This is a genomic window from Candidatus Effluviviaceae Genus I sp., assembly GCA_016867725.1.
Taxonomy (GTDB): domain Bacteria; phylum Joyebacterota; class Joyebacteria; order Joyebacterales; family Joyebacteraceae; genus VGIX01.
In genome coordinates this window covers 1-44,188 of the sequence record VGIX01000015.1, presented here as the reverse complement: position 1 = coordinate 44,188, position 44,188 = coordinate 1, and the positions used below count along the sequence as shown (strand labels likewise).

The following is a 44,188-nucleotide window of genomic DNA, read 5'->3' as shown; positions in this document are numbered from 1 at the left end:
AGACCCAGCACCGAGATGACGATCGCGAAGAGCTTCATCGTCCCCTCCTCTCGCTGTCGCGTCTGTACATCGCCTTGATGCTCCCCCAGCTCGTCGCCTCAACGGGCGCGCCGCACGGCCCCGGGCAACCGTCCTCGTGCGCCCCGATGAGCACGCCCGCACCGTTGTTCTCCGGCAGGCATGGGGAGTCCTCGCACAGCGTGTGATCGCCCGCGAGGACGCCGCAGAAGAGCGGGTCGGTCGCCACGTTGTGGTTCCCGGCTTCCTGCCCGGCGATGATGCCCGTCCAGTCGCCGCCCGCGTTCCCGTAGATCGCCGTGGCCGTGCAGCTCACGGGACAGCCGTCGCTCGCGGCCGCCTCTCCGACGGTGCTGAATCCGATGATCGTCCGAGACACCGAGACCGTCGTGCCGGTCCACGCCGCGATGCCGGCGCCGCCGATCGTCGCGCCGTTCAGAACGAGCGTGCTCCCGCTCACCGACGGCGTCGAACAGCCGGCGAACGCGATGGCGCCGCCGTACGCCGCCGTGTTCTCCGCGATCGTGCAACCGGCCACCGCAGGGCTGGCGCACGAGTCCACGGCGACAGCGCCCCCTATGGACGCCGAGTTCCCGGTGAAGGTGCAGTCCGCCAGGGTGGGCGCCACGCTGTGCGACATGGCAACCCCGCCGCCGTACGTCGCGGAGTTGCCGGTGAACGTGCAGTCGCTCGGCCCGGGTGTCGCCGCGGTCAGATTGAAGGCCCCGCCCGCTATCCCCGCCTCGTTATCGGTGAACGTGCAGCCCGCGAACACGACGCCCTGGCTCTGCTCGTAGAGCACACCGCCCCCGTGCTCGCTGGCCGTGTTCCCCGTGAACTCGCAGTTGGTCACGCTGCCGCCGCGGGTCCACCACGTCTCGAGGCCGGCGCCCACGACGGCCGAGTTCCCCTGGAACGTGCAGTGGTCGAGGAAGATCTGGCACTCCTGGTCCGACATGAGGCCGGCTCCGCCATGCCCGGAGGTGTTCTCGATGAAGTCGCAGTGGGAGAACGTCGGGGCCGCGTGGTCCCAGCAGTAGACGCCTCCACCGTACGGCTCGTTGCCCGGCGGCGAGACCGCCCGGTTCCCCTGGAAGACGCATGCGCTGAAGACGGGCGCCGCCCCCGGGTGGTAGGCGCAGACCCCGCCGCCCCACCAGGCCTCATTCTCTCCGAAGTAGCAGCCCGTGAAGGTCCCTCCCGCCCCGCTGAGCACGATGCCGCCGCCGGCGATCTCGGCGTCGTTGGCGACGAAGCTGCAGTCAGTGAACGTCCCGGTCCCTCCGTTGTAGAAGACCGCGCCGCCGTGCATCGTGACGCTGTTCAAGTGGAACACGCAGTAGTCGAACGTGACGTCCGAGCTGTCCGAGTACACCGCCCCCCCCCAGTCGCTGTGACCGAGCAGGAACGTGAGGCCCGAGAACACCACGCCGTTCGCGTTCTCGACGTCGAAGATGCGTCCGGCAAGCTGCCCGTTGATGCTGGCGCTGCCCGGGCTCCCCGACTCGCCCGCGATGGTGAGCGGCTTGTCAACCACGAGACCATGCTCGTCGTGCGAGCCGTCCGCAAGAAGGAGCGTGTCGCCGGCCGAAGCGGCCGCGATGCCGGCGGCGATAGTGGGCTCGTCGGAGGGGATGCGGATGACGGCCGCGGGAGCAACCGAAACGAGGAAGACCAGGGACACTGCGGCAGCCACCGCGGCGCGGGCTGCGCTCAAGACGCGGTTCATGCAACACCTCCTAGCCGGGCTTCGGCCTGCCGCTCCTCTCCTCCGCCTGCGACAGCACCGTCCCCCGCGGCACGCTGTGCGTGAGCCACACGCCGCCGCCGATAACGGAGCGGCGGCCGATGGTCACGCGCCCGAGGATCGTCGCGCCGGCGTAGATGATGACGTCGTCCTCGACGATGGGATGCCTCGGGACGCCCTTGATCGGGTTGCCGTGCTCGTCCTTCGGGAAGCTCACCGCGCCGAGCGTCACACCCTGGTAGAGCCGCACGCGCCGTCCGATGACCGTCGTCTCGCCGATCACGACGCCCGTCCCGTGGTCAATGAAGAACGACTTGCCGATGGTCGCGCCGGGGTGGATGTCAATGCCCGTGCGGCTGTGCGCGTGCTCGGAGAGGATGCGCGGGATGAGCGGCGCCCCGAGACGGTACAGCTCGTGCGCGAGCCGGTGGTACGTCACCGCGAGCATGCCCGGGTAGCAGAAGATCGTCTCCTCCGGTGACGCCGCCGCCGGGTCGCCCTCGAACGCCGCCTCGGCATCGGTCGCGAGGAGCGCCTGCACGCGCGGGAGCGACGTGAGAAACGCGCGCGTGATCTCGAACGCGTCCTGCCCGTGCCGGTTCCGCCCCTCGCCCATGACCCCGAACCCGCACTCGATCTGCTCCGGCAGCGCGCCGAGCACGGCGTCGAGCACCACGCCCGCGTGGAACTTCATGGACTCGTCCGAGACGTCGCTCTTGCCGAAGTAGCCGGGGAAGAGCGCCGTGCGGAGCTGCTCGACGAGGTCCACGAGCACCGTGCCGGACGGCATCGTGCCGCGCTTCGAGGACGGGACCGCCCGCGGGAGCTTCCGACTGCCACGGCACAGGGCCTTTGCGATCCGTGTGATGTCGCCGGGCGCGCACGTGCCGGCCTGCGCTTTCCTGATCTTCGCCATCAGGTCTTCTCCTCGAAGATCGCCGTGCTCAGGTACCGCTCGCCGGCGTCCGGCAGGACGACCACGATCGTCCTGCCCGCGCTCGCAGGTTCCGCGGCCACCCTGCAGGCCACCGCCGCGGCGGCCCCGCTCGAGATGCCGCAGCTGATCCCTTCCTCCTTGTGAAGGCGGCGAGCGAACTCGACGGCCTCCTCATCGCTCACCGTCGCGATCTCGTCCACGAGCGTGAGGTCGAGGATGTCCGGCTTGAAGCCCGCGCCGATGCCCTGGATCCCGTGCCGCCCGGGCGTCGGCGGGCGACCCGCGCGGACGGCCGTCAGCACCGGCGACCGCGCAGGCTCCACGGCGATCGAGCGAATGGCCTTCCCCTGCGTGCCCTTGATGTAGCGACTCACGCCCGTGATCGTCCCGCCGGTTCCCACGCCCGCGACGAGGACGTCCACCGTGCCCCCGGTGTCGTTCCAGATCTCGGGGCCCGTGGTCCTGAAGTGGATCTCGGGGTTCGCGGGGTTCCTGAACTGCTGCGGCATGAAGTGTCTCGCGGGATCCGAGGCGACGATCTCCTCGGCCCTGGCGACAGCGCCGGCCATGCCCTTCGCGCCATCCGTGAGCACGATGCTCGCGCCGAAGGCCTTGAGCATCTTCCGTCGCTCGACGGACATCGTCTCGGGCATGGTGAGGATGAGTGGATAGCCCCTGAGCGCGCACACGAACGCGAGCGCGATGCCCGTGTTCCCGCTCGTCGGCTCGACGACCGTCACATCGCGCGACCCGGGCGTGAGGACGCCGCGCCGCTCCGCGTCCCAGATCATCGCGGCGCCGACGCGGCACTTCACGGAGTAGGCGGGATTCCGCCCCTCGATCTTCGCGAGCACGGTGCCCGCGAGATCGCGGGCGAGACGGCCGAGCCGCACGAGCGGCGTGTTGCCGATGGTCAGGCTGTTGTCATCGAAGATCCGCATCACTCGCCCCCGAAGCGCACCGGACGCGGCCACACAGCGGGGCTGATGGTACGGCGCGCGGCGCGGCCGGCGCAAGCACAGAGGGGCCCCCGGCGTCGGGCCGGGGGCCCCTTGAGACCACGGACTCCTCCGCGGAAGGCTACTTCAAGAGCGTCATCTTCACGGTCTGCTCGGTCTCCCCCGCCTTCATGCGGCAGAAGTACACCCCCGAGCCGACCTCCTTGCCCTCGCCGTCGCGGCCGTCCCACGAGGCACTCCGGACGCCCTCGCTCACGAACCCGTCCACGAGCGTCCGCACCAGCCGGCCGCTCACGTCGAACACCTCGAGGGTCACCCGGCCGCCGCCCGCCGGCACGTCGTAGCCGATGGCCGTCACAGGGTTGAACGGGTTCGGGACGTTCTGGCGCAGGCCGAAGCGCTCGGGGATCACCTGCGCGGGCTCACCGCCCTCCGGCACGTCCGTGCCGTACCCGCAGTAGATCGAGAACGCGAGGTCGATCGACTCGCCGGCGAATGGGTGCCCGGGCGGGTACACGAGTTCGAACCACGCAGGGTTGGGCAGCAGGGCCCAGACCGCATCGTCGTTCCAGTGGTCCACCGAGGCTTTCCATCCGAACAGCGCCTCGGGGTCGTCAGGGTACGCTTGCACCTCGAGCCAGTACACGATCGGGCGGTCCGGCATGCCCACCTGGTGGAACGCCAGCGGCCCGGGAATGCGGAACGTATAGCGCCAGCAGGTCCAGTCAGCCGGGAACTGGTAGCTTCCCGGCGGCGGGTACGGGTCGAACCACCCTTCCGGCGCATTGAACCACTCCTCGGCAACGAAGCCGCTCGGCCCGCCCGCCATGAAGTAGCGCGTCCAGAGCAGCTCGCCGGGCATGCTGTAGCCGGTCGGGCTCTCCCAGGCAGGGATGTCCGCCCGGATGCTGAGCCTGAAGCCGACGGCCTCCGGATCGCTCCCCCACGGCAGCCAGTCGCCGAGCCACGATCCCCAGATGCGGATCTGCGTCACGCGCCCAGGAGAGGTGCAGAGGAAGTCGTCGGCCAGCGCTCGGTCGTGGCTCACGTTGATGTCAATGCCCGACTCGCGAAGGTCCGGATACTGGATCCACTTGTCGCTGGTCTGAGGATGCGAGATGACGACCGCGTAATCCTCGACCTCTCCGTCAGGCGCGGGCCCCGACGGCCACGCCGTCCAGGCCTGGGTCGTGAAGCGGAATCGTGCGAACGTCTGAATGCCAGGGGTCGCCGCGCTGGGCACCAGGAAGCTGACCGTGCTCGTCCCTGCCGGGATGTACTGGCCCGTCAGGATCCAGTCACCCTGCGAGGAGAGCCAGAACCCGTCGCCGTTGAAGTCAACCCAGCCGCTCAGGTACCCAGGCGTCGATGCCTCGACCTGAACCTGTGCCCACGTGCCTGGCACAAGGGGCGACAGGAACGTGATGCCGTCCTCATCGTCCACGCCCGACAGGTCGTCGCCGAGCGCGTTCGCGTCGGGCTGCCCGTTGCCTTCCGAGTCCACGGTCTGGCCCAGGTAGACCCCGGGGACGATCGTGTGGTTCGCGCCGTTGCTCGCGCCCGAGAGCGTGGGGTACGGCGGGTCGGGGGCATCCCCCCAGTCCGTGCCGCCCAGCTCGGTGATGACGAAGGCGAGGTCAATCTGCTGACCCGCCAGCGGATGTGGCGGCGGATAGAACATCGGCTGCCAGTACCCGCCGCTCGGCAGCCAGTTCCACACGGCGGCGTCGTTCCAGTGATCCGGCGAGGTCTTCCACCCGAAGCGAACCGGCGGGACGGATATCAAGTCCTCCGGGCGCGCATGCAGGGCCAGCCAGTACACGACGGGCGCCGTCGGCGTTCCCTGCTGAAGGAACGCGTCGGGAGGTGGGATCTGGAAGTTGTACTGCCAGCACACCGAGTCTCCCGGGAAGATGGGTGCCTCCTGCGGGCCCCACCACCACTCCTGCAATCCGACGGCCCACTGCCTGACCTCGAAGCTCCCCGGCGCGAACTCCCGCGTCCAGAGCACATTCCCGGGCATGCTGTAGCCGGTTGGGCTCTCGCTCGCGGGGATGTCGGAGAGGATCGCGACCATGAACGTCACGGCTCCGGGGTCCCAGCCGAAGGGAAGGCGGTCGTACCGCCACGAGCCCCAGACGTGTATGTCCGTGATCAGGGTCCTCGCCGTGCAGAGGAAGTCGTCGGCAAGGACGATCCGAGGTTCCCCCGACTCGACCGCCGTCGCGTTGATGTCCATGCCGTAGGTCGAGAGGTCGGGGTACTGCACCCACTTGTAGGGATCGCCCGTGTTCCAGTCGGCCCCCGCGGGGCCACTCGCTGCCGCGATCAGCGCGAGAACGCACAGGGACATCGCTCGCCTTGCCATCGCTGCCCTCCTCGCCCCATCCTCTGGGGCCGCCCGACGGCGGGCGCCTCGAACTGTCTCCCGACGTGGGTATTGTACCACTGATTGCGCGTCGCTCCAACGACGAATGGCACTCACCCACGATCGAGGTGCGAACCACACGAAGCCGGGGCGCTCGTCCGCACCCCGGCCTGTACTCGACGCACGCGCATCGCGCGACGCCCACGGCCTTTCCCCACCTTCCCTGACCTAGGCTACCCACTCCTCCGAGAGCACATCCCCCCGCACCCCGACGACGACGACCTTCACCGGCACCTTGCGCGACGCCTGGGCGGCCGCCGCTCTCGCGAGCGCGACAAGACCTCGACAGCAGGGGACCTCCATGATCGTCACCGTGAGCGTGTTGATCTTCGCTTCCTCGATGAGCGTCTTGAGCTTCTCGAGGTACACCTCCTGGCGCTCGTCCAGCTTCGGGCACGCGATGGCGAGCGTCTTCCCCCTGAGGTACGAGCGGTGGAAGTCGCCGAGCGCGTACGCGACGCAGTCGGCGGCGAGAACGAGGTCCGCGCCCTGGAAGTGCGGGGCCGCCGGGTTGATGAGGTGCATCTGCACCGGCCAGTGCGAGAGCTCGGAGGGTTGCTGACCGCCGGCGCCTCGCTCGTTCCCCGCGGGCCCGCCACGCGCGGCGGGGCGCGGCCCGAACGACTGCGACCGCGACCCCGGGCACCCGCTCGCCGGCGCGCAGGCCGCAGGCTGCGACGGGGCGGTCGGGACCGCGATGCCCTTCTCGCGAAGGAAGGCGACGGCTTGGTTCAGGTACTCGGTCTGACCGTGGTCCTTGAGGTGCGCGAGGTGCGCCCGGATGGTGCCCGGCCCCTGCCTCACGATCCCCTCCATCACCTTCCGCTCGTCGTACGGCTCGGCCTCGCGCTCCTCGATCGTGATCGCGCCCTCGGGGCAGGTGCCGATGCACGCGCCGAGACCGTCGCACATGAGGTCGCTCACGAGCCGCGCCTTGCCGTCGATGATCTGAAGGGCGCCCTCGGGGCAGCCCGGGATGCAGAGCCCGCAGCCCGTGCACTTCGACTCGTCGATGGTGATGATGCTGCGCTTCATGCGTCCTCCGCAAGCAGGGTTCGCAGGATGCCCACCGCGCCCGCCGCGTCCTTCGCGTAGCCGTCGGCCCCGACGGAGTCCGCGAAGCGCTTCGTGACGATGGCGCCCCCGACCATGATCTTCGCCTTGATGCCGGCCTCGCGCAACGCTTGCACGACGACCGGCACCTGCGCCGCCGTCGTCGTCATGAGCGCCGAGAGCGCCACGGCGTCCGCGCGCTCGCGCCGCGCCGCCTCGACGATCGCCGCCGCGGGCACGTCCTTCCCGAGGTCCACGACGCGGTAGCCGTGGCTCTCGAGCATGCTGCCCAGGATGTTCTTCCCGATGTCGTGCACGTCGCCCTGCACCGTCGCGAGGACGACCGTCCCCTTCCCCGCCTCGGCGTGTTTCGGCAGGAGCGGCTTGATCTTGGCGAACGCGCGCTCGACGGCTTCAGCCGCCAGCATCATCTGCGGAAGGAACACCTCACGCCGCTCGAAGCGCCGCCCGACCTCCTCGAGCGCCGGCACGACGACCTCGTCGTTGAGCGCCATCGGGGCGATGCCCTCGGCAAGCGCCTCGTCCACGAGCCCTTCGATCGCCGCCGCGTTGCCGTCCGCGACCGCGCGGCGGATGCGCCCACGCACGCCGGGGTCTCTCGCTGCGCCCGCGCCAGGCGCGGCCGCGCTCTTCTTCTTGGCCCGGTGCGCCCGGACGTACTCCGCCGACCCGCGATCCCGGACCGTGAGCACGGACGACGCCCGGATGGCGGCCATCATCGTCGCGTCGAGCGGGTTCATGATGGCGGCGTCGAGGCCGGCCGCCATCGCCATCGAGAGGAACGAGACGTTGAGCGCGCTGCGGTCCGGCAGTCCGTGCGACACATTCGAGACGCCGAGAACCGTGGGAAGACCGAGTTCGCGCGAGACCGCGCGGATGGCCTCGAGTGTGCCGGGCACGCGCTCCTGCTCGGCCGAGGCTGCGAGCGTCACGCAGTCGAGGATGAGGTTCTCGCGGTCCACGCCGCGCCGCTCCGCCTCGCGGACGATGCCGCGGAGTACCGCGACCCGCTCCTCGGCGGACGGCTTCACGCCGGTCTCATCCAGCGCGAGGCAGACGACGCCTGCTCCGTGCCGCGCCGCGAGCGGGAGGATCGCGTCGAGCCGCGCGCGCTCGGCCGTCACGGAGTTGAGGAGGGGCTTGCCCGCGAGCTCGCTCAGGGCAGCCTCGAACGCGGCCGCGCTCGTCGAGTCCAGCGAGAGCGGCGCGGCGAGCGCGTTCTCGAGCGCGAGCGCCGAGCGCGCCATCGCGGCCGGCTCGTCCACGCCGGGGACGCCCACGTTCACGTCGAGGACGAGCGCGCCCGCCTCGGCCTGCGCACGACCGTCGGCCAGCACCGTCTCGACGCGGCCGTCGAGGACCTCCTCCGAGAGCGCGGCGCGGTTCGTCGGGTTGATGCGCTCGCCGATGACGGCGAACGGGAACCCGCGCCCGATCTCGACGGTCGCGGTCCGGCTCGAGAGCCTGAGCGCGCTCGGGACCGCTCGCGCCACCGGCCGCCGCTCCTCGACCGCCCGCGCGAGCGCCTCGATGTGCGCCGGCGTCGTCCCGCAGCAGCCGCCGAGCATGGACGCGCCGGCCGCGACCAGCCGCGACGCCTCCGCCGCGAACTCGTCGGGGGTCGTCGCATAGACCGCCTTCCCGTCGTGCGTCTCCGGCATGCCCGCGTTCGGCTGGGCGATGATGGGCGCGCGGCACGACTGCGCCATCCGCCCGACGACCTCGACCATCGGCGACGGACCCGTGGAGCAGTTCGCGCCCACGGCGAACGCGCCCATGGACGAGAGGACGGTGGCCGCGGTGACGGGGTCCGTCCCGGTGGGTGTCGTGAAGTGCTCGTCGAAGGTCATCGTGACGACGACCGGAAGCCCCGTGGCGTCGCGCGCGGCCAGGAGCGCCGCCTTCGCCTCGCGGAGGTCGATCATCGTCTCGACGATGATGAGGTCCACGCCGCACTCGGCGAGGAGCGCGGCCTGGGCACGGTAGGCCTCGTAGGCGTCGCCGAACGAGAGGTCGCCCAGCGGGCGGACGAGCCGGCCGGTCGGCCCGAGGTCGCCGGCGACGAGCACGGGTGCCTTCGCGCCTCCCGCCGCGCCGCGCTCACCCGCTCCCGCCGCCCGCCTGGCGATCGCCACCGCCGCCCTGTTGATCTCCGCGAACCTGCTCCGCTCGCCGATCGCGTCGAGCTTGATCGGCGTCGCGCCGAACGTGCAGGTCTGAAGCACTCGGGCGCCGGCCGCGACGTACGCGCGCTGGATCTCCTCGATGACCTGCGGCGCGTCGAGGGTCAGGAGGTCGGGCGCGCGGTGGCCCGGGACGCGCTCCATGAGGAGCGTCCCCATCCCGCCCTCGAAGACGAGGACGCGCTCGGACAGCATGCCCCTCAGCGTCTCGGCGTTCACGGCGCCGCGCCCTCCGCGCCGGCTGCGCCCCGCGGCGCGAGCCCCGCTCCCTCGACGATGCGCGGCATCACCGACTCCCACATGACCGGCATGACGTGCACGCCGGCCACGCCCTCGACCTCGCGCAGCGCGGCGATGGTCTCGCACGCGACGCGCACGCCCTCGTCCTCCGGGTTCGCCGCCGCCTCCATCCTCCGCACGACCTCGTCCGGGATGAGCATCCCCGAGACGTCCTTCCGCATGCGCTCGAGAGCGCGCGCCGACCGCGCCGGCAGCACGCCGGCGAGGACCTTCACGAGCTCGTGCAACCCGAGATCTCGCACGCCCGCCATCCAGCGCCGGAAGCGCGGCAGGTCGAACACGGCCTGCGTCTGGATGAAGTCGGCGCCGGCCTCGACCTTCTTCGCCAGGCGAGTGAGGCGGAGGCCCATCGGCTCCGCGAACGGGTTGGCCGCCCCGCCGATCAGCATGGCGGGAGGCGACTTGATCTCCTCACCGTTCATGAAGCGCCCCTCGCGCATGCCGCGCGCGGCCGCGATGAGCTGGACGGAGTCGAGGTCGTACACCGGGCGGGCGTCGGGCTGGTTCCCGAGCGTCGTGTGGTCGCCGGTGAGGAGAAGGAAGTTCGTCACGCCGAGCCCCGACGCGCCTAGGATGTCGCTCTGAAGCCCGAGGCGGTTGCGGTCGCGGCAGGTCATCTGGACGACGGGGTCCACGCCCGCGTCGAGGAGGAGCTTCGCCGCGGCGACGGACGACATGCGGACGATGCCGCTTTGGTTGTCCGTCGTGTTGACAGCGTCGGCGAGGCCCCGGAAGTGCTCGGCCTTCTTCGCGACCGCGGCGGCCGACGCGCCAAGCGGCGGCCCCAGCTCGCCGGTCACGATGAACCGGCCGGAGGCGATGGCCTCGCGCAGCGTGCGAGTCACGGCTCGCGCTCCTCGAGCGCCCTCCGCGCCGTCCGCGCGTCGAGCCGCCCGGCGACCTTCCCCACGAGAAGCTGCGGCCCCGGGATCCGTCCGCGGAACACGTTGAGCCACGCCGAGGTCCGCTCGAGCGTCCACTGGTGCGGCGCGACGCGCTCGGTGAGCATCGCGATGCGGCGAAGCGCGCGGGACCGCGCGTAGATGCAGTACCAGATGCAGCGCCGCTCCGGGTAGACCTCGCAGAACCCGCCGGGCCGCGTCCCGCCGCACGCGCCGTTGCGAAGCCGCTTCGGGCACCGCTGGGAACAGATGAAAGCGGTGTGGGAGAGCACGCACTCCCCACACCGCTGACATCGGAACACCGGGACCTTCACGAGGTCCTCGAGGAAGAGCGCGACGGCGTTCAGCCGGCGCTCGAACGACGGCCTCGCCCTGAGGTGCGCATCGAGCCGCCGTCCCACGAAGCCTCCCTAGTCCTCCACGACGATCCCCAGCTTCTGCATCTCTTCCTTCGTCATCTCGTAGCAGTGCTCGGGCTGCGGGAAGTCCTTCGACTTCACGTCGGTCACGTACTGCCGGAACGCCTTCCCCAGAACCTCGGTCAGGTCGCAGTAGCGCCGCACGAACTTCGGCCTGAACGCCGCGAAGTACCCGATCATGTCGTGCACGATGACGAGCTGGCCGTCCGCGCTCGGGCCGCCGCCCAGGCTCATGCAGATGATGTCCACGCTCTCGTGGATGAGCTTCATCGTCTCGGGCGGCACGCACTCGACGAGCATGCCCCAGCACCCAGCAGACTCGAGCGCCTTGGCGTCCGCCACGAGCGCCTTCGCGGCCTCGGCGGTCTTGCCCTGCACGCGGTAGCCACCGAGCGCCGGCGCCGACTGCGGCGTGAGGCCGATGTGCCCCATCACCGGGAGTCCCGCCTTCACCATCGCCTCGATGGTCGGCGCGATCCTCGCCCCGCCCTCGAGCTTGATGGCGTCGCAGCCGATGCGGATGAACTTCCCCGCGTTCCGGATGGCGTCGGCCGGGCAGGTCTCGTACGTCATGTACGGCATGTCGCCGATGACGAACGAGTGCTTCGCGCCGCGCAGCACCGCCTCGGTGAGCATGAGCTGCGCGTCGAGCGTCTGCGGGAGCGTGGTCGGATGCCCCAGCACCGTCATCGCGCCCGAGTCGCCGACGAGGATCATGTCCACGCCCGCCGCGTCCATGATCTGCGCCATCGGGTAGTCGTAGCACGTCAGCCAGGCGATGGGCTCCTTCTTGTGCTTCATCGCCCTGAGCGTGCTCAGCGTGACCTTCTTGCGTTCCTTCTGCTCCGTCATGTGTGGCCCCCTACGGCTTCGGGATCGCGAGCCCCTTCGCGCCGACCTGCGAGATCGTCGCCTCGGGGAAGTTCTCCTGGATCATCTCGTGGATGATCTGCGCGTACTTCACCTTCTCGCGCGCCCACTCGGCGAGCATCACGGGGCTCACCCACGGCTTGTAGAGCGCGGCGCCGGTCGCGGCGCACGCCGGGCCCGGCTCGATCTTGAAGTACACCGGCGCGAGCGTCCTCGCCACCTCGGGCGCATCGTAGAACCGCGTGAACCCGCCGAACGACTCGGTGAGGAGGATGTGCATGTCGAGCGGGAGGCTCACAACCTTCCGGATGGAGGCGTACTGATCGAGCGTGAGGTCGGCGACCGGGTTGAACGTGCCGGCGCCGAGCATCTCGAGCACCTTCGCGCCGGCGGCGTTGCCGTGCCCCGCGTACACCGAGACCTTGAAGGTGACGTCGGCCGGGATCTCCCCCGCCTTCTTCATCTCGTTCAGGAGCCACAGCTCGCCCTCGTCGATGGCGAGGAACCCGCGGAAGCCGATGTCGATGAGCGTGAGGATCTCGTCGATCACGTGCGAGAGCGCATCCGAACCGCGGAAGCGAAGACCCGACAGCGCGCCCTCTGGCGTGGCGACCTGGCGGCCCGTGTACCACGGCGTGCGGGGACCCGGCGTCATGATGACCTCGAGCTTCGCCGCCGCGGCCATCTGCGCGAAGTCGCGGAGTTCCTGCTTCGTGAGGTAGGTGGCTCCCATGACGACGGAGATCATCCGGTGGAGCGGCACCTTCCGCTTGTTCATCTCGTCAATGGCGGCCTCGAGCACGTTCGGCCGCTCGATGCCCGAGATCTCCATGCGGTACCAGGCGCCGTCCGGGAAGCGCTTCGTGCTGGTGGGAAGGTCGCGGGCGTCGGCCCCGGGAATGCCGTGCTTCTCCATGAGCTTCCGCGCGTCGGCGAGCTTCATGCAGGACTCCTTTCGGGCTGTGACTCCGCCTGGAGGTCGGCTTCCATCAACGTGTGGCCCGCGCTTCCCGGCCGTCCCCGACCCGCGCGGCGCCGTGTCGGACGAGTCTAGCAGAGGCCAAAGCGGGGGGGCAATCTCAATCCCCCAGCCCAGTTCTTGCCTTGACAGCCCCACGCCCGACGGGCTACCCTCCCCCGGTGTCCGTACACTGCCAGGAGGCAACCAGAAGACGCCATCGGGCCCCGGCCACGCGCCGGGCGAACCAGAGGAGGGAGGCCCCCATGAGGAACCGCTTCAGGCACGCGGTGCCTGTCGCCGTCATCGGCATCATCGCCCTGTGCTTCCTTGCCGGGTGCGAGGAGTGCCCGGACTTCGACAAGGAGGAAACCGGCGACTGCACGCTCACGGGCTACGTGCTCGACGCCATGACCGGCTACGGTGTCGCCAATGCCCTCGTCGAGGCCGGCAGCGCGAACGGCACGACGAACGAAAGCGGCTGGTTCTTCGTGCGCAACACGCCGTGCGGCGAGGTGGTCGTCGAGATCAGCGCCGACGGGTACATTCCGCTCGAGACGGTCGTAGCGATCAGCGACACGACGGAGCAGGACTTCGCACTGGTGCCCGAGTCGGAGTTCGACGACTGGCGCTTCATCCTGAGCTGGGGCGAGCACCCTGCCGACCTCGATTCGCACCTGTGGGTGCCGAGCGGTGATGGCTACTGGCATGTCTACTACGCCAACTCCGGCAGCCTGGTGGGTCCGCCGTACGCGCAGCTCGACGTGGACGACGTGACGAGCTACGGCCCCGAGACCATCACCGTCCGCAAGCACGGAGTAGACAACCGGACGGAGGACTTCTATCCCGGCGAGTACGTCTACGCCGTGAGACACTACTCGGGCCAGCTGTCCATCCCCGAGTCGGGGGCGCAGGTCCGCATCTACCGCGGCAACACGCTCGTGCGAACGATCAACGCGCCGCAGGGCACGGCGTCCACCGGCTGGTACTGGTACGTGGGGCGCCTCAACTGCAATACGGGCGCGTGGACGCTCGTGAACACGTACAGCTCCTCGATGCCGGTCATGCTCGCGGGTGAGGTCGAGGTCGCCAAGTAGGAGGCGCCGCACCAGCAGCACGGTGAACGAGCAGGGCCGCCCTCATCGGGCGGCCCTGTTGTTTCGGGGGACCATGGGTTGCCGGCGGTGCGGCGGCCGCGCGACCGCCGCGAGGACGCTGCTACCTGCGGCACTTCACCGGATGCGGGCCTCCGAACACGCGGCAGAACCTGAACGCCTTTCCTCCCGGCGCGACGGTCACGCGGCCGAGCGGAAGAGGCGCGCTCCTGCCGGACCCGCCGTGCGCCCCCGCCCCGAGCACCGCGACCTCATACTCGCCCGGCTCGACCGGGATGCGCGCGATCCAGATCGTCGCCGGCAGCGTGATCCAGCTCCGCGTGTCGGCCTGCTCGGTCTCCGCGACCGCGACCGTCGCGACGTCCTCGAGCACGGCGCGCAGCGCCCACGACCAGAACCCGCCGCGGTCGTCGTCGGCCTGCGTCCGCCGCTTCTCCTCCCTGTCGTGCTTGGCCTTCATGAGGGCCACCTGCTTGGCGGTCGCCCTCATCGTCGAGCGGAGCTGAAGCGCCGGGAGCCGGCGGTCCAGCACTTCTCGGGCGAGCGCGTCGAGGTCCTGGGCGAGTTCGGCATCGGCCGCGGGTGGCACGGGGCTCCCGGGACCGGCGCGGCGGTCCTGCGCACCCGGTCCGCCTTCGCCAGCTCGCGGGGCGGCGGCCGCGGACGCCGCGTAGCCTCCCCCGCCAGCCGCCACGCTCACATACTCGGGAAAGGCGATCTTCACGAGGGCCGCGAGGCCGGACGCGCCGCGAAAGTCCTCGGGCACGAGCGGCGCGTAGATGGGAACCTCGACGGACGCCTCGCGCTTGTAGGGCGCCCAGCCGCTCTCGACGACGACGACGATCTCCGTGTCGGGCCGCTCGCGGGCCTCGAGGGCCTCGAGGGACCGCACGAGGCCGGCGGGGGGCGCGACCCCGAGCGAGAGCCCTCCCCCGCCCTCGTACGCGGCCACCGCGAGCCGATAGTCCACGCGCGCGTCGTCGAGCTTCCCGACCGACTCGTAGATGAGACCCGAGAGGTACCGGATGAACCCGTCGTCCTGGTAGCGCCGGTCGTCCTCGTACCTGGCGTCGAGCTTCCGGAAGACCTCGTCCAGGCGCCGCAGCTCGACCAGAGCACCCTCCATGTTCCCGAGCGAGAGGTAGTTCCGGGCCATGTAGTAGTGCAGGTACGCCCGCTCGTAGTCCTCGCCCGCGTACGGCTTCACGGCCTCGTTGACCGTGTAGTCGGTGAGGGTCTCGGACACGCTCCACGGCTCAAGCGCGTCGGAGGCGGCCGCGGCGGCATCGAACGCGGCGTTGCTGGCGGAGAGGTCGCCCGCCATCTGGAGGAACTGGCCCCGCATGGCGTGATAGAGGAAGGCGTCGCGGGAGGACCTGGCGACGGCCGTGCGGTCGAGCGCCTTGACGGCGCCCCGCGCGTCGTCGGCGTAGGCGCGCGCGAGCGGCTCGCAGATGACGCGCGCGTGCTGAGCGCAGCCGCCCAGAAGCGCGGCGAGGGCGATGGCGGCCGCCGACGCCGCGGCCCTCACCGCCCCCGCCGCTCGAAAGCGCACGTGGATCCCCTTCGCCGTCACCTCTTGAAGAGCGCCTTCACGGCGCCCCACGTCGCGTGCGTCACCGGGCTGTCGCACCCCACGATCTCCGAACCCATGTACACACCGCACGAGTTGTTCGCGGGCGCACACGGCGACGCCGCGTCGAGCGTGTAGACGGACAGCGCCGCGTCGCAGAAGAGCGGGTCGGTCGAGATGTTGCCGCTGACGCCGGTCTGGTCCGTCATGTTGGCGCCGTAGTTCCCGCCGACGTTGTCCCATACGTCGCAGCAACTCAGGGTCATGACGTCCGTGGGCGCGTAGCAGGCCACGCCGGCGCCTCCGGTGTTGCCCGCGACGATGCAGTTCGTGAGCGTCGCGCTGTCGGAGAACTTGCAGAGGACGCCGCCGCCGATGCCGGTTGCCGAGTTCCCGACGACGGTGCAGTTCAGGAGGATCGCGCTGTCGAGAAGCACGCCTCCCCCGCCGTCGCCGCGACCGGCGAACGTCGCCTCGTTCGCCTCGAAGCGGCACCGCTCGACCACCACGCCCCCGGATCCACCGATCCGGGCGCCTCCCCCCACGCCGGCGACATTGGCGCCGAAGAGGCAGTCCTCCAGCTCCATGTCAAACGCGTTCTGCGCGTACAGGCCGCCGCCCACGCCCTCGGTCGTGTTCCCGGCGAAGTGGCATCCCACGATCGAGGGCCTGGACGAGTAGACGCCCACGCCCGCCCCGTACCCCTCGACGTCGCAGAACGCGATGACGCACGACTCCAGGAGCGGACTGGCGCCGCCCACGATGCTCACGCCGCCTCCGAGGCCAGCCCCTCCGCTCACGACGCAGCTCACGACGTAGCAGCCGGAGATGGTCGGCGACGCTCCATCGATGCGGAGCCCCCCGCCTCCGTGGAGGTGGGTCACGGTGTCATGATCGTACCCGTTCCTGATCATGATGTTCCGAACCTGCGCCGCCCTCGTCTCCCCCGAGTGGAAGTGGAACCCGCGGTGCGGGTCCGCGATGCTCCCCTCGCAGTCGATCTCGCACGTGAGCGCGAACTGCGCCTCCGAATCCAGGACGAGGTCCTTCCCGCCGAAGTCGATGTCCCGGTTGCGGTCGCCCGTGTACGTGCCCTCGGCCAGCCGGATCGTGTCGCCGACCGCGGCCGCGTCCACGGCGGCCTGGATCGTGGGGAAGTCGCCCGTTCCCTCGGGGTTGACGAAGTGCGTCGCCGCGCCGCAGGGCGACGCGACGGCAAGGCACAACGCCCCGAGCACGATGATCGTCCTCACTGCGCATCCCTCCCCGATCGTCCGTGCACTGCTAGAACCTCGTCTTCGCGCCCTCGACCAGGTGCTTGCGCTGCGCCGTGCCGTACCAGACCTTCTCCCACGAGCGCAGGTCCGTCAGCCACAGATCCACCTGGTAGAAGACGATGGCCTTCTTCCCGGCCTGGTCCACGATCGAGCTCACCGTCCCCATGAGCATGAAGTCCGCGCCGCTCACCCCCCGGTCCACGTCCGGAGCGACGCCCTCGCCGCGCGCCATGCGGCGCTGCCACTCGACCTCGTCCATGAGCGCCGAGCGCACGTCGGGGTCGGCCACGAACCGGATGCGGCCCGACGCGAGCAGCACGCGCTGGAGCTCGTTCATGAAGACGTCCTTGTTGATGTGCTCGCTCGTGTTGTTCTCGATGTCGCCAAGCACGATCCTCGGACGCGTCTCGCCCTGCTGCCCGTGGAACTCGGGGAGCCACGCCCCGTTCAGGCACTGCGGGATGAGGTCGTCCGCGACGGCGCGCGCGTCGGAGTCATTCCAGCGGCCCGTGATGTAGCCCTCGGTGCTCGGATCCACGTTGGCGACCCTGGTGCCGCCGCACCCGGCGAAGACCAGGCCACAGAGCAGCGTCGCTGCGGCAAGAGCGAACAGCCTTGTTGCGGACATCCCAGACCTCCCTTGCGAAAGGTGACATCAACGCGGCCGGCGCGGGCACCTCCGCTCAACGCGCCGGCGCCGGGTCCTTCCGGCGCCCATACCTGTACTCGACTGCGTCCTTCGTGGCAATCGAAAAAGGGCATCCGGCAGGCTGCCGGATGCCCCTTGACACACGGCGGGGCCGGGGCCGATGCTCCTCCGCAACCGTAACCGAGCACCCGAGGATCGGTGCGCTGCGCGCCGGGGAGGACGAACATGCCTGCATCGAGACGCATCAGCGGACCCGTCACGTTCATCCTGGGCCTTGCGCTCATCGCGTTCGGAGCGTGGGGCGCCGTCGCCTCGCGATCCGCCCACACGCTCGTGCCGCTCCTCAGCGGCTGCGCGCTCACGTATCTCGGCTGGCGCGGAGGGCGCACGGCGACCATCGTGCTCGGGCACGCGCTGGTCGTGATGGGGGCGTATCTCATCACCTGGGGGGTGTACCTGCTGCCCTACTCCAAGCCTGTCCCGGCGCACGTCTTCGGGCGGCCGCTCTTCTGGGGGTTCATCACGCTCTTCGGGGGCATCTGCGCCATCTACCACGGCTTCTGCGACTGCGTGATGAGAAGCGCCGCGCGCAGAACGCGCCCCGAGAGCTCGTAGCCCCGGCGCGTCTCGTAGCGCTCGTCGAAGAGGTTCCAGCCCTCGACGCTCATGCTCAGGCCCTCGATCGGCAGAGCGAGTTCGACGGCCGCGTCCACCACGGTGTGGCCGGCGAGCGTCTGCGTGTTCGCCGCGTCCGTGAAGACCTCGCCCGAGCGCCTGAGGCGCGCCTCAAGACGCGCCCGCCCCACGCCCGCCTCCGCCGCGAGCGTGTGCTGCGCGCGGGGGCGGTATGGAAGATCGAGCCCGGACCCCTCGTCCCGGGCCGACGCGAGGTCCGCCGCGTACGAGAGCGTGAGCGGCCCGAGCCGCGCCGACGCGTCGAACTCGACGCCCGAGAGCGCGGCCTCCCCGACGTTCTCCGGCCGCCAGACGCCCCCGGACTCGCTCCAGACAATGAGGTCGCTCGCGCTCGACCGGTAGGCCGTGATCCCGACGCCCACGGAGCCCGCGGTCGCGCGGCCCCCGGCCTCGACCGTGACGACGCGCTCGGGGCTGAGGTCCGGGTTCCCCTCGGTCCACGGGTCGGCGGGCCAGTGGAGCTCGTTCATCGTCGGCGGGCGGTACGCGGTGCCGACCGACGCCCACGCGCGCGCCTGTCGCCCCACGGCCGCGATCCCGAGCGCGCCGGAGCCGGCCGCGCCGAAGTCGGTCGTGTGCGCAAGTCCGCACTGCGCCGCGCACCGGAGGACGCTCCGCCCCGCCGCCGCGCGCGCGACCACGCTGCCGCTCCCCCGCGACCGGCGCCCGATGTCCGCGTTCCACGGATCGTGGCTGTCGAGCCTGCTCACGTCGTACGAGGCGGCCACGAGCGACCGCACAGGGCCCTCGGGCGTGATGTCCGCGGCGAGCACCGCGCCCGCGGACGACACGACGTGCGTCGGCGATGAGAACGAGTCCTCGTAGCGCTGCTCGTGCCGCGTCGCGTAGACCGTCGGACGCGCCCGGCCGATCTCCCGAAGGCGGAACCTCGCCAGGACGATCTCGTCGTCGAGGACGCCCGCAGACCACGGCGCGTCGGCCGCCCCCGGGAGCCCGCGTCGCGCGTCGAGGTAGGTCACGCCCAGCTCGCCCGCGACCGTGGCCGCCGTCGCGCGGCACGACCAGCCCGTGAGGCTCGCCCCGTCGCGGGGCAGGTCCTCGCCGAGCGCCGAGAGCGACGCGCTCCATCCCGCGCCGCCCACGCCCATGGCCACCGCGCCCCCGTTCCCGCCCGCGGACGCGGCCAGCGAGACCCCCGACGGCGCGCTCGGCGCCACCGCGATGGCGGCCTGCGACGCCCCCGACGCTCCGAGCCACGCGAACGGCCCGCGCGCCACGGTCGCCTCCCCGCCGAGGAGGTCCAGGAGCGCGAGGTCGAACGTCCCGTTCTGGACGCTGTTGAGGGGAACGCCGTCGTACTCGATCGCGACGTGCTCGGCGGGCAGCCCCCGGAACGAGGGGAACGCGCTCGTCCCGTAGTCGCCGACCGCGGCGTGCTCCGCGAGCGCGAGCGAGCGGCTCACGCGCGCGCCCTCGGCGACGACCGCGCCGGGCCCGAACGCGTCGAACCGCTCCGGACGGTCCGCCACGACGAGGACCTCGCTCATCAGGTACTCGGCGGGCCCGGGCGCCGCCGCCTCAGGCTCGAGCGTGTCAACGGGGACATCACCGGCCGCAACCGGCGCGACGCCGAGCGCGACGGCTGCGCACCAGAGCCCGACCGCCAGGATCAACGCGCGGAACCCCATGTCGTCCTCCTCCCGAACTCCGACGACCGTGCGCACTCACCGGCCGGGGCACTCAGCCGCCACGGCAGCATCGATGCCCTTGTCGCCGTACGCCTTCGTGTAGCTCCCCGCGAACTCGCCCGCGAGCTTCCTCGCACGTTCCTCGTACGCCTTCGGGTCCGCCCAGGTGTTCGACGGGCGCAACACCGATGGACCCTCGATGCCCGGGCACGACGTCGGCACGCCCACCTTGAAGAACGGGTCGCACTCGTACTCCGCCGACGCAAGCTCACCGGAGAGCGCCGCGCTCACCATCCGCCGCGTGAGGTTGATGTCGAACCGCTTCCCGACCCCGAACGGCCCGCCGGTCCACCCGGTGTTCACGAGATAGACCGTCGCTCCGTGCCTGTCCATCCGCTGGCCGAGCATGGTGGCGTACACGTCGGGGTTCCTCGGCATGAACGGCGATCCGAAGAACCGCGAGAACGTGCTCACGGGGTCCACGATGCCCGTCTCGGTCCCGGCGAGCTTGCTCGTGTAGCCCATGAGGAACCAGAGCATCGCCTGCTCGCGCGACAACCGCGCGATCGGGGGCAGCACGCCGTTCGCGTCGGCCGTGAGGAAGAGGATCGTCCTCGGGTGCGACGACGTGCTCGAGGCCTTCGTGTTCGTGAGATACGACAGCGGGTACGACCCCCTCGAGTTCGGCGTCAGCCGCTCGTCGTGGAGGTCGAATCTCCCGTCCGGGTACATCATGGCGTTCTCAATGATCGCACCGTGTCTCTCGACCGGGGCCTCGTGGAAGCACGCGCGGTAGATCTCGGGCTCCTTGTCCGGGTTCAGGTTGATGAGCTTCGCGTAGCACCCGAACTCGAAGTTGGCGATGCCGTTGTCGCTCCACCCGTGCTCGTCGTCGCCAAGAAGCGCCCGCGACGGGTCCGCGGAGAGCGTGGTCTTCCCCGTGCCCGAGAGCCCCAGGAGAAGCGCGCAGTCGCCCTTCGGCCCCTCGTTCGCGCTGCAGTGGATGGGGAGGATGCCCTCCGCGGGCAGCATGTAGTTCATCACCGTGAAGATGAGCTTCTTCACGCTGCCGCAGTACGCCGAGCCACAGACAACGCCGATCCTGCGATCGAAGTCCATGGCCACGGCCAGCGTGGAGGTGTGACCGAGCCTCGGGTCGACTCTGAGCCTCCCCTCGTAGCGCGCAGGGTCCAGCTTGCGGTACGGAAGGACGAGGAGCGTGAAGTGCCTGTCGCGGAACGCGCTGCGCGCGACGATCTCCTCCGACCAAGGCCGGAACATGTTGTCCACGAAGAGCGCCGTGAGCGCGAAGTCTCCCACGACGTGCACGGGAAGGGCGTAGGCGGGGTCGGCGCCGACGACGCGCTCGGTGACGTAGACGCGGTCCGCGTCAGCAAGCGCGGCAAGCGCGTCGTCCACGAGCATGTCGAACGTGGAGGGCTCCATCGGGATGTTGTTCGCGCTCGTCCAGTCGATGGTCGCTTCGCTCTCAGGACGGCGGACCATGTAGGTGTCCTTGGGACTCCGCCCCGTGGACTCCGGCGGCGTCCACGTCGCGAGCGCTCCGCACGCCGCCGGGATGGCCTCCCGGTTCGCGACGGCCTCGCGGATCATCCGCTCGCGCGGCATGTTCCGTCGGACGCCCCCGTGGGCTCTGAGAAGCTCGGTCAGTCTCCGCTCCAAGGACATCGGTTCCCCCCGGATGATCGCTGTGGCCGGTCGCTCAGCAAACGCGCTGCCGGCCATGATAAGGGCCGCCGGAGGCCGTGTAAACCCGCAACAGGGCCGATTTCCGCTCCCGATTTCGTGACTGTGCATCATAATCGGTGCCGAGTCCCTTCATGGTTGCCCGCCGCCCAACATTCCCCTTGCGCATTCCGGCACACTCACGGTATTCTGCCGCGCAACAGTTCGGCGCACCTGACGGCGTCGTTCAGCGCGACACCGATGCCGCAAGCGTGAGAAACGCGTTCAGGACCGCGTGCTCACAGGACTCTTGAGGAGGTGAGTAGGTGGTGAGGAACAGGACCATCGGGGCGGTTCTCGTCGTGTTTGCGGTTGCGCTCGTGTGCATGCCCGGCTGCCAGCAGAAGCAGGAGACGCCTGCGACCGAGCAGCAGCCCGTGACCGAGACCGAGGCCCCCGCGACAGAGCAGGTGGCGTTGACCTGCCCCGTGTGCGGCGCGTCCGTCGCAACGCCCGGCGAGTTCACCGCGGAGTACGAGGGCAAGACCTACGACTTCTGCTGCGCCGAGTGCCGCGACAAGTTCACGGCGGCCCCGACGACGTACGTGACGCCGCCGGCGGCAGAGGGCGAGACGGCCACGCAGTAACGAAGCAGAGTCACGCGCGAGAACAGCACAACGGGGCGGCGCCATCGCCGCCCCGTTGTTGCTCCCGGGATGGCAGTGCGCGGTTGATGCGGCGGTTGTGGCGGAGAAGATCGTGATGCTACGATGGGCCTGCGAAGGGAGGGCGCCATGAGGGCTCTCAAGCCGCTGCTCGCGCTCGGGGCGATGGTCCTGTGTGCGTCCTGCTCGGTCCTGGGGCCGTCCGGTCCCGCTCGCACGTACGCCATGGGATTCTCGGACTTCCCGTACGCCTTCACGACGCAGGCCGTCTACGACACCTGGAGCACCATCCATGGCGACGGCGATCTCATCGTGCTGCACTTCGACGGCGGCGTGCCGTGGCAGGAGGCGCTCGACGGGACGCCCTACGCGGCCGGCTTCGAGAGCGATCTGGCCTTCGCCGCCTCGCAGCTTCTGTCCTCCCACGTCGTCTACGTCGCGGTGACGCCCCTCTCGCCTTCCCGTGACGGCCTCGCGCTCCGTCGCGGAGGCGCGGCGAACGAGCCGCTCCCCGCCCCCTGGAGCTCGTACGCGTTCGACGCCCCCGAGGTCATCACGGCGTTCACGGCGTACTGCGAGGACATGATCGACCGCTTCGACCCCGACTACTTCGCCTGCGGCATCGAGGCAAACGTGCTCGCCGCGCTCGCGCCGCAGAAGTGGAGCGCGTTCGTCACGCTCGTCTCCGAGGTCTACCAGAACCTCAAGGCGGGCCACCCCGACCTGCCGGTGTTCCTCACGCTCCAGGCGGACACCTACCACGCCTCGCCGGGCATTCAGGCCAACGCCATCGCGGCGGTGCTGCCGTGGACGGACATGGTAGCCGTCTCCGGCTACCCATTCACCGCGCCGCTCGAGAACCCGCGTTTCCTGCGCGGCGACTACTTCTCGGCCCTGTCGGCGCTCGCGCCGGCGAAGCCGTTCGCCGTCGCGGAGACCGGATGGCCGGCGGAGCCCGTGGGCCCGCCGGCGTGGTACAGCATCGCCGCCGATGAGGAGACCCAGCTCAACTACCTCGAGCGTGTGATCGAGGACTGCGAGATGCTCGGCGCGAGGTTCCTGGTGTGGTTCTTCGCGAGGGACTTCGACGACGCGTGGCAGTCGGACCTGCAGTACCAGTCCAACGCCGCGACCATTCGGTTCTGGCGCGACACGGGGCTCCGCGCGGGCAACGGCGCGGCGCGCCAGGCGCTCGGGCTGTGGTACGTCAACCTCGGACGGGCGTTCACGGGGGTGTGACGCACGGCCGGCTCGGGCCGCCTCTCACTCCCCCTCTTCCGGCAGGTCAACCGGGAAGACCGGGATCTCGAACTTCACCGGCGTCTCGGTGATGCGGCTCGCCGCGCCGTCGCCGTGCGCGACGAGGACCATCTCCATGTTCTCGGCCACCAGCCGCACGACCTGGTAGGGGCCGACCTCCGACGCAAGCCACATCTCGCCTGTGGCATCGCCGTCCTGCGCGGCCCCCACGTGCCGGGTCTTGAACGTGCCGGCGGGGACGGTGACGGTCTCGACCCCCAGCTCGGTGAGCGCGGTCTCCGGCATCGGCTGTTCCTCGTCCGCGCCGGCGAGGAGCGTGTCGACGGGCAGCTCCATCGCGGGCTCGCCGCCGCCCTTGATGATCATCCTGAGGATCCGCGGCTGGTCCAGGGGGTCGCCCTCCACGAGCATCTTCGTGATGACCTCGCCCTCGTCGCCCATCGCGGTGGCCATCTCGTACCAGAAGGCGTCGCCCTCCTGCCCCACGATGGCGAAGCGGATGGTCGCGGACTCCTCGCCGGCCGAGGTCGTCTTGTACTCGGCCCAAGCGCCGACGACCGGCGTGAACCCGAGGCCGATGCCCGGCCCCGGCCCGCCCATGAACCCGAATCCGTGGGCGGCCGACGCACACATCACAAGGACGAGCGCCGTAACGCAGATGTGATGCCTCATCGTGTCTCTCCTCCGGATGTCCTCGCGCTGCGTCAGCGAAGCAGCACGATCTTCCCCTCTGCCTTCCACTCCGGCCCCGTGGCCCTGCAGAGATAGACCCCGGCCGCGGCGGGCCTGCCCCGCGCGTCCCTGCCGTCCCAGACGACCTCGTGCTCCCCCGGCCCGAACGGGCCGCGCGCCAGCTCGCGCACCAGCCGCCCGCGCACGTCGTACACGGAGAGCGCGACCTCCGCCTGTGCGGGCAGGAAGAACCCGACGACGGCTGTGCCCCTCGTCGGGTTCGGCCGGCTCTGACGCAGCGCGGGCGCGGCCGGGCGCGGGGGCCCCTCCGGCGCGCCATCGGCTACGCCGGTGCCAACCCGCCGCCATACGAAGTACTCCTGCCGCTCGACGTGGCCGTTGCCGTCGCCCGCAGGCGCCTGCGTCGCGAGCGCGCCGCCGTCCGGCGAGGCGTAGGCCGCCGCCGCGACGAGCACCGAGTCCGGAAGCGCGCCGAAGAGCGCCGCGAGGTCGAGCGTGCCCTCGAGGTACGCTCCGCTCGCCTTGACGGCTGAGGGCGAGTTGAACACGGCCTCCGACGCGTTGAACCAGCCGCACCAGTTGTTGTTGTCCTCGTTGCCGAGGAAGTGGTCCCAGCCCGCCACGGTGCCCGCCTTCGCCCACGGGGCCGCCCGCGAGCCGGACGGATCGAGGTCCACGAGCACGAAGTGGTCGAGGCCCGTCGTCGCCGCGACGCCCTGGGTCGCGACGTAGAGCCAGGCGCCGTCGAAGCCGACGTAGAGCGACAGGTTCGGCCCGCTCGCCGCGAGTTCGGCGCCCGCGTCGAGCTGCCCGTCCATCACGAACCCGGGCCCCGTCGCCCCGCTCACGGTCACGTGCCAGTCGGCGCCGCCGTTGTTGTCCCAGCGGCCCGCGCCGTCGGTGAAGACGAAGTCCACCGACGTCGCGTTCGCCGGGACGGTGTACGAGTACCTCCACGCGTCCGCGCCCGCATCCCAGGTCATCGCCGGGTCGGGCGAGACGATCCCCTGCCACCCGCTGTGCCCGATGTGGATGCGCGTCGGGTTCGTCCCGGACGGCAGCACGCCGCGGCAGCCGAGGTCGTAGAAGACGGTGAGCGTCCCTCCGGCCTCAGGCGCCGTCGGCTCCCACCACACGCACGGGTCCGAGCCGCCCCCGCCGCTTCCGACCCACACGTGCTGGATCGGCGAGCGCTTCACGTGGCCGAGCGAGTCCGTCGCCTCGACGTAGTAGTCAATGAGCACGTCCGCAAAGCCTGTCATGTGCGCCGTGTACTGGTCGGCGATGTACTGGGGCATCACGGTAAAGCTGACGCCCGGGTCGCCCCAGACGTTGCCGGCGGGGAAGCTCCTCCGGACCATCGCAACCGACTGCCACGGCCCGACGCCCGGCCCACCGGCGTAGGTCTCGTTCACGTCGGTGGACATCGGGTTCACGCCGTCGTCGTCGAGCCGGTACGTGAGGACCGCCGATGCCACGCCGGAGACGTCGTACACGAAGGTCCAGACGTGGAAGTCCTGCGTCATGAGGGCGCCGCTCCCGCCCGGATAGCCCCACAGCGACCCGCCGCCGTATCCACCCGGGTTCCACGGCAGCCGCTGCGGGACCCAGATCGTCGGGGCCACCGTGTCGGTCCCTCCGGCGATCACCGGGTCGGCGTACGAGACGGCGTTGTTGCACGCAAGCGTCGGCTTGATCTCGAAGTCGAGCGCGGAGCCGTAGTACATGTACCCGCTCTCGTAGCCGGCGAGCAGGAAGTGCCAGGCCTTCTCGGCGTTCGACGCGCCGAGCGACGGCCTCTGGATCTTCGCCGGGGCCGCGCTGCCGGCGATGGCCTCGGCCGTCTCGACCCGGTTCTGCGCGGCCGTGAGAACGGCCCAGTTCCGCTCGTCGAGCGCCCACCCGTTCGGGATGTCGAACGCCCCGCTCGCGTCGTGGAGCGGCCAGTTCCAGTTGATGAACTGCGGGCTCCCGAAGTCGCCGTCGGCGTTCACCCAGCCGCCGTCCTCGACGTGAACGACGTCGGACCACTCGACGGGATGGTCGGCAAGGTACTGCGCCACGGTGGTCGGCTCGTAGCCCTGTGCCACGGCGGCATGCGAGAACGACGAGACGTTCTCGTACCAGTACGAGTACCCCCCCGACCAGGCGTTGTCGCCGTCGTGGGCGAAGAGGACGAGCATGGGGCGCGCGGGGTCGTTGTACGACGCCATGGCGTCGATCTCGCCAGTGCCGTACATGCCGTACCCCTCGTTCCACGAGAGCGCGTTCGCCGCCGGGACGACGACGATGCGCGACTCCTCCCCCGTCGAGGGGTCCACGTAGCGCGCGTAGTGAGGGCGGAACCCGTACGGCGGCGGCACCTTCACGGTGACGCCGCGGGAGATGTAGATGCCGTAGTAGTATGGCTGCGCCGGGTTGATCTGGTCCGCACGGTTCGGAGGGTCGCAGTTGTCCTGGTTCGCGTTGTAGGGGTAGTTCGCGCAGGCCCTCGCGATGTGGATGTCGGGCACGATGGACCACTCGATGCCCTCCTCCGCGAGGACCGGGATGAGCCGCTCGGAGAAGCACATCTCGGCCGGGAAGAACCCGAGCGAGAAGTTCGAGTCGCCCCACGCCTGCGGGTGCACCGCCTTCTGGACCTGGATCTCCTTGCGGAAGGCGTTCTCGTCCATGAGCGGGTTGATGGCGTGGTGATGCCCGACGAGGACGATGTCGCAGCGCGTGCGACCGCCCGAGGTCGTCCAGCCGCGCGCCTCGCGGTACTTCGCGTACCAGTTCGGCGCGTAGAGCCCGCCCATCCACCCGTTGGCCGCGAGGCTCGTGATGTTCTCGATGAGGCTCCCGGCGAAGCTCACCTGCGCGCCGGCGTCCGGGATGTCGAGGATCGAGTGCAGGGCGTCGCGCGGGTACCACTGGTAGTCGCCCACGCGATCGGCCTTGGAGAAGATCTCCGTCTCGTCGCTCTCCGAGTGCCCGAGCACGATGGTCTCGTAGGCCTTCTCGTAGGCGTTTCCCTCCCACGCTGAGAGGTCGGGCCAGTAGATGGGCTGGTGCATGTGCCAGAGGTAGGTGGTGTGGATGGGGGCCGCGCAAGAGACCACGACCCAGGCGAGGACCACCAGGGCCGCGGCGAGAGCGACGGCCGGTGGCCGTGCTGCCAACGCCGTGGACGCTGTACGGTTCGAGCTGCCACCCATGCTGTCCACTCTACCATGCTTGGGCGGACCCCCGAAGCGGGCTGTCCGCCCCATTCTGTCGGCAGCCCCGCCAGACAGGCGCCTGTGTGCGGCCGTTCATTGACACACGGCACAGAATATGCTATGCTGCCTCTGTAGGTGTATGCCGTTGCCACGGAGGACCGGAGGTAAGTCACATGCGATCGAGTGTGGGGCTCGTTCTGGCGCTGACCGCGGCGTGCGTCTCGCTGTGCGCGGCGCCGGCGGCCGCCGACCCCGTCAGGGTCTGGGGCACGTGCTCGGCTGTCGTGCCGGACGACCCGGAGTACCGGGACAGGTGGGAGTACACGATCGACCTCGGATGGGACACCACGGGGTGGGAGCCCGAGCACATCGAGCACGTGGTGCTCTTCACGGGCCTCTGTTCGTGCCCCTGCATCGGTGAGCCGTCGTACTTCGCCTTCCCCTTCACGAGCGGCACGGGGACGGGGACCGGCGGCGTCACGACGCGCTACTACTACTCGGGCCACTTCTTCCAGGGAGACTCCCAGCGCCTCGCGGACGCGTGCTCTGTCGTGGCGTTCAACTACATCGACACGAGCTCCCAGCTGCACGCCTCGGGCCGTGCCGCGTTCCGGTTCATCTCCAAGGCGAGGCCCGGCGATTACGTGTCGCGCCCGGATGGCATCGCGATCATCGCGGGGCCCCACGAGGCGCGGGGCGAGATCACCGGGGTCTTCCCGTCCTGCGACTGCGGGAACACGCCGGTGCAGTCCGGAACCTGGGGAGTGATCAAGTCGATCTTCAGGTAGGTCCACGAAGGACCTTCGCCAGGCCGGGGCGGCGAGAGCGGGAGCTACTCGCCGCTTCGGTGTCTTACGATCCCGCCCTCGACCATGTAGATGACGTCCTCCGCGAGGTGTCGGCGCGGTGCTAGAAGTCGAACTGCATCCGCGTCGCGAGCGCCGTCGCCTTCCCCACCTCCTCGCCGTCCTGGTCGGTCACGGTGGCCATGACGTAGTTGGCCATGACCTTGGCGTAGGACGAGAGGTACCAGCTCAGGCCGAAGGTGATGTTGTCCATTCTGCCGCCGGCCACGCCCGCGTTTTCGCCGTTGAGGTCGAGGCGCGAGTACCGCGCCAGTACCTCCCACGCGCCCCATCCCCCGCCGTCGAGAAGTTCCCGCGTCACCTTCGTCCTGTCGAACGACGTCCCCTTGTAGCCGCGCGACTCGCCGGTCAGGAAGTACCCGGCCTGCACAGAGTAGCCCGAGAAGCCCGCGTCGTCCTGAAGCGCCGCGCGCCCGGTCGCTGTGCCGTCCCCTTCGCGGGCCTTCACGTTCGCCATGAGGTGCTCGCCCTGGAAGTGCGCCGGGCCGACGACCCCGCCGATCTCGAGGCCGACCATTCGAGCCGACTCCGCGTCCATCGAGCCGGTGTCCACGAAGTAGTCCGCCTGGTGCAACTCGGGACGCGCACGGAACCTGACGGCGTCGCCCTTCGGGTCCCACACGATCCCGGAGACCGCGAGATGCACGAGCCTCCTGCCTCCGTCCTGGTTGACCAGAAGCCCCGTGAGGCGACCCGCGACGCTCCCACCCTCGCCCGACCCCTCGGCCTCGGCGACGTCGTTGACGTCACGGAACGCGCCGAGCTCGGCCGTGACGCGGCCGTCGGCGAACGAGTTCCACACCATGAGGCCCGTGTTCCTGCCGGGCGCGAAGGCCATGCACGAGCCACTCTCGAGGAACGACAGGTTCTTCGTGCTGACGATGTTGTCGAGGCCGGCGGGCACGACCCAGTGCCCCACGCGCACGTGCCCGACACCGGGGACCCCGAACGCCTCAAGATAGACGTCCTTGACGCCGACCTCTCCGCCCGCAACGTCGTAGTCGGCCTTGAACCGGAGGTGCGATCCGAGTCTGCCCTTCGCGGACACGTACGCGCTGCGAACCTCGGTGGCGTCCTCCGAGGACACGCCGAGCGCTTCGTCCACCTCGCCCCAGACGGTCCAGTCCTGGATGAACCGTCCTCCGACCTCAAGGTCCTGCACTCCCGCCACCGCGGGCGCGGCCTGAAGGACCACCAGCCATGCGGCGAGCAGACCGACGACGGTCCTGCACCTCATCACTCCCTCCTTCCTGGCCCGGGGATCCGAACGGTGAACGTGCTGCCGTGACCCGGCGCGCGTGAGCCTCGCGTGAGGATCTCGCGAGCGACGCGGTGATGCTAGCCGAGCCTCGCCGAGGGAACAAGCGCCGAGGTGTCGCGCCGCGCCCACCCCGTGGCTTCCTCTCAAGCGCGCGGGCCGCCCCCCGAAGGAAGCGGCCCGCCGCCCACGATCGCCCGCACACAGCGCGGGGCCGCCGCCCCACGCCCGTCCGCCGCGCTCTAGTACATGTCCTCGCCGCCGCCCGGCGGCATCGCCGGCGGCCTCTTCTTCGGCTCGGGCTTGTCGGTCAGGATGGCCTCGGTGGTGAGCAGGAGACTCGCCACGCTCGAGGCGTTCTGGAGCGCCGTCCGCACGACCTTGGTCGGGTCGACGATCCCCGCCTTGATGAGGTCGGTGTACTGGTGGACGTCGGCGTTGTAGCCGAAGGACACGCTCTGGTTCGAACGGACCTGCTCGACGACGATCGAGCCCTCGGCGCCCGCGTTCGCCGCGATCTGCCGGATCGGCGCCTCGAGCGCCTTCACCACGATCTCGATGCCGGTGCGCGCGTCGCCGTCCTTCTCCTTGATGGCCTTCACCGCGGTCGCCGCGCGGAGCAACGCCACGCCGCCGCCCACCACGATCCCCTCCTCCACCGCGGCCCGCGTGGCATGCAGCGCGTCCTCGACGCGCGCCTTCTTCTCCTTCATGGCGCTCTCGGTCGCCGCGCCGACGTGCACGACCGCCACGCCGCCGGCCAGGCGCGCCAGACGCTCCTGGAGCTTCTCCTTGTCGTAGTCCGAGGTGGAGTGCTCGATCTCAGCGCGGATCTGCTCGATCCTGCCCTTGATGTCGGCCTTCTTGCCCGCGCCCTCGATGATCGTCGTGTTCTCCTTGTCGACCACGATGCGCTTGGCGCGGCCGAGGTCCTGGAGCGTGGTGTTCTCGAGCTTGAGACCCTTCTCCTCGGCGATGACCGTGCCGCCCGTGAGCGCCGCGACGTCCTCGAGCATCGCCTTCCGGCGGTCGCCGAAGCCGGGCGCCTTCACGGCCACGCACTGGATGGTGCCGCGGAGCTTGTTCACGACGAGCGTCGCCAGGGCCTCGCCCTCGACGTCCTCGGCCACGAGAAGGAACGGCCGGCCGGTCTGGGCGATCCGCTCGAGCACCGGCACGAGGTCCTTCATCGCGGAGATCTTCTTGTCGTGGATGAGGATGTACGCGTCCTCCACGACGGCCTCCATGCGCTCGGCGTCGGTGACGAAGTAGGGCGACAGGTACCCGCGGTCGAACTGCATGCCCTCGACGACCTCGAGCGAGGTCTCGATGCTCTTCGCCTCCTCGACCGTGATGACGCCGTCCCGGCCCACCTTCTCCATCGCGTCCGCGAGGAGGCTTCCGATCTCCGAGTCGTTGTTCGAGGAGACCGTCGCGACCTGCGCGATTTCCTTGCGGTCCTTGATCGGGTGGCTCATCTTCTTGAGCTCGGCGATCGCCGCGTCCACGGCCTTCTCGATGCCCCGCTTGAGGCGCATCGGGTTGGCGCCCGCGGTCACGTTGCGGAGTCCCTGCGCGACCATGGACTGCGCGAGCACGATCGCCGTCGTCGTCCCGTCGCCGGCCACGTCCGCCGTCTTCGTGGCGACTTCCTTGAGCATCTGGGCCCCCATGTTCTCGTAGGGGTCCTCAAGCTCGATCTCCTTCGCGATCGTGACGCCGTCGTTCGTGATGATCGGCGAGCCGTACTTCTTGTCCAGCACGACGTTCCGGCCCCTCGGGCCGAGCGTGACGCGGACGGCGTCGGCGAGCTTGTCCACGCCGCGCCTCAGGTGCTCCCGTGCTGCGGAATCGAACTCGACCTGCTTTGCCATGCTGCTCTCCCTCACCTCGTCCAGGGCCCGCGTCTAGAGAACCGCCAGAATGTCGTCGTCCTTCATGAAGAGGTACTCGTCGCCGTCGATCGTGATCTCGCTGCCGGACCACTTGCCGAAGAGGATCTCGTCGCCGACCTTCACCTCGACCTTGATGCGCTCGCCCTCGTCGGTGAGGCGGCCCGGGCCGACGGCCACGATCTTGCCGCGCTGGGGCTTCTCCTTCGCGGTGTCCGGCACGATGATCCCGCCCGCCGTCTTCTGCATCTCCTCCTCGAGCCTCTTGACCAGCACGCGGTTGCTCAGGGGCCTGATGTTGAGCTTCTTCGCCGCCATCGCTCCCTCCCTCTTGTGGGTGTGTCCCTCGTTCCTTCTCGCCCGCCGCCTCCCGCCCGCGGGACGGCGCGCCGGGCTAGCACTCGAAAAGCCGGACTGCTAATCTATGCGAGGCCCTCGGGGTGCGCAAGTGGTATTTGCCCCGGGCCCCTCGTCATCCCTTGACACGTTCATGGATGAGAGCGAGCCCGCGCAGGGTGAGGTCTGGCTCGACGATGTCGATCGCCTCCGTGAGCGGGGCGATGCGCTCGGCCAGGCCGCCCGTCGCGACGACGGTCGGCTCGGCGCCCCACTCCTCGGCGATCCTGCGCACGATCTCGTTCACCTGGCCGGCGGCCCCGATGAGGATCCCCGACCGGAGCGACTCCTCCGTCGAGCGCCCGATGGCCACCTCGGGCGGGTCCAGCGCCACGCCGTGCAGGAGAGCGGCCTTCCTGAAGAGCGTCTCGGCGGAGGTCAGGAGCCCGGGGGCGATCGCGCCGCCAAGGTAGCGGCGGTCGGCCGAGACGACGTCGAACGTGGTCGCCGTGCCGAAGTCCACGACGATCGCGTCGCCGTCCACGACGCTCAGCGCCCCGACCGCGTTCGCGAGCCGATCGGGACCAACCTCGCGGGGATCGCGGTAGTCGATCGCGATGCCGAGGTCCAGGTCGGGCCCCACGACCACGGGCTCCACACCGCCCACGTCCTCGAGCATCGCGACGAACGACGCCGTGAGCGCGGGAACGACCGAGCAGACGATGGCACCGGAGATCGCCGACAGATCGATGCCGGACTGCCTGCAGAGCTGACGGAGGACCATCCCGTGCTCGTCCGCTGTGCGCGCCGCGTCGCTCGTGATGCGCCAGCGCCGCCGGATCGCTCCGGCGTCAACCACCCCGATGACGACGTTCGTGTTCCCCACGTCGATCGCGAGCAGCATCTCACCCGCTCCCTTCCGTCTCGAGCGTAAGGCTCAAGTCCAGCGCGGGCGCGGAGTGCGTGACCGCGCCCACGGAGATGAAGTCCGGCCGGAGCGACGCGAGCGCCCGCACGTTCTCGAGGCTCACGCCGCCCGAGATCTCAATCTCGGGCGGCCGCGGGGCGGCGCGCGCGGCGCGGACCGCGTCGCGCATGTCCGCCTCGGACATGTTGTCGAGCATCACGCGGTCCGCGCCGGCCGCGAGTGCCTCGCGGAGGCCGTCGAGCGTCGTCACCTCCACCTCGACCGCAAGGTCAGGCCGGGCCGCCTTGACGCGCTCGACGGCCCGCGCGACGCCGCCCGCGGCCGCGATGTGGTTGTCCTTCACGAGGGCCATGTCCCACAGGCCCATCCGGTGGTTCGCACCACCGCCGAGCGCCACGGCCCGCTTCTCGAGCGCGCGCATCCCTGGAGCGGTCTTCCGCGTGTCGAGGAGCCGCGCCCCCGTGCCCTCGAGCGCCGCGGCGTACCGCGACGCCGCCGTCGCGATGCCAGACAGCCGCTGGAGGAAGTTGAGGGCCGTGCGCTCGCCCGTGAGGATCGCGCGCGCCCGCCCCCTCACGGTCGCCACGACCGCCCCGGCGGCCACGCGCGCTCCCTCGGCGACGCGCGCCCCGAAGACGATGTCCCCGTCGAGCTCCCGGAACACCGCCTCGGCGACGTCGAGCCCCGCGATCACGCCCGCGGCCTTGGCGACGATCGCCGCCCGACCGACCGCGCCCGCGGCCACGGTCGCGTCGGTCGTGACGTCGCCCGCCCCGACGTCCTCGGCGAGCGCGCGCCGGACCAGGTCCAGCGTCCCGGCATCGAGCGTCGTCATCGCGCGGGCCTCCCCTTCCGGCCCTTCCCCGGCCCGTGCAGCACGCCCTTCGCCGCCATGCTGCCCCTGGCCGTCCCGTGCGCCTGCGGCCTCGGCCGCGGACCGCCCTCGCCCGGCTGCCGCTCGCCGCTCCAGAGGTCGGACATCTTGATCTCGTCGATGCGGTCGCGCAGGCTCGCGGCCTTCTCGAACTCGAGGCGCGCCGCGGCGTTCATCATCTGCTCCTCGAGCACCGCGATCATCTCGCCACGCGAGAGCCCCGGGTCGAGCTGGATGAGCTCCACGTCGCGCCGGACGTCCGTCTTCGCGTCGGCCACCGCCGTCGCCCGCATGATCTCGTCGACGGACTTCACGATGCTCCTAGGCTCGATGCCGTGCTTCTCGTTGTACGCAAGCTGCAGGACCCGTCGCCGCTCCGTCTCGGCGATCGCCCGCTCCATCGAGCCCGTGATGGTGTCGGCGTAGAGGATGACACGGCCGCAGAGGTTGCGCGCCGCGCGCCCCGCGGTCTGGATGAGCGACGTGTCCGAGCGCAGGAACCCCTCCTTGTCGGCGTCGAGCACGGCGACGAGCGACACCTCCGGGAGATCGAGCCCCTCGCGGAGGAGGTTGATGCCGACGAGCACGTCGAACTCGCCAAGCCGAAGCCCGCGGATGATCTCGACGCGCTCGAGCGCGTCGATGTCCGAGTGGAGGTAGCGCACGCGGACGCCGAGCCCATGCAGATAGTCCGTGAGGTCCTCGGACATGCGCTTCGTCAGCGTCGTCGCGAGGACGCGCCCGCCCTTCTCGACCTCGCGCCGGATCTCCTCGAGGAGGTCGTCCACCTGGCCCGTCACCGGGCGCACGACGATCTCGGGGTCCACGAGGCCGGTCGGTCTGATGACCTGCTCGACGACCACTCCCTGACACTTCTCAAGCTCGTAGTCGCCCGGCGTGGCCGACACGAAGACGACCTGCCGCATGAACTCCTCGAACTCGTCGAACGTGAGCGGCCGGTTGTCCAGGGCCGACGGAAGCCGGAACCCGTACTTGACGAGCGTCTCCTTGCGCGACCGGTCCCCGCGGAACATCCCGCGGACCTGCGGCACGGCGACGTGCGACTCGTCGATGAACAGGAGGAAGTCGTCCGGGAAGTAGTCGAGGAGCACCTCCGGGCGCGCGCCCTCCTCCCGCCCGGCCAGGTGCCGCGAGTAGTTCTCGATGCCGGAGCAGTATCCCATCTCGCGCAGCATCTCAATGTCGAACCGCGTGCGCGTCTCGATCCTCTGCGCCTCGAGGAGCTTGCCCTCCGCCCTGAACGCCGCGAGCTGCCCCTCAAGCTCCTCCTCGATGCGCCCGACCGCCCGGTCGATGTTCTCCTGCGTGGTCACGAAGTGCTTCGCCGGGTAGATCGAGATCGCGTCCATCTCCTCGAGCGTCTTCCGCGTGACGAGGTCGATCACGGACAGCCGCGCGACCTCGTCGCCCGCGAGCTCGATGCGGATCGCCCGCTCCTCGTACGACGGCCGCACCTCGATGACGTCGCCTCGCACCCGGAAGGTCCCGCGCGCGAAGTCCACGTCGTTCCGGTCGTACTGGATGTCCACGAGCCGACGCAGCACCTCGTCGCGGTCCACGCGCGCGCCGACGGACAGCGCGACCAGCATCGAGCGGTACGCCTCCGGCGAGCCGAGGCCGTAGATGCACGAGACGGACGCGACGATGACGACGTCCCGCCGCTCGAGGAGCGACGCGGTCGCCTTGAGGCGCAGGCGGTCGATCTCCTCGTTGACGTCGGCGTCCTTCTCGATGTACGTGTCCGTGACCGGGACGTAGGCCTCGGGCTGGTAGTAGTCGTAGTAGCTCACGAAGTACTCGACGGCGTTCTCGGGAAAGAACGCGCGGAACTCGGCGAAGAGCTGCGCCGCGAGGGTCTTGTTGTGCGACATGACGAGCGCGGGGCGGTCGAACGCCGCGATGACGCTCGCCATCGTGAAGGTCTTGCCCGAGCCGGTGACGCCGAGGAGCGTCTGCCAGCGGTCGCCCCGCCGGACGCCCTCGACGAGGTCCGCGATGGCCCTGCCCTGGTCGCCCTGCGGCTGGAACCCCGACACGAGTCTGAAGGGCCGCGCCATCGCCCCCACCGCCCTACCGGGACATCCCGTTCTCGTTGACCACGAGGTCCTCGACCACGCGCGGGCCCGTTCCCGCCGTGCCCAGGTACTCGCCGTTCAGGTAGAGGTCCACGCCCCCGCCGTTCCCGACGTCGAGGACGAACTCGCGGTCGGCCTGCCACGTGTGGCGCTCGCCGACCTCGAGCGTGACGTCGCCCTGCGACGTGCCGTCCGCGACCACGCGCACCCACGTGCGCTGCTTCGCCGCGGCGGTGAGCGAGAGCTTCTGCCAGACGATGGCCGTGTCGCGCAAAGCGGCGCCGGGCGCCTCCTGCGCGGGGGCCGCCGGCTCCGGCGGGCTCGCCGCGCGGCGGGCCAGCCCGATCCCCACCGCGATCAGGACGGCGGCGCCCACGACCGCCACGACGACCCACAGCGCCCGCTTCGACGTCGTCCGTCGCTTCTGGGCGCGCTGCATCTCCACGGCGTCCCACTCGTCGGGCTCCGCGGTCTCCTGCTGCTGCGTGAAGCGAAGGTACCTGTCGAGCACGGTCTGCTCATCGAGGCCGAGATACCGCGCGTACGCCCGGATGTGGCTCTTGACGTAGACCAGCGCAGGGAGCGCGTTGTACCTGTCGTCCTCGAGCGCCTCGATCGTGCCCGCGGTCATCCGCGTGACCTTGGCGACCTCTTCGACCGTCTTCCCCTGGGATTCCCTCGCCTTCCTCAGGAGCTCGCCCACGGACTCCATGCTCTACTCCTGGTACCGCACCGTGTACCTGAGGACCGCCTCCCCGCCTGCCTTCGCGGGCACCGAGAACTCGACCCGGTAGGCCTCCTTCTTCACGTGCTCGTGCGTCGCGCTCGTGATCGTCCAGAACCCGTACGGGTGCTCGACGACGCGCACGACGACGTCCTCCTTCTTGTGGTTCCTGATGACGATCTCCCAGTCCTCCTCGCGGACGCGGCCCGAGATCCTCCGCGCGTCGGTCTGCTTTCGCTCGGCCTTCACGTCGAACGCGTTGCCGAGGTACAGGCTCACGTTCTCGTCCACCGGCGTGTGCCCGATGCGGTCCTCTCCGATGAACTGCAGGGCCCTCGTCGAGTCTTCCTTGTACATGCGCACGGTGCCGGCGGGAAGCGGACGGCCGATCCCCGACGCCTTCGAGTTCGGGAACTCGAGGAGCACGCGCACGTCGCCGCCCTTCCACGCGTCCAGTTCGAGCACCTTGGCGACGGCGACGCCGGTGCTCGGGAAGAACGCGAGCTGTTTGATCTCGCGGTCCGCGACGGTCGCCGGCGTGTCCAGCTTGTAGAGGTGGTACTCGAAGAGCTCCTCGCTCCTGAACTCGGGTGCCGCAGCAGGCGCCTCGACCATGTCCGCCTTCGCCAAGCGCCGCCCGTCCAGCGGCGTCGGCGCCCGGTGCACGTCGCCGGCCACGAGGTCGAGCTGCGCGTTCTCGTACGTCGCGCCCGAGCGGTTGTCCACGGACACCCACGCCGCGAGGTCAACGCGTCGGTCGTCGCTGGACACCACCCCCACGTACTCCGCGTGCCAGCTGACGCCCCCCGTCAGGTACGTCACCTCGACCTTCCGCGGCCCCGCGCTCGCCGCGCCGATCTTCCACACGAGCGACGGCCGCGAGATGAGGCCGGCGGGCAGGCTCGGAAAGCGGACGTACGTGAGCTTGTCGCGGTTGAGCGTGACGATGGGGCCGCTCCCCTTCCCCTGATCGAGCACGATGCCGCTCTGGTCGAAGCTCACGAGCCGCCCCGCGAAGAGGTCGGCGTCGTCGGTCACGACGTCGATGTCCTTCTCGAGGTACTTGTCGAGGATGGCCCAGGGGCTGGCCAGGTCGAACCGGTAGTTCTGCTCCCACACCGACGCCTCTCCGCCGCTCAGCACGCGGAAGTGCACGCTCGTCGGGTCGATGCGCGCGGCCACGTCCGGGAAGCGGACCTCCTGGGCGCCCTTCTCGAGCGCGATCGTCCTGGCGTCCTTCACGAGGGCGAGGTCGGTGTTGTACACGGTCAGCGCCGTCTCCTGTTGCGCGACGGCGCCCGCGGCGAGGCCGATGACGGCGCCGAGCGCGGCGAGAACACAGAACATCGCTCTCACGGCACAACCTCCTTCGGTGGTGGGACTCACGGCATCGCGGTGAGCAGAAGGCCGACCGCCCCGACCGCCCAGCAGTAGTACGAGAACCGGTGAACACGGCCCGCGGAGATCGCCTTCACGAAGACGGCGATCGCCGGCAGCGCGCACACGAAGGCCACGACCGCTCCGGCGACCTCGGCGGGCGGCGGCGCCGCGCCGGCGCGGAACGCGTCGCTCAGGTTCACCGCCGCCGCGCCCACGATGATGGGAACGGACAGCAGGAAGGAGAACTCCGCCGCCCGCCTGCGGTCGAGACCCCCGAGCAGCCCCGCCGAGACGGTCGCGCCCGAGCGCGAGAGCCCCGGCAGCACGGCGGCCGCCTGAGCGACACCGACGACGAGCGCGTCGCGCCAGGTCTCGGCGCTTCGCCCGCGGCCCGTCACGAGCCGCGTGCTCCACAGAACGAACCCCGTGACGATCAGGAGCCCGGACACGAGCCGGACGTCATCGAAGGCCTGCTCGACGCGGGACTCGAACAGATAGCCTACCACAGCCGCGGGCACGGTACCGAGCGCCAGATGGAACCCCAGCCGCGCGTCGGCGGCTTGGGCGGCGGACCAGCGGCGCGCGCCCCGGACGTGCCGGAACGGCCACGCCGCCAGCGCCCCGAGGACCGCGGCGACGCGCCGCCGGAAGAGGGCCACGACGGCCACCGCGGTCGCGAGGTGCACAAGCACCTCGAACCTGACGCCGGGGGTCGTGACGCCGAGCAGCCGCTGCGCCAGGGCAAGATGCCCGGAGCTCGACACCGGAAGGAACTCGGTGAGGCCCTGGAGCACTCCGAGCAGGATGCCCTCGAGAACGGTCATGTTCGGGGAGCCCTCTCCGTCACCACACGACGCCAAGCACGAACGCCAGCAGCCCGAGCGCCATCACGCACTTGAGCAGGAGCGAGGCGCGACCGGCAGCCTCGCGATCCGCTCTGCCGGCCGTCCGCACGAGCGCGAGGACCAGGAGCGCGTCGATCACCACCAGCGCGGCCGCGTAACCCCAGCCGAAGGTCCGGGCAGCGAACGGCACGACCGCCGCGCCCATGAGGGCCACCATCACGATCCTCGAAAGCCCCATCGCCCGCTTCGACCCCAGCGCCACCGCGATGGTCCGCACACCGGTCGCGGCGTCCCCCTCGACGTCCTCGACATCCTTCGCGATCTCCCTTGCCAGGTGCGCGAGGAACGCCAACCCGAGCGGCACCACGGTCGGTCCCGCCCTCCCCTGCGAGATGCCTCCCATGAGAAGCGGCGAGGCGGCCACCGCGGCGACGAGCGCGTTCGACGCGAGCGGCACGCGCTTGAGCTCCACGGAGTAGAGGGCCGTGAGGACCACCCACGCCGCCGCGAGCGCGCCCGCCCACGCCGAGAGCGCGAGCGCCAGGCCGAGCGCGGCCGCGTATCCGGCGAACGCCAGCGCGACCGCCGGCCGCACGCCGACCGCGCCCGACGGGATGGGCCGTCCCGGCCTGTTCACGGCATCGGCCGCGCGGTCGAGAACGTCGTTGAGCGCGTTCGCGCCCGCCGTCGCGGCGAAGGCCGAGAGGGCTGCCACGAGCGCAGGCGCGAGGTCCGGCGGCCTGCGCGACACCACGGCGCCCACGACGACCGCGCACGCGGCGATCAGGCCGTTCGCGGGCCGCGCGAGCCTGACGAGAGCGCGCGCGTCAGATGCGGAAGCCGATCCCGGCGCGGACCTCCCACCCATGGTCGTCCTCCGGGCCGTGATCCCGGTTCCTCACGAAGACCCCCGCGGCCGACAGGAACGCGCGGAGCCCATCCAGGTTCTCGTACGAGCACTCCACGCCGACGCGGTCCGTCGTCTCCACGACGCCCGACGGGAACGACGGGTCCGGATCGGAGCCCTGCTCGAACGGCTCGACGATCGTCCCTTCGCCCTTCCTCGCCCTGGAGTACGACACGCCGACCGACCACGCCGGCGACGGGTGCGCCGTGACCTCAAGCGTGAGGCGGTCGGCGTCGGGCCCGAGCTCGAATCCCAGGGGCTTTCCGTCCTGCGCGACCGCGTGCCACGGAAGCTGATGCGTGTACGTCCACTTGCGCACGTTGCTGTACTCCGCGGTGATCTCCGCGTCGATGCCGAGCGGCGCGGCGTAGGCGGTGAGGCCGACGGTCGCACCGTACTTGTCCGGATGCCCCGTGGACCTCTCGTACTGCAGATCGTCCACGACGAACTCGCCGTAGAGGTCCAGACCGCGGCGCGGTCGCGCGAGGAAGTCAAGCGCCCAGAGCACGTTGTCGTCGGACCGCTCGTTGTGCTGGGAGAGGTAGAAGGGAACGAGCGGGTTCAGGTACACCGGGTCGGGCATCACCGAGCTGTACACGACCGCCTCGCTGACGGAGATGCTGCCCAGAGCTCCCCGCACCGACACGCGATGGGCGGCCAGGAAGACCCGTTCGTCCTCGCCGAGGCCGTCGCGCGCGTCGGGCGGTCGCTCCAGCAGACCGTGGAGCGCGAGGAACGACCAGGGGCCGACGGTGAACCTCGCCTCGAGCTCGTCCATCGTCGCTGCGGACCCGGAGATCAGAAGCCGGCCCCGCTCGGAGCGCCCCCACGCCGGGTCGCGCCGCCCGACGGCCACCGAGTAGCCGGGCCGCTCGAGCTTGAGGTACGCAAGCTCCGCGGTCGCCGCGACGCCGCGCCAGGTGCGCGCCCGGCTCGACAGCCGCTCCGTCCTCGCCCCCTCCTGCCCCCCGAGCACGACGTCCGCCTCGGAGTAGAACCCGACGGCGTCGCTCACGCCGCCCCAGAGGTCGTACGACACCGTGACCGAGACGTCCGGCCGGCCGTCGTCTGCGTCGTCGTGGAAGGCGGCCCGCTCGTACGACGTGAGCGCGCGCACGCCGAGGCCGACGGCCGCCGCCTCGTCCCGCGCCGAGAATACGGGCGCGTCCACCTCGGCCCTCAGGAACTCGGCCCGCAGCCTGTCGATGGCCCAGGACTCCCGCTCGGTGAGTTCCGCGGCCCGTGACGCCTCGTCGGCGTCCGCCGCGCGCAGCGCGTCCGCGACCGCGGCGCGCGAGACGGGCCGCGTCGTGAGATCGAGATCGAGAACGCCCCGCGAGGCGAGTCGCTCGAGCAGCGGGTAGGCCCAGTGCGACAGGGGCACGTCGGCAGGCGGGCGCGGCGCCGCCGCCAGCGCGACGAGGCAGATGAGCGCGCACAGCGTCACGTTCCTCCGATCCCGGGCGCGCGGCGCCGCGCCCCGCGCCCGGTCGCCGGCCGCGCTCAGCTCACGCGGTCGCCTTGAGCCGGTCCGCCCTGCGGTAGAGGTCCGAAGCCTCGAGGCTGCGGCCCAGCCTGTCGACGACCACCGCGAGCTGGTACGTCGCCGCGTGGTCGCCGGGGTCGCCCTTGAGCGCCGTCCGCAGGCATCGCTCGGCGTCCTCCAGCCTGCCGAGCGCCGCGAGCGCCGCGCCGAGGTGACGGGAGACGCCGGGGCGCTCGCCGGCGAGCACGATCGCGCGCTGGAACTCGGCGACCGCGCGCCCGAAGAGCGCCTTCCTCGACAGCGCCACGCCGAGCTGGAAGTGCGCCTCCGCGCTGTCCGCGGCGTACTTGACGGCGAGCTCGAGTTCGGGAAGCGCGTCGTCCACGTCCCCGAGCCGCAGGAGCGCGGCGCCGAGGTTGAAGCGGGCCTCCCCGCTCGCGCCGTCGATCTCCACGGCCTTCCGGAACTCGGCGACGGCATCGCGAAGCATGCCGCGCTCGCCGTACATGGCGCCGAGATTCAGGTGCCGCACGGCGTTCTCGGGGTCGATCTCGATGGCCCGCTTGAACTCGACGATGGCCTCGTCGGTCCGGCCCATGCGGTCGAGAACGTATCCGAGGTTGGTGTGCGCCTTCGCGCAGGCGGGATCGATCTCGATCGCCTTCCGATACCACGCCTCGCTTTCCTCGTACTCGTCGCGCCGGGCGTGCGTCACGCCGATCCTGTAGTAGGGTTCCGGATCGTCGGGCGCGATCTCGATCGCCCGGCGATGCTCCCTCAGGGCGTCCTCGTGCCGCCCCATGAGATCGTACACGCGGCCCAGGTTGTACCGCGCCGCGGCGCTCGCCGGGTTGGTCCTCGCGGCCCGCTCGAACTCGTGGGCCGCCGGGTCGAGCAAACCGAGCTTCCGGTAGCACACCCCGCACGCCAGCATGGCGTCGACGGCGTTCGGCCGACGCGCGAGGAGCTGCTGGAGGACGACGACGGCGTCCGCGTAACGGCCCTCGTCCATGTACTCAGCCGTCAGGCCCAGGAGCGCCTCGGGCTCGTCCGCCGGCGGTCTCGTCGCGCGGGCGCCCGCGGCCGGCCGTTTCGCTCTCGTCCACATGGCCTCGCCCTCCGGTCGGCGCCCCGTCCCTAGGCGCGCCCCCGCTTCGCAAGCACCTCGCGGACCTTCTGCTTGAGCTCCGTGAGATCGGCCGACTTCACGACGTACGCGTCGGCCATCCACGACGCGAAGTCCTGCTTGTACGTCGAGTAGGCCGAGTTGAGGATCACGGGCAGGTCGCGCCGCTTCTCCATGATCGTCCGCAGGCAGTCGATGCCGTCCATGCCGTCGAGCCGTATGTCGAGGATCACGAGATCGGGCGGCGACTTCGCGATAAGCTTCAGGGCATCCTCGGCGCTCTCCGCGGTATCCACCTCGTAGCCCTCCTGCTTGAGCTCGCTCTCGTAGAGCCGCCGGATGTTCTTCTCGTCGTCCACAACAAGGAGCTTTGTCATCCTGGTCCTCCGGTTCCCTCAGCGCCGTCCGTTCGGCCTCCGTCGGCTCCGGTCCGGCCGTAGAGCTTCCGGTGCTCGAACTCCTGCGTGCTGTGCATGATCGGCAGCGAGATCTCGAACGCCGAGCCCTCTCCCTCGCGGCTCTCGACGGTGATCTCCCCTCCGTGGTTGTCGACGATCCGCTTCGTCACGGCGAGGCCGAGCCCCGACCCGGCCGCGCGCGTCGTGAAGAACGGCACGAACAGCTTGTCGAGGTGCTCCGGCGCGATCCCCGGCCCCGTGTCGCTGATCCGGACGACGATCCACTCGCCTCTCTGGAGCGTCGCGATCGTGAGCCTGCCGCCCTGAGGCATCGACTGGATCGCGTTCGATGTCACGTTGAGGAAGGCCTGCTTGAGCTGGTTGGCGTCGCCCATCGTGATGGGCAGGCCCTCCGCGAGGTCGCCCACGACGCTGATGTGCGACGAGAGGATGCCGTGCGACAGGAGCTTCCGGACGTCCTTGAGGATCTGGTTGATGTCCACGGGGCCCATGACAGGCACGAGGTGCTTCTCGAGCGTGAGCTGCTCCCGGAGGATCTGCTCGAGCCGCGTGACCTCCTCGAGAATGACCTCCGTGAACTCCCTGCGCGGGTCGTCCTCGGTGAGCTGCTCGTGCAGCCGCCGCGCGAAGCCTCCGACCGCGATGAGCGGGTTGCGGATCTCGTGCGCCACGTTGGCGGCCATGTGCCCGATGCCCGTCAGCTGCTCCACCTCTCGGAGCTGCTTCTGGAGCTTCATGCGGTCCGTGATGTCCTTGATGTACTGGATCGCCTGAACCGTCGTGCCGTGTTCGTCCACGACGGGGAACGTGTAGACGTCGACTCCCTTCCTGTGATAGCCGCCGGCCAGCTCCGGCTTCGACACGAGGGCGACGTTCCCCTTCGCGAAGGTCTCGTGGGCGGGGCAGAGCTCGCACGGCTCATCCCCGCGGCAGTAGACCTCGTAGCACGGCCGGCCGACGAGGTCCTGCGGTTCCCTGCCCAGGAAGGACGCCTCGGCCTTGTTCACGGCCACGATGCGGAACTCGCGGTCCACGATGATGAGGCCGTCGGTGATGCCGTCGAAGATGGCCTGCAGCTGGCGTTTGCTCCGCCGGATCTCGCCCTGCAGCTTCGCGGAGCGCCCCGCCGCCGCGCGGGCCACGAGCCACCCCGCCACCGCGCCGGCGGCAAGGCCGACGCCGAGGCAGGGCAGCACCTCCTGAACGCGAATGGCCGTGAAGAGCATCGGGGAACGCCCCAGGCGCTTCGTACCGCATCTCGCCCGCTCGAGGCGGAAGCCGGCCGCGCCGGACCCCCTCCGCCGGCGTCATGGTAGTGCGAGTCCCTGAGGGTGTCAAGGTCGAAGGCCCCCTCGAAGCCGCCGACGCTGCGCGGGACTCGCCGGCACGAAGCGCTTGACATGCGGCGGGCAGAGACGCTATGAGAGGGCAGGTCGCTGAACAAGGGAGGGACCATGCTCAAGCAGTTCAAGGAGTTCGCGCTCCGCGGGAACGTCGTGGACATGGCCGTGGGCATCATCATCGGCGCGGCGTTCGGCGCCATCGTCTCGTCGCTCGTCGCCGACGTCATCATGCCCCCCATCGGTCTTCTGCTCGGCAACGTGGACTTCAGCAACCTCTTCATCGTGCTCAAGGAAGGCGCGACGCAGGGGCCGTACGCGTCGCTGGCCGCCGCGAAGGGCGCAGGAGCCGTGACCCTCAACTACGGCGTCTTCTTCAACGCCATCATCAGCTTCCTCATCGTCGCGTTCTCCGTGTTCCTCCTCATCTCACAGATGAACAGGCTCAAG

37 protein-coding genes are annotated in these 44,188 nt (G+C 70.3%); 6 read left to right on the top strand and 31 right to left on the bottom strand.

All coding sequences use genetic code 11. From position 1 onward, the window contains the following. Positions 1 to 34: 34 nt before the first annotated feature. The 10 genes from FJY74_05285 to FJY74_05240 form a co-directional block, all read right to left on the bottom strand. Positions 35 to 1,747 (bottom strand): right-handed parallel beta-helix repeat-containing protein, encoded by a 1,713-nt coding sequence (locus FJY74_05285; GenBank protein ID MBM3307719.1) that lies wholly within the window; start codon positions 1,745 to 1,747, stop codon positions 35 to 37. Positions 1,748 to 1,757: 10 nt separating this feature from the next. Continuing rightward, a complete protein-coding gene (locus tag FJY74_05280) occupies positions 1,758 to 2,681 on the bottom strand; it encodes a serine acetyltransferase (protein MBM3307718.1) in 924 nt (307 codons plus the stop codon). Then, positions 2,681 to 3,643, bottom strand: a complete 963-nt coding sequence (gene cysK, locus FJY74_05275; GenBank protein MBM3307717.1) for a cysteine synthase A — start codon at positions 3,641 to 3,643, stop codon at positions 2,681 to 2,683. Before cysK ends, FJY74_05280 begins: the two co-directional genes overlap by 1 nt. A gap of 139 nt (positions 3,644 to 3,782) precedes the next feature. Continuing rightward, positions 3,783 to 6,029 carry a hypothetical protein gene (locus tag FJY74_05270; protein MBM3307716.1) on the bottom strand — a complete coding sequence of 749 codons (2,247 nt, stop codon included), beginning with the start codon at positions 6,027 to 6,029 and terminating at the stop codon, positions 3,783 to 3,785. A 228-nt stretch (positions 6,030 to 6,257) separates the two neighbouring features. Beyond that, the gene (locus tag FJY74_05265; protein MBM3307715.1) at positions 6,258 to 7,124 is read right to left on the bottom strand and encodes a 4Fe-4S binding protein; all 867 of its coding nucleotides are present in this window, start codon (positions 7,122 to 7,124) and stop codon (positions 6,258 to 6,260) included. Continuing rightward, on the bottom strand, positions 7,121 to 9,565 hold the full coding sequence (locus FJY74_05260) for a homocysteine S-methyltransferase family protein (GenBank protein ID MBM3307714.1): 2,445 nt from the start codon (positions 9,563 to 9,565) through the stop codon (positions 7,121 to 7,123). The genes FJY74_05265 and FJY74_05260 overlap by 4 nt, the downstream gene beginning before the upstream one ends. Next, positions 9,562 to 10,491: a methylenetetrahydrofolate reductase gene (locus tag FJY74_05255; GenBank protein ID MBM3307713.1), complete on the bottom strand. Its 930-nt coding sequence runs from the start codon at positions 10,489 to 10,491 to the stop codon at positions 9,562 to 9,564. The genes FJY74_05260 and FJY74_05255 overlap by 4 nt, the downstream gene beginning before the upstream one ends. Next, complete coding sequence (locus FJY74_05250) at positions 10,488 to 10,949, bottom strand: methylenetetrahydrofolate reductase C-terminal domain-containing protein (GenBank protein MBM3307712.1); 462 nt, start codon at positions 10,947 to 10,949, stop codon at positions 10,488 to 10,490. The genes FJY74_05255 and FJY74_05250 overlap by 4 nt, the downstream gene beginning before the upstream one ends. A gap of 9 nt (positions 10,950 to 10,958) precedes the next feature. Continuing rightward, positions 10,959 to 11,819, bottom strand: a complete 861-nt coding sequence (panB, locus tag FJY74_05245; protein MBM3307711.1) for a 3-methyl-2-oxobutanoate hydroxymethyltransferase — start codon at positions 11,817 to 11,819, stop codon at positions 10,959 to 10,961. Between the two features lie 10 nt (positions 11,820 to 11,829). Beyond that, positions 11,830 to 12,780, bottom strand: a complete 951-nt coding sequence (locus FJY74_05240; GenBank protein ID MBM3307710.1) for a hypothetical protein — start codon at positions 12,778 to 12,780, stop codon at positions 11,830 to 11,832. Positions 12,781 to 13,061: 281 nt separating this feature from the next. Between FJY74_05240 and FJY74_05235 the strand changes: the two genes are divergently transcribed. After that, complete coding sequence (locus FJY74_05235) at positions 13,062 to 13,892, top strand: carboxypeptidase regulatory-like domain-containing protein (GenBank protein ID MBM3307709.1); 831 nt, start codon at positions 13,062 to 13,064, stop codon at positions 13,890 to 13,892. 121 nt (positions 13,893 to 14,013) lie between these two features. On the opposite strand, the gene FJY74_05230 is transcribed toward FJY74_05235, so the two are convergent. From FJY74_05230 to FJY74_05220, 3 genes are read right to left on the bottom strand one after another with little or no spacing between them, the layout of a single operon-like run. Further along, the gene (locus FJY74_05230; protein MBM3307708.1) at positions 14,014 to 15,486 is read right to left on the bottom strand and encodes a hypothetical protein; all 1,473 of its coding nucleotides are present in this window, start codon (positions 15,484 to 15,486) and stop codon (positions 14,014 to 14,016) included. Next, a complete protein-coding gene (locus FJY74_05225) occupies positions 15,483 to 16,736 on the bottom strand; it encodes a right-handed parallel beta-helix repeat-containing protein (GenBank protein ID MBM3307707.1) in 1,254 nt (417 codons plus the stop codon). The genes FJY74_05230 and FJY74_05225 overlap by 4 nt, the downstream gene beginning before the upstream one ends. A gap of 31 nt (positions 16,737 to 16,767) precedes the next feature. Next, positions 16,768 to 17,388 carry a hypothetical protein gene (locus FJY74_05220; GenBank protein ID MBM3307706.1) on the bottom strand — a complete coding sequence of 207 codons (621 nt, stop codon included), beginning with the start codon at positions 17,386 to 17,388 and terminating at the stop codon, positions 16,768 to 16,770. A 444-nt stretch (positions 17,389 to 17,832) separates the two neighbouring features. Between FJY74_05220 and FJY74_05215 the strand changes: the two genes are divergently transcribed. Next, positions 17,833 to 18,024 carry a hypothetical protein gene (locus tag FJY74_05215; protein ID MBM3307705.1) on the top strand — a complete coding sequence of 64 codons (192 nt, stop codon included), beginning with the start codon at positions 17,833 to 17,835 and terminating at the stop codon, positions 18,022 to 18,024. Here FJY74_05215 and FJY74_05210 read toward each other — a convergent pair. Further along, on the bottom strand, positions 17,958 to 19,754 hold the full coding sequence (locus FJY74_05210; protein MBM3307704.1) for a TonB-dependent receptor: 1,797 nt from the start codon (positions 19,752 to 19,754) through the stop codon (positions 17,958 to 17,960). The genes FJY74_05215 and FJY74_05210 overlap by 67 nt on opposite strands. Before the next feature lie 36 nt (positions 19,755 to 19,790). Next, entirely contained in the window at positions 19,791 to 21,443 is a 1,653-nt protein-coding gene (locus FJY74_05205) for a phosphoenolpyruvate carboxykinase (ATP) (GenBank protein ID MBM3307703.1), read from the bottom strand. Positions 21,444 to 21,826: 383 nt separating this feature from the next. Here FJY74_05205 and FJY74_05200 point away from each other — a divergent pair, with 383 nt between their 5' ends. Together FJY74_05200 and FJY74_05195 are read left to right on the top strand one after the other, a co-directional pair. Further along, positions 21,827 to 22,087 (top strand): YHS domain-containing protein, encoded by a 261-nt coding sequence (locus tag FJY74_05200; GenBank protein MBM3307702.1) that lies wholly within the window; start codon positions 21,827 to 21,829, stop codon positions 22,085 to 22,087. A 147-nt stretch (positions 22,088 to 22,234) separates the two neighbouring features. Further along, positions 22,235 to 23,344 carry a hypothetical protein gene (locus tag FJY74_05195; protein ID MBM3307701.1) on the top strand — a complete coding sequence of 370 codons (1,110 nt, stop codon included), beginning with the start codon at positions 22,235 to 22,237 and terminating at the stop codon, positions 23,342 to 23,344. Between the two features lie 24 nt (positions 23,345 to 23,368). On the opposite strand, the gene FJY74_05190 is transcribed toward FJY74_05195, so the two are convergent. After that, entirely contained in the window at positions 23,369 to 24,037 is a 669-nt protein-coding gene (locus FJY74_05190; protein ID MBM3307700.1) for a hypothetical protein, read from the bottom strand. Positions 24,038 to 24,069: 32 nt separating this feature from the next. Continuing rightward, complete coding sequence (locus FJY74_05185) at positions 24,070 to 27,180, bottom strand: hypothetical protein (GenBank protein MBM3307699.1); 3,111 nt, start codon at positions 27,178 to 27,180, stop codon at positions 24,070 to 24,072. Between the two features lie 254 nt (positions 27,181 to 27,434). Between FJY74_05185 and FJY74_05180 the strand changes: the two genes are divergently transcribed. Continuing rightward, positions 27,435 to 28,049 carry a hypothetical protein gene (locus tag FJY74_05180; GenBank protein ID MBM3307698.1) on the top strand — a complete coding sequence of 205 codons (615 nt, stop codon included), beginning with the start codon at positions 27,435 to 27,437 and terminating at the stop codon, positions 28,047 to 28,049. Positions 28,050 to 28,170: 121 nt separating this feature from the next. On the opposite strand, the gene FJY74_05175 is transcribed toward FJY74_05180, so the two are convergent. From FJY74_05175 to FJY74_05110, 14 genes are all read right to left on the bottom strand, one after another. Further along, positions 28,171 to 29,364 carry a hypothetical protein gene (locus FJY74_05175; protein ID MBM3307697.1) on the bottom strand — a complete coding sequence of 398 codons (1,194 nt, stop codon included), beginning with the start codon at positions 29,362 to 29,364 and terminating at the stop codon, positions 28,171 to 28,173. A gap of 263 nt (positions 29,365 to 29,627) precedes the next feature. Continuing rightward, positions 29,628 to 31,259, bottom strand: a complete 1,632-nt coding sequence (gene groL / locus FJY74_05170) for a chaperonin GroEL (GenBank protein MBM3307696.1) — start codon at positions 31,257 to 31,259, stop codon at positions 29,628 to 29,630. Between the two features lie 33 nt (positions 31,260 to 31,292). After that, the gene (gene groES / locus FJY74_05165; protein ID MBM3307695.1) at positions 31,293 to 31,595 is read right to left on the bottom strand and encodes a co-chaperone GroES; all 303 of its coding nucleotides are present in this window, start codon (positions 31,593 to 31,595) and stop codon (positions 31,293 to 31,295) included. A gap of 154 nt (positions 31,596 to 31,749) precedes the next feature. Next, on the bottom strand, positions 31,750 to 32,517 hold the full coding sequence (locus tag FJY74_05160; GenBank protein MBM3307694.1) for a type III pantothenate kinase: 768 nt from the start codon (positions 32,515 to 32,517) through the stop codon (positions 31,750 to 31,752). Position 32,518: 1 nt separating this feature from the next. Then, a complete protein-coding gene (nadC, locus tag FJY74_05155) occupies positions 32,519 to 33,376 on the bottom strand; it encodes a carboxylating nicotinate-nucleotide diphosphorylase (protein ID MBM3307693.1) in 858 nt (285 codons plus the stop codon). Continuing rightward, entirely contained in the window at positions 33,373 to 35,493 is a 2,121-nt protein-coding gene (gene uvrB, locus FJY74_05150; GenBank protein ID MBM3307692.1) for an excinuclease ABC subunit UvrB, read from the bottom strand. The genes nadC and uvrB overlap by 4 nt, the downstream gene beginning before the upstream one ends. Positions 35,494 to 35,506: 13 nt before the next feature. Continuing rightward, positions 35,507 to 36,223: a DUF4115 domain-containing protein gene (locus FJY74_05145; protein ID MBM3307691.1), complete on the bottom strand. Its 717-nt coding sequence runs from the start codon at positions 36,221 to 36,223 to the stop codon at positions 35,507 to 35,509. Positions 36,224 to 36,226: 3 nt separating this feature from the next. After that, the gene (locus tag FJY74_05140) at positions 36,227 to 37,591 is read right to left on the bottom strand and encodes a DUF4139 domain-containing protein (GenBank protein ID MBM3307690.1); all 1,365 of its coding nucleotides are present in this window, start codon (positions 37,589 to 37,591) and stop codon (positions 36,227 to 36,229) included. 26 nt (positions 37,592 to 37,617) lie between these two features. After that, a complete protein-coding gene (locus FJY74_05135; protein ID MBM3307689.1) occupies positions 37,618 to 38,439 on the bottom strand; it encodes an undecaprenyl-diphosphate phosphatase in 822 nt (273 codons plus the stop codon). 19 nt (positions 38,440 to 38,458) lie between these two features. Further along, positions 38,459 to 39,328, bottom strand: a complete 870-nt coding sequence (locus FJY74_05130; protein ID MBM3307688.1) for a UbiA family prenyltransferase — start codon at positions 39,326 to 39,328, stop codon at positions 38,459 to 38,461. Then, positions 39,288 to 40,814, bottom strand: a complete 1,527-nt coding sequence (locus FJY74_05125; protein ID MBM3307687.1) for a hypothetical protein — start codon at positions 40,812 to 40,814, stop codon at positions 39,288 to 39,290. Before FJY74_05125 ends, FJY74_05130 begins: the two co-directional genes overlap by 41 nt. A 61-nt stretch (positions 40,815 to 40,875) precedes the next feature. After that, complete coding sequence (locus FJY74_05120; protein ID MBM3307686.1) at positions 40,876 to 41,961, bottom strand: tetratricopeptide repeat protein; 1,086 nt, start codon at positions 41,959 to 41,961, stop codon at positions 40,876 to 40,878. Between the two features lie 29 nt (positions 41,962 to 41,990). Next, on the bottom strand, positions 41,991 to 42,356 hold the full coding sequence (locus FJY74_05115) for a response regulator (protein MBM3307685.1): 366 nt from the start codon (positions 42,354 to 42,356) through the stop codon (positions 41,991 to 41,993). Beyond that, positions 42,353 to 43,624, bottom strand: a complete 1,272-nt coding sequence (locus FJY74_05110) for a PAS domain-containing protein (protein ID MBM3307684.1) — start codon at positions 43,622 to 43,624, stop codon at positions 42,353 to 42,355. The genes FJY74_05115 and FJY74_05110 overlap by 4 nt, the downstream gene beginning before the upstream one ends. 228 nt (positions 43,625 to 43,852) lie before the next feature. Between FJY74_05110 and mscL the strand changes: the two genes are divergently transcribed. Beyond that, positions 43,853 to 44,188: large conductance mechanosensitive channel protein MscL (gene mscL / locus FJY74_05105; GenBank protein ID MBM3307683.1), on the top strand; the 336-nt coding region annotated here is incomplete at its 3' end.

Coding starts and splice junctions, on each gene's coding strand:
- FJY74_05285 (MBM3307719.1), bottom strand. CDS start 1,747: ATGAACCGCGTCTTGAGCGCAGCCCGCGCCGCGGTGGCTGCCGCAGTG.
- FJY74_05280 (MBM3307718.1), bottom strand. CDS start 2,681: ATGGCGAAGATCAGGAAAGCGCAGGCCGGCACGTGCGCGCCCGGCGAC.
- cysK (MBM3307717.1), bottom strand. CDS start 3,643: ATGCGGATCTTCGATGACAACAGCCTGACCATCGGCAACACGCCGCTC.
- FJY74_05270 (MBM3307716.1), bottom strand. CDS start 6,029: ATGGCAAGGCGAGCGATGTCCCTGTGCGTTCTCGCGCTGATCGCGGCA.
- FJY74_05265 (MBM3307715.1), bottom strand. CDS start 7,124: ATGAAGCGCAGCATCATCACCATCGACGAGTCGAAGTGCACGGGCTGC.
- panB (MBM3307711.1), bottom strand. CDS start 11,819: ATGACGGAGCAGAAGGAACGCAAGAAGGTCACGCTGAGCACGCTCAGG.
- FJY74_05240 (MBM3307710.1), bottom strand. CDS start 12,780: ATGAAGCTCGCCGACGCGCGGAAGCTCATGGAGAAGCACGGCATTCCC.
- FJY74_05235 (MBM3307709.1), top strand. CDS start 13,062: ATGAGGAACCGCTTCAGGCACGCGGTGCCTGTCGCCGTCATCGGCATC.
- FJY74_05220 (MBM3307706.1), bottom strand. CDS start 17,388: ATGTCCGCAACAAGGCTGTTCGCTCTTGCCGCAGCGACGCTGCTCTGT.
- FJY74_05215 (MBM3307705.1), top strand. CDS start 17,833: ATGGGGGCGTATCTCATCACCTGGGGGGTGTACCTGCTGCCCTACTCC.
- FJY74_05210 (MBM3307704.1), bottom strand. CDS start 19,754: ATGGGGTTCCGCGCGTTGATCCTGGCGGTCGGGCTCTGGTGCGCAGCC.
- FJY74_05205 (MBM3307703.1), bottom strand. CDS start 21,443: ATGTCCTTGGAGCGGAGACTGACCGAGCTTCTCAGAGCCCACGGGGGC.
- FJY74_05200 (MBM3307702.1), top strand. CDS start 21,827: ATGCCCGGCTGCCAGCAGAAGCAGGAGACGCCTGCGACCGAGCAGCAG.
- FJY74_05195 (MBM3307701.1), top strand. CDS start 22,235: ATGAGGGCTCTCAAGCCGCTGCTCGCGCTCGGGGCGATGGTCCTGTGT.
- FJY74_05190 (MBM3307700.1), bottom strand. CDS start 24,037: ATGAGGCATCACATCTGCGTTACGGCGCTCGTCCTTGTGATGTGTGCG.
- FJY74_05180 (MBM3307698.1), top strand. CDS start 27,435: ATGCGATCGAGTGTGGGGCTCGTTCTGGCGCTGACCGCGGCGTGCGTC.
- FJY74_05175 (MBM3307697.1), bottom strand. CDS start 29,364: ATGAGGTGCAGGACCGTCGTCGGTCTGCTCGCCGCATGGCTGGTGGTC.
- groL (MBM3307696.1), bottom strand. CDS start 31,259: ATGGCAAAGCAGGTCGAGTTCGATTCCGCAGCACGGGAGCACCTGAGG.
- groES (MBM3307695.1), bottom strand. CDS start 31,595: ATGGCGGCGAAGAAGCTCAACATCAGGCCCCTGAGCAACCGCGTGCTG.
- FJY74_05160 (MBM3307694.1), bottom strand. CDS start 32,517: ATGCTGCTCGCGATCGACGTGGGGAACACGAACGTCGTCATCGGGGTG.
- nadC (MBM3307693.1), bottom strand. CDS start 33,376: ATGACGACGCTCGATGCCGGGACGCTGGACCTGGTCCGGCGCGCGCTC.
- uvrB (MBM3307692.1), bottom strand. CDS start 35,493: ATGGCGCGGCCCTTCAGACTCGTGTCGGGGTTCCAGCCGCAGGGCGAC.
- FJY74_05145 (MBM3307691.1), bottom strand. CDS start 36,223: ATGGAGTCCGTGGGCGAGCTCCTGAGGAAGGCGAGGGAATCCCAGGGG.
- FJY74_05135 (MBM3307689.1), bottom strand. CDS start 38,439: ATGACCGTTCTCGAGGGCATCCTGCTCGGAGTGCTCCAGGGCCTCACC.
- FJY74_05130 (MBM3307688.1), bottom strand. CDS start 39,328: ATGGGTGGGAGGTCCGCGCCGGGATCGGCTTCCGCATCTGACGCGCGC.
- FJY74_05120 (MBM3307686.1), bottom strand. CDS start 41,961: ATGTGGACGAGAGCGAAACGGCCGGCCGCGGGCGCCCGCGCGACGAGA.
- FJY74_05115 (MBM3307685.1), bottom strand. CDS start 42,356: ATGACAAAGCTCCTTGTTGTGGACGACGAGAAGAACATCCGGCGGCTC.
- FJY74_05110 (MBM3307684.1), bottom strand. CDS start 43,624: ATGCTCTTCACGGCCATTCGCGTTCAGGAGGTGCTGCCCTGCCTCGGC.